This is a genomic window from Treponema sp. Marseille-Q4523, from assembly GCF_016901105.1.
In the GTDB taxonomy this organism is placed as follows: domain Bacteria; phylum Spirochaetota; class Spirochaetia; order Treponematales; family Treponemataceae; genus Treponema_D.
In genome coordinates, this window is sequence record NZ_JAFEVM010000005.1 from 1 (window position 1) to 57,671 (window position 57,671).

The 57,671-nt window shown below is 49.5% G+C and carries 53 protein-coding genes, 2 tRNA genes and 1 other RNA gene (1 of these 56 running past the window's edge); 17 read left to right on the forward strand and 39 right to left on the reverse strand.

What is annotated here, in order from left to right; all coding sequences use genetic code 11:
- Positions 1–277, forward strand: a 277-nt coding sequence (locus tag JSQ97_RS02305) for a hypothetical protein (protein ID WP_205074573.1), incomplete at its 5' end; no start/stop codon positions are given.
- 16 nt (positions 278–293) lie between these two features.
- Here JSQ97_RS02305 and JSQ97_RS02310 read toward each other — a convergent pair.
- The 3 genes from JSQ97_RS02310 to JSQ97_RS02320 are packed head-to-tail and all read right to left on the reverse strand — an operon-like array spanning position 294 to position 2,364.
- On the reverse strand, positions 294–695 hold the full coding sequence (locus tag JSQ97_RS02310; protein ID WP_205074574.1) for a zinc ribbon domain-containing protein: 402 nt from the start codon (positions 693–695) through the stop codon (positions 294–296).
- Complete coding sequence (locus JSQ97_RS02315; RefSeq protein WP_205074575.1) at positions 692–1,405, reverse strand: hypothetical protein; 714 nt, start codon at positions 1,403–1,405, stop codon at positions 692–694. Before JSQ97_RS02315 ends, JSQ97_RS02310 begins: the two co-directional genes overlap by 4 nt.
- A complete protein-coding gene (locus JSQ97_RS02320; protein ID WP_205074576.1) occupies positions 1,402–2,364 on the reverse strand; it encodes a hypothetical protein in 963 nt (320 codons plus the stop codon). Before JSQ97_RS02320 ends, JSQ97_RS02315 begins: the two co-directional genes overlap by 4 nt.
- Before the next feature lie 59 nt (positions 2,365–2,423).
- Between JSQ97_RS02320 and mfd the strand changes: the two genes are divergently transcribed.
- The 4 genes from mfd (at position 2,424) to gmhB (ending at position 9,249) form a co-directional block, all read left to right on the forward strand.
- Positions 2,424–6,287: a transcription-repair coupling factor gene (gene mfd / locus JSQ97_RS02325; RefSeq protein ID WP_205074577.1), complete on the forward strand. Its 3,864-nt coding sequence runs from the start codon at positions 2,424–2,426 to the stop codon at positions 6,285–6,287.
- 265 nt (positions 6,288–6,552) lie between these two features.
- Positions 6,553–6,828: a hypothetical protein gene (locus JSQ97_RS02330; protein WP_205074578.1), complete on the forward strand. Its 276-nt coding sequence runs from the start codon at positions 6,553–6,555 to the stop codon at positions 6,826–6,828.
- A 52-nt stretch (positions 6,829–6,880) separates the two neighbouring features.
- Complete coding sequence (locus tag JSQ97_RS02335; protein WP_205074579.1) at positions 6,881–7,882, forward strand: GHMP family kinase ATP-binding protein; 1,002 nt, start codon at positions 6,881–6,883, stop codon at positions 7,880–7,882.
- Positions 7,883–7,905: 23 nt separating this feature from the next.
- Positions 7,906–9,249, forward strand: coding sequence for a D-glycero-beta-D-manno-heptose 1,7-bisphosphate 7-phosphatase (gmhB, locus tag JSQ97_RS02340; protein WP_205074580.1), 1,344 nt, complete (start codon positions 7,906–7,908; stop codon positions 9,247–9,249).
- 305 nt (positions 9,250–9,554) lie between these two features.
- On the opposite strand, the gene rodA is transcribed toward gmhB, so the two are convergent.
- The 18 genes from rodA to JSQ97_RS02430 all read right to left on the reverse strand — a co-directional run bounded on the left by rodA (position 9,555) and on the right by JSQ97_RS02430 (position 25,444).
- On the reverse strand, positions 9,555–10,868 hold the full coding sequence (rodA, locus tag JSQ97_RS02345; protein WP_205074581.1) for a rod shape-determining protein RodA: 1,314 nt from the start codon (positions 10,866–10,868) through the stop codon (positions 9,555–9,557).
- Positions 10,869–10,872: 4 nt separating this feature from the next.
- Entirely contained in the window at positions 10,873–12,753 is a 1,881-nt protein-coding gene (gene mrdA, locus JSQ97_RS02350) for a penicillin-binding protein 2 (protein WP_205074582.1), read from the reverse strand.
- Positions 12,750–13,256 (reverse strand): rod shape-determining protein MreD, encoded by a 507-nt coding sequence (gene mreD / locus JSQ97_RS02355; RefSeq protein ID WP_187383917.1) that lies wholly within the window; start codon positions 13,254–13,256, stop codon positions 12,750–12,752. The genes mrdA and mreD overlap by 4 nt, the downstream gene beginning before the upstream one ends.
- Positions 13,253–14,116 carry a rod shape-determining protein MreC gene (gene mreC, locus JSQ97_RS02360; RefSeq protein ID WP_187383918.1) on the reverse strand — a complete coding sequence of 288 codons (864 nt, stop codon included), beginning with the start codon at positions 14,114–14,116 and terminating at the stop codon, positions 13,253–13,255. Before mreC ends, mreD begins: the two co-directional genes overlap by 4 nt.
- A gap of 9 nt (positions 14,117–14,125) precedes the next feature.
- Entirely contained in the window at positions 14,126–15,163 is a 1,038-nt protein-coding gene (locus JSQ97_RS02365) for a rod shape-determining protein (RefSeq protein WP_187383919.1), read from the reverse strand.
- A gap of 23 nt (positions 15,164–15,186) precedes the next feature.
- Complete coding sequence (locus JSQ97_RS02370; RefSeq protein ID WP_205074583.1) at positions 15,187–16,131, reverse strand: tetratricopeptide repeat protein; 945 nt, start codon at positions 16,129–16,131, stop codon at positions 15,187–15,189.
- A 54-nt stretch (positions 16,132–16,185) separates the two neighbouring features.
- An RNA gene (gene rnpB / locus JSQ97_RS02375) (RNase P RNA component class A) lies at positions 16,186–16,576 on the reverse strand.
- Positions 16,577–16,667: 91 nt separating this feature from the next.
- Positions 16,668–17,579 (reverse strand): zinc ribbon domain-containing protein, encoded by a 912-nt coding sequence (locus JSQ97_RS02380; RefSeq protein WP_370590018.1) that lies wholly within the window; start codon positions 17,577–17,579, stop codon positions 16,668–16,670.
- A gap of 119 nt (positions 17,580–17,698) precedes the next feature.
- Positions 17,699–19,558: an RNA polymerase sigma factor RpoD gene (gene rpoD / locus JSQ97_RS02385; RefSeq protein ID WP_205074585.1), complete on the reverse strand. Its 1,860-nt coding sequence runs from the start codon at positions 19,556–19,558 to the stop codon at positions 17,699–17,701.
- Between the two features lie 23 nt (positions 19,559–19,581).
- On the reverse strand, positions 19,582–21,363 hold the full coding sequence (gene dnaG, locus JSQ97_RS02390) for a DNA primase (protein WP_205074586.1): 1,782 nt from the start codon (positions 21,361–21,363) through the stop codon (positions 19,582–19,584).
- Positions 21,363–22,481: an endolytic transglycosylase MltG gene (gene mltG, locus JSQ97_RS02395; protein ID WP_205074587.1), complete on the reverse strand. Its 1,119-nt coding sequence runs from the start codon at positions 22,479–22,481 to the stop codon at positions 21,363–21,365. The genes dnaG and mltG overlap by 1 nt, the downstream gene beginning before the upstream one ends.
- Positions 22,478–22,675, reverse strand: coding sequence for a hypothetical protein (locus JSQ97_RS02400; protein WP_205074588.1), 198 nt, complete (start codon positions 22,673–22,675; stop codon positions 22,478–22,480). Before JSQ97_RS02400 ends, mltG begins: the two co-directional genes overlap by 4 nt.
- A complete protein-coding gene (locus JSQ97_RS02405) occupies positions 22,672–23,610 on the reverse strand; it encodes an MBL fold metallo-hydrolase (protein WP_205074589.1) in 939 nt (312 codons plus the stop codon). The genes JSQ97_RS02400 and JSQ97_RS02405 overlap by 4 nt, the downstream gene beginning before the upstream one ends.
- Entirely contained in the window at positions 23,610–24,062 is a 453-nt protein-coding gene (locus JSQ97_RS02410; protein ID WP_205074590.1) for a YkgJ family cysteine cluster protein, read from the reverse strand. The genes JSQ97_RS02405 and JSQ97_RS02410 overlap by 1 nt, the downstream gene beginning before the upstream one ends.
- A gap of 49 nt (positions 24,063–24,111) precedes the next feature.
- Positions 24,112–24,193 (reverse strand) — tRNA-Tyr (locus tag JSQ97_RS02415).
- 4 nt (positions 24,194–24,197) lie between these two features.
- Positions 24,198–24,271, reverse strand: a tRNA-Thr gene (locus JSQ97_RS02420).
- 40 nt (positions 24,272–24,311) lie between these two features.
- Positions 24,312–24,695, reverse strand: a complete 384-nt coding sequence (locus JSQ97_RS02425; RefSeq protein ID WP_205074591.1) for a chorismate mutase — start codon at positions 24,693–24,695, stop codon at positions 24,312–24,314.
- Positions 24,692–25,444: a hypothetical protein gene (locus JSQ97_RS02430; RefSeq protein ID WP_205074592.1), complete on the reverse strand. Its 753-nt coding sequence runs from the start codon at positions 25,442–25,444 to the stop codon at positions 24,692–24,694. Before JSQ97_RS02430 ends, JSQ97_RS02425 begins: the two co-directional genes overlap by 4 nt.
- A gap of 72 nt (positions 25,445–25,516) precedes the next feature.
- Here JSQ97_RS02430 and JSQ97_RS02435 point away from each other — a divergent pair, with 72 nt between their 5' ends.
- Positions 25,517–25,882 carry a hypothetical protein gene (locus tag JSQ97_RS02435; protein WP_205074593.1) on the forward strand — a complete coding sequence of 122 codons (366 nt, stop codon included), beginning with the start codon at positions 25,517–25,519 and terminating at the stop codon, positions 25,880–25,882.
- Here the strand turns inward: JSQ97_RS02435 and JSQ97_RS02440 are convergent.
- The gene (locus JSQ97_RS02440) at positions 25,854–26,666 is read right to left on the reverse strand and encodes a motility associated factor glycosyltransferase family protein (RefSeq protein ID WP_205074594.1); all 813 of its coding nucleotides are present in this window, start codon (positions 26,664–26,666) and stop codon (positions 25,854–25,856) included. The genes JSQ97_RS02435 and JSQ97_RS02440 overlap by 29 nt on opposite strands.
- Positions 26,667–26,668: 2 nt before the next feature.
- Here JSQ97_RS02440 and JSQ97_RS02445 point away from each other — a divergent pair, with 2 nt between their 5' ends.
- From JSQ97_RS02445 to JSQ97_RS02460, 4 genes are all read left to right on the forward strand, one after another.
- Complete coding sequence (locus tag JSQ97_RS02445) at positions 26,669–28,081, forward strand: CCA tRNA nucleotidyltransferase (RefSeq protein ID WP_205074595.1); 1,413 nt, start codon at positions 26,669–26,671, stop codon at positions 28,079–28,081.
- A 1-nt stretch (position 28,082) separates the two neighbouring features.
- Positions 28,083–29,231, forward strand: a complete 1,149-nt coding sequence (locus tag JSQ97_RS02450) for a site-2 protease family protein (protein ID WP_205074596.1) — start codon at positions 28,083–28,085, stop codon at positions 29,229–29,231.
- Positions 29,232–29,315: 84 nt separating this feature from the next.
- Positions 29,316–29,681, forward strand: coding sequence for an FMN-binding protein (locus JSQ97_RS02455; protein WP_205074597.1), 366 nt, complete (start codon positions 29,316–29,318; stop codon positions 29,679–29,681).
- Between the two features lie 382 nt (positions 29,682–30,063).
- The gene (locus JSQ97_RS02460; RefSeq protein ID WP_205074598.1) at positions 30,064–31,968 is read left to right on the forward strand and encodes an FAD-dependent oxidoreductase; all 1,905 of its coding nucleotides are present in this window, start codon (positions 30,064–30,066) and stop codon (positions 31,966–31,968) included.
- Between the two features lie 7 nt (positions 31,969–31,975).
- On the opposite strand, the gene JSQ97_RS02465 is transcribed toward JSQ97_RS02460, so the two are convergent.
- Both JSQ97_RS02465 and JSQ97_RS02470 read right to left on the reverse strand, forming a co-directional pair.
- The gene (locus JSQ97_RS02465) at positions 31,976–32,440 is read right to left on the reverse strand and encodes a TdeIII family type II restriction endonuclease (protein ID WP_370590019.1); all 465 of its coding nucleotides are present in this window, start codon (positions 32,438–32,440) and stop codon (positions 31,976–31,978) included.
- A gap of 3 nt (positions 32,441–32,443) precedes the next feature.
- Complete coding sequence (locus tag JSQ97_RS02470) at positions 32,444–32,716, reverse strand: hypothetical protein (protein WP_205074599.1); 273 nt, start codon at positions 32,714–32,716, stop codon at positions 32,444–32,446.
- Positions 32,717–32,801: 85 nt separating this feature from the next.
- Between JSQ97_RS02470 and JSQ97_RS02475 the strand changes: the two genes are divergently transcribed.
- On the forward strand, positions 32,802–33,128 hold the full coding sequence (locus JSQ97_RS02475; protein WP_205074600.1) for a Trp family transcriptional regulator: 327 nt from the start codon (positions 32,802–32,804) through the stop codon (positions 33,126–33,128).
- 228 nt (positions 33,129–33,356) lie between these two features.
- Here JSQ97_RS02475 and JSQ97_RS02480 read toward each other — a convergent pair whose 3' ends face one another.
- Genes JSQ97_RS02480 through JSQ97_RS02495 form a run of 4 tightly spaced genes read right to left on the reverse strand, consistent with a single transcriptional unit; the run spans position 33,357 to position 39,476 of the window.
- Entirely contained in the window at positions 33,357–34,322 is a 966-nt protein-coding gene (locus tag JSQ97_RS02480; protein ID WP_205074601.1) for an oligopeptide/dipeptide ABC transporter ATP-binding protein, read from the reverse strand.
- On the reverse strand, positions 34,319–36,526 hold the full coding sequence (locus JSQ97_RS02485) for a dipeptide/oligopeptide/nickel ABC transporter permease/ATP-binding protein (protein ID WP_205074602.1): 2,208 nt from the start codon (positions 36,524–36,526) through the stop codon (positions 34,319–34,321). Before JSQ97_RS02485 ends, JSQ97_RS02480 begins: the two co-directional genes overlap by 4 nt.
- Positions 36,527–36,533: 7 nt before the next feature.
- Entirely contained in the window at positions 36,534–37,655 is a 1,122-nt protein-coding gene (locus JSQ97_RS02490) for an ABC transporter permease (RefSeq protein ID WP_205074603.1), read from the reverse strand.
- A gap of 9 nt (positions 37,656–37,664) precedes the next feature.
- Positions 37,665–39,476, reverse strand: a complete 1,812-nt coding sequence (locus JSQ97_RS02495) for an ABC transporter substrate-binding protein (protein WP_205074604.1) — start codon at positions 39,474–39,476, stop codon at positions 37,665–37,667.
- A gap of 159 nt (positions 39,477–39,635) precedes the next feature.
- On the opposite strand from JSQ97_RS02495, the gene JSQ97_RS02500 reads away from it, so the two are divergent.
- Positions 39,636–40,493, forward strand: coding sequence for an NAD(P)-dependent oxidoreductase (locus JSQ97_RS02500; RefSeq protein WP_205074605.1), 858 nt, complete (start codon positions 39,636–39,638; stop codon positions 40,491–40,493).
- A gap of 55 nt (positions 40,494–40,548) precedes the next feature.
- Here the strand turns inward: JSQ97_RS02500 and argS are convergent, their stop codons facing one another.
- On the reverse strand, positions 40,549–42,372 hold the full coding sequence (argS, locus tag JSQ97_RS02505) for an arginine--tRNA ligase (RefSeq protein WP_205074606.1): 1,824 nt from the start codon (positions 42,370–42,372) through the stop codon (positions 40,549–40,551).
- A 162-nt stretch (positions 42,373–42,534) separates the two neighbouring features.
- Between argS and purE the strand changes: the two genes are divergently transcribed.
- The 5 genes from purE to purN all read left to right on the forward strand — a co-directional run bounded on the left by purE (position 42,535) and on the right by purN (position 47,105).
- Positions 42,535–43,032, forward strand: coding sequence for a 5-(carboxyamino)imidazole ribonucleotide mutase (purE, locus tag JSQ97_RS02510; protein ID WP_205074607.1), 498 nt, complete (start codon positions 42,535–42,537; stop codon positions 43,030–43,032).
- Positions 43,029–43,754, forward strand: coding sequence for a phosphoribosylaminoimidazolesuccinocarboxamide synthase (gene purC, locus JSQ97_RS02515; protein ID WP_187383944.1), 726 nt, complete (start codon positions 43,029–43,031; stop codon positions 43,752–43,754). Before purE ends, purC begins: the two co-directional genes overlap by 4 nt.
- 33 nt (positions 43,755–43,787) lie before the next feature.
- Complete coding sequence (gene purF, locus JSQ97_RS02520) at positions 43,788–45,230, forward strand: amidophosphoribosyltransferase (RefSeq protein WP_205074608.1); 1,443 nt, start codon at positions 43,788–43,790, stop codon at positions 45,228–45,230.
- 119 nt (positions 45,231–45,349) lie between these two features.
- Positions 45,350–46,465: a phosphoribosylformylglycinamidine cyclo-ligase gene (gene purM / locus JSQ97_RS02525; protein WP_205074609.1), complete on the forward strand. Its 1,116-nt coding sequence runs from the start codon at positions 45,350–45,352 to the stop codon at positions 46,463–46,465.
- A 1-nt stretch (position 46,466) separates the two neighbouring features.
- Complete coding sequence (gene purN / locus JSQ97_RS02530) at positions 46,467–47,105, forward strand: phosphoribosylglycinamide formyltransferase (RefSeq protein WP_205074610.1); 639 nt, start codon at positions 46,467–46,469, stop codon at positions 47,103–47,105.
- 47 nt (positions 47,106–47,152) lie between these two features.
- On the opposite strand, the gene JSQ97_RS02535 is transcribed toward purN, so the two are convergent.
- The 10 genes from JSQ97_RS02535 to JSQ97_RS02580 form a co-directional block, all read right to left on the reverse strand.
- Entirely contained in the window at positions 47,153–48,493 is a 1,341-nt protein-coding gene (locus tag JSQ97_RS02535; protein ID WP_239446888.1) for a WG repeat-containing protein, read from the reverse strand.
- A 39-nt stretch (positions 48,494–48,532) separates the two neighbouring features.
- On the reverse strand, positions 48,533–50,029 hold the full coding sequence (locus JSQ97_RS02540) for an SH3 domain-containing protein (protein ID WP_205074612.1): 1,497 nt from the start codon (positions 50,027–50,029) through the stop codon (positions 48,533–48,535).
- Between the two features lie 215 nt (positions 50,030–50,244).
- Positions 50,245–50,703 carry a hypothetical protein gene (locus JSQ97_RS02545; protein ID WP_205074613.1) on the reverse strand — a complete coding sequence of 153 codons (459 nt, stop codon included), beginning with the start codon at positions 50,701–50,703 and terminating at the stop codon, positions 50,245–50,247.
- 143 nt (positions 50,704–50,846) lie between these two features.
- Positions 50,847–51,392, reverse strand: coding sequence for a hypothetical protein (locus JSQ97_RS02550; RefSeq protein ID WP_205074614.1), 546 nt, complete (start codon positions 51,390–51,392; stop codon positions 50,847–50,849).
- Positions 51,393–51,453: 61 nt separating this feature from the next.
- Positions 51,454–52,479: an SUMF1/EgtB/PvdO family nonheme iron enzyme gene (locus JSQ97_RS02555; protein WP_205074615.1), complete on the reverse strand. Its 1,026-nt coding sequence runs from the start codon at positions 52,477–52,479 to the stop codon at positions 51,454–51,456.
- Between the two features lie 71 nt (positions 52,480–52,550).
- On the reverse strand, positions 52,551–52,724 hold the full coding sequence (locus JSQ97_RS02560) for a hypothetical protein (protein ID WP_205074616.1): 174 nt from the start codon (positions 52,722–52,724) through the stop codon (positions 52,551–52,553).
- Positions 52,725–52,815: 91 nt separating this feature from the next.
- Positions 52,816–53,478 carry a hypothetical protein gene (locus JSQ97_RS02565; RefSeq protein WP_205074617.1) on the reverse strand — a complete coding sequence of 221 codons (663 nt, stop codon included), beginning with the start codon at positions 53,476–53,478 and terminating at the stop codon, positions 52,816–52,818.
- 95 nt (positions 53,479–53,573) lie between these two features.
- Entirely contained in the window at positions 53,574–54,212 is a 639-nt protein-coding gene (locus JSQ97_RS02570) for a lactate utilization protein (RefSeq protein WP_205074618.1), read from the reverse strand.
- Positions 54,213–54,336: 124 nt separating this feature from the next.
- Positions 54,337–56,541 (reverse strand): toprim domain-containing protein, encoded by a 2,205-nt coding sequence (locus JSQ97_RS02575; RefSeq protein WP_239446879.1) that lies wholly within the window; start codon positions 56,539–56,541, stop codon positions 54,337–54,339.
- 124 nt (positions 56,542–56,665) lie between these two features.
- On the reverse strand, positions 56,666–57,671 hold the end of the coding sequence (locus JSQ97_RS02580; RefSeq protein WP_205074619.1) for a peptidase domain-containing ABC transporter. Its footprint extends 1,178 nt past the window's final position; the window shows 1,006 of its 2,184 coding nt (coding positions 1,179–2,184); its start codon lies off the right edge, out of view; the stop codon is at positions 56,666–56,668.

Sequence of the window (57,671 nt, forward strand, 5' to 3'; positions counted from 1 at the left end):
GAATATCGTATGTACCGTTAACAATACGGCAGATGATTTTCTTTCCATGGTTGACTCACGTAATGATATAATAAAAAGCTTTTTACCGTATACTGTATTTGCGCGAAATAATTACCGTTCAAAGAATTATATTATTAAATTTAATAATTATGATCGCAATATGGAATGTATCTGCGTTGATTATTGTATATGCGGATCCGACGGTTGGAATAATTATGCCTGTGAAAAAAAATTAAAAAATATATTGCGGCGGAAGTTTACTGCATTTTATTATTAGAAAGCGGCGTCGCTTCTTACCGTACAAGCTTTACGACGGCCGCGACGACTCCTAAAAGGACTGCGAGCGTGACGGCGTACACCCAAAGCGGCAGCGCGCTGCCTGCTCCTCTTGCGCGTTTTCTTTCGTATGAGGCAAAAGCGCTTTTTATTTTTTTCTGTTCGGCGCCGGAAAGACGACGGTGGACTTCTTCTTTTTCTTCTTCCGAATACGCCTCTATATTGAACGTACCCGAATCCGTCGCGTAGCCGCAGACGGGACAGCCCTTTGCAAATTTCGAAGCGCTTCCGGTAGCACCGCAGTTGGGGCAGCGCACGGAAGAAAAAAAGCGTCCGCAGTTTTTGCACACGTGCGCGTCCGCGGGAACTTCCGCGCCGCAGTTTTCGCAAAAAAATTTTGCCTTTTGTTTCGCTTTCATGCTTTATCCGGCCGTATAATAATTTCGTTTCCTGCGCTTACGACCGAAGCCGTGCAATACGTCGGCACACCGCCCGTGCGAAGCGAAAGCTCTTCGATTGCATCTCCGGGGGAAATGCCTTCCGCAAGAGAGGAAATATCGGCTGTAAACTCCGCGTTTCCGTCCGGAAGATTGCGTATAGATCCGGTGACGAAAACTCCCGTTTTCGGATGCGTAAAAACGGCCGTTCCGACTTTGCCGAGCGCAAGCTCTTTCGTCGAAAAAACCTTCGTTTCCGATATTTCTCCCGTTTCCGCATTTTGTTCTTCATCCGTTTCGATTTCTTCGGGAGAAGGTGAGAGTCCTCCTATAGGAGAAGTGACGATCGAGCGGAAAAGAGAGATGCCGCTTTCATCGCACGAAGCGAATATACCTTTGACGCCGAGCTTTCGCGCTTTCTTTTTTTCCGCTACCGAAAAAGAAGAAGGTACGTAGAGTACAACGTCGGGGATTTTTTCCCCGATACCGCTTTTAATAAACTGCGTCAATGTTTTCCAATGGCGCGGATAATCCAACGCGCTCACGACGACGATATCCGGCCGGATCTCTTCGATATTGTCAAGGGCTTTTAAAAGCCAGCGATAGATGATCGTGTCATATGACAGGGATGCGAGTGCCGCATCGACTTTGCCGATAACTTCTTCGTCGTCGCAGATGATGATCGCTTTCATTCCGTCCCCAGATTTACGACCGTGTAATCGTAGATTTGCCAAACGCCTTCCCTTTGGCGAAGACGATACGTATAGCTTTTCTTTTCGTAATAGGTGCGGTTGTTGAACCATTCGGTGACAAGCACGCTCCCTTCCGTCTGCGAATACACCGTCTTTTCGATTTGAAAGCGCTCAGGCACGGCAACGATATCGCCGTCGATCCGCGACTGCATCAAATCCGATTTATACGCGTCGATCATGCGCTCGCGTTCGTCGGCCGAAGCCGCACGATAGCGCCGCTTTTGAGAAGGTGTACGTTCGAGCATCGCTTCGACGTCCATATACAAAAAATACTGATCCCACAGCGATTTTTGCCGCGCGACGATCGTGCGCTCTACGACTTGATCCGGCGGGATCGCTTCCGGCTGGAGGATACGCACGGTTCCCGCTTCGACGGGGATCGCCGAAGACGAAGCGGCCGACGGGGAAGGGCGCACTTCGAGCGTGAGCCTGTTCGACGAAATGCGCTCGTCGCGAAAACGGTAAAGCTCGGGGTAAAAGGCAAGATCGACATAGTAGACCGACGGATTTGCAACGGTAAGATATTCTTTTAAGTTTTCGACGAACGAATATTCTTCGCCCGCTTCGAGCGCGATTTCCCGGAAATATACCGTTTGATTTGTCGTGCGTTTTCGAATAAGCGTTTCGGTTTGTGCAAGGCGTTCGTTTTTTATCGTATACGCATTGAAATCGATCGAAAACATTCTGTCGTCGGCGAGCTTAAAACGAAGCGTATCCGTCCCCGTATTGCGCACCGTTATGTGAATAAACACGGGATTCGAATCCGCAGCATCGGGATAATACATAGTTTTATCGTAAAACTTTATCGAAACCGCTGCGTTTTGCATACGGCTTTGTGCGAATGCCGACTGTCCAAAGAAGGTGAAACACGATATAATCAAAAAAACAGCACGTTTCAATTACGTCTCCCAAAAGGTATAAGGGTAATAGACCTTTCTTATAATATCGGACAAACCGTATGTATACATTATCGACAAATTCTATCAAAGAAGCAATACACTCATGGCCTCCCATGCGCGACGCCGTCTCCCGTTTGACGGATGCTTCGGCCCGCTTTCCTTTTTCGGTGAGAGGACTTCACGGCTCTCTTTCGGCCTATTTTATCGCCGAATACTGTGAACGCATAAAATCTCTGGCGTTTAAAGAAAGCGTATCGGGAGGAGTATCCTTCGATTCGCGCTCATCCGACATCGTCATCGTCACTCCCGGAGAAAACGAAGCGATCGATATCCGCACCGATTTGACTTCGATTTTTCCCGAAGCGGAGATAATCGATATACCCTGGTGGGGTATGATCCCCTACAGACCGGTATCGCGGGGAGCGGCCGTATTCGGAGAGCGCGCAGCAGCTCTTGCAAAACTTGCCGGAGCGGGAAGGGAAGGTTTTTCTCAAAAGCCGAGAATCTTTATCGTAAGCGAGCGCGTTTTTCTTTCGCCGCTTCCGCCTCCCGAATCGGTAAAGCGCCGCGTGTTTTCTCTTTTTCGCGGCTTGCGCACCGACACGATAAAAACAGCGGAAAGGCTTTCATCTCTCGGCTATACGAGAGCGCCGCGCGTCTACGTGCAGGGAGAATTCAGTTTGAGAGGCGAAGTGCTCGACGTATTCGTCCCCGGCAGCGCCGCTCCGTGCCGCATTATCTTCGACTTCGATACCCTCGCACAGATTAAAACTTTCGACACGGATACGCAAACGACGACCGGCTCCCTCGAAAGCGTTTTTATTTCCCCGATGCGCGAAGTGATTTGGGACGATGCGCTTTTGACCGATTTGAAAAATGCGATCGAAGCCTACGAATCGACGGCCGTGAGCGCCGAAACCGAAATGGAGCTGTCGGATGCGGTATCGCAAAACCGGGAGACGCCGTTTTCCGATGAGGACAGGCACTCCGATACGGCGGATGACACGAGTGCCGGCGAGATGCCGTCTTCCGACAAATATGAGTTCTCCGATGCAGGCGCACCGGAAGACGGAGAGCCGCCTTTGCGAAAAAGTTGTCGCGCACATCTTCCGTTTACGAAAGAAGCGAAAGCCGTGTTATCGAGTATGCTTTCCGAGCTTGAAACGGCAAAATCGTGCGAAGGGGAAGAGCTTTTATATCCCGTGTTGTGGAAAAAACGCTCTACGATTTCGGACTATATCGGTGAGCGGACGACCGTTTTTTTCTTCGATTACGACCGTCTCGTAAACGCCGAAGAAACGATCGTTCGGGAATACGGCGGCATGTATCGAAAAGCGCGTCTTTCATTCCCTGCCTTTCCGCCCGAACAAATGCTCTCCGATTTTCAAAAAAACTTAAAAACCGTCTCAAGTAGTATACTTTTTCATACGGTTTCTCGTGCGGACACACCTTCAACTGACGGATCTCCGTCCGATATCGCCTTTCCGTGCGAAGTATCGCGGAGCTTTTTCGGTAATATTCCGTTTTTAAAAGAGGAAATCGGAAAGCTGCAGGATGCCGGCTGGAAAATTGCAGTCTTTGCGGACGGCGAAAACCAGGAGCGGCGCATAGCCCAATTGCTTTCGGATTTTACCGAAGAGCGCGGAAACGAAATCGCTTTAAACGGACGCGATGCGAAAATACATGAAAGCGATGCAAAACCGCACGAAGAGCGTACGCATGAACACCGCACGCTCGAGCGCTCTTCCGCTCCGATCGAAAATCGCTATGCGCTCGCGGTTTTTCCCGAAGCGATATCCGAAGGTTTTTCGATCCCCGACTTAAAGCTCATCGTCATACAGGAAAACGAAATATTCGGCAGAAGGCGGGCGGTGCCGAAATCGCTGAAAAAAGCGAAAAGTGCCGCGATCGATACTTTCGTCGAACTCACCCCCGGTGACTATGTCGTGCACGTACAGTACGGCATCGGCATCTTTTGCGGCATCGAGCGCGTAAAAGCCGGCGGCAACGAGCGGGACTATATAAAGCTCGAGTATGCGGACAAAGAGGTCGCCTTCGTTCCGATCGAACAAGTGAACATGGTACAGCGCTATATCGGAAGCGAAGGAGATGCCCCCAAGCTCGATAAAATCGGCAGCAAAAGCTGGGAAAACCGAAAGCGCAAAGTACAGGAAGCCGTCGAAGATTTGGCAAAAAAGCTCATCGATCTCTATTCGAGGAGAAAAGCGTCGAGGGGCTTTCCGTTTCCGAAAGATACCGAATGGCAGACTTCGTTCGAAGCGGCCTTTCCCTACGAAGATACGAAAGATCAGGCTTTTGTCACCGAAGAAGTCAAGCGCGATATGGAAAAACCCGTTCCGATGGACCGCCTCATCTGCGGAGACGTCGGTTACGGCAAAACCGAAATCGCGATGCGCGCCGCGTTCAAAGCGGTAATGGGCGGAAAGCAAGTCGTTTTTTTGGCGCCGACGACGATCCTTGCCGAACAGCATTACGAAACCTGCGTCGAACGCTTTGCGAATTTCCCCGTCAAAATCGCAGTCCTCTCGCGCTTTGTTCCGCATGCGGAACAAAAAAAGACTTTGACTCTCCTCGCATCGGGCGATATCGATATCGTTATCGGTACGCACCGCGTCATTCAAAAAGACGTCGTCTTTAAAAATCTCGGCCTTATGATAATCGACGAAGAGCAGCGCTTCGGCGTAAAGGATAAAGAAAAACTCAAAGAGATGAAAGCGAATATCGACTGTCTTGCGCTTTCGGCGACACCGATCCCGCGCACGCTCCACATGAGTTTGCTGAAAATCCGCGATATGAGCTTGCTCGCGACGCCTCCGCAAAACCGGCAGGCGATCGAAACGGCGATCGAGCCGTACAGCGACGAACGCGTAGCGACTGCGATCAGGCGGGAAGCGGAGCGGGGAGGGCAAGTGTTTTTTTTGCATAACCGAGTCGAATCCCTTTTTGAAGTGCGGCGCAAAATCGAGCATCTCGTCCCCGAAATGCTCGTCGACGTCGCGCACGGACAGATGATGAGCGCCGAACTCGAAGACATCTTCCGCCGTTTTAAACTCGGCGGATTTCACGTGCTCGTTTCGACGACGATCATCGAAAACGGCATCGACATACCGAACGTCAATACGATCATCATCGACCGGGCGGATATGTACGGCGTATCGCAGCTCTACCAGCTCCGCGGGCGTGTCGGGCGGAGCGACCGGAAAGCGTACGCCTATCTTTTGTATCCCGAAAATACGTCTCTTTCCGAAGTCGCGATGAAGCGCCTGCAAGTCATCAGCGACTTTACCGAACTCGGAAGCGGTTTTAAAATCGCAATGAAAGATATGGAAATCCGCGGGGCGGGAAACCTGCTCGGCCGCGACCAGTCGGGAGACGTGTATGCCGTCGGATTCGAGTTGTATTTGAAATTGCTGAACGAAGCGGTCGAACGCCTTACCGCCTCTGAAAATTACAAAGCGCAGAGCGAAGTGCTCATGGAACTCGAATATACGGGTTTTATCCCCGACGCCTACGTGCGCTCGGCGGAGACGAAGATGGAAATCTACAAAAAAATCGCGTCGGTGCAGACGGACGACGAATTGATCGCGGTGATGAACGAAATCGAAGACCGCTTCGGCCCCGTGCCCGACGAAGTTGCGAGCCTCCTGTCGCTCGCCGAAATACGCATTCTGTGCAAAAAGCTTTCGGTGAGCGCGCTCAAAGAATCGAAAGGCGTCGTCGAAATCGAATTTGCAAAAGTGTCCGACATTTCGGTCGATCGCGTATTGCAGCTGATAAAAGAAAGTTCGGGCAGCGTATGGCTCGACGCGACAAAACCGAATATGCTGTTTTTAAAACTCGGAAAAATCGGACTCAAAGAAAAAAGCGAATTTATCAGAGAGCGGCTCGAAAAACTTGCATAACCTTTTGCCGTATCGGCTCGGAACGTGGTATAATGAGGAAGCGAGGTACGATAAAAAGCGTCGTCTGAAATATAGCCGTCGCTTTTTATCTCGAGTTTGTGCGGATGTTTGCAGAAGAAGTGTATACGTATCGTTTCAATAAAAACCGTATGAATACAATACACTGTATTTGCAAACTCGACTATTGAACGTGTGCGCGCTCGCGCGCGGCTAAAAACTTTTTCGAAAGTTGCAACTTCCGAAAAAGTTTTTATGGAAGGTAGACATGCTTTTATTCGGAAAAAAAGTCGAAATCTATGAAAGTCGGAATCACAACGAATTCAAAGCGCTCAAAAAGCTGCTCAAAAAAAACGGCATCTCCTACGGCACCGGTTGGGTACAGACGGAAGTCGCGTGCGGCTGCGGTGCAAAGATCAATATGCGCCAAGTCATCAATCCCGATTACAGTCCGTACCTGTGGTCCGTGTACGTGAGGCCTGAAAACGAAGATGCGGCAAAGCGTCTTGTCGAAGAGCTGAAAACGGAATCGCAGGGAAACTAAAAACCAAACCGCGATCATTGACACGGCGGTGATTAGCGCTTATAGTGTTTTTATGATAATTACACAGACACCGTTTCGCATGAGTTTTTTCGGCGGCGGTACGGATTTCAGCGGATTTTACGATGAACACGGAGGCGCCGTCATTTCGACGACGTTCGACAAATACTGCTACGTAACGGTGCGCCACTTGCCGCCGTTTTTCGATTACAAAACGCATCTTACCTATTCAAAAGAAGAAAAGGTTTCTTCCAACGATGAGATCGTGCATCCTGCGATCCGCAATGCGATGCAGTGGCTCGATATGCGCGATATCCGCATGACTTACGAATCTGACCTTCCTGCTCGAAGCGGCCTCGGCACTTCTTCGAGTTTTGCCGTCGGCATGCTCGAAGCGTTTTATGCGCTCAAAGGCAAATACGCCGACAAACGAAAACTCGCCGACGATGCGATTTATTTGGAGCGTGTTTTATGCAAAGAAGCCGGCGGCATTCAGGATCAAATCGCGGCGAGCTTCGGCGGCTTTAACCGCATCGATTTCAAGCGCGACGGCTACAGCGTCAAACCCGTCATTATCAGTCCCGAACGCAAAAAAGAACTCAACGATCACCTCATGCTTTTTTTTACGGGATTCAGCCGCTTCAGTTCGGATATTCAGCAAGGTACCGAAAAATCGATGAAAGACAAAACCGAAGAGCTTTTGGAAATGTATCGTCTCGTCGATGAAGCCGAAAAGATTTTTACCGACAAAAGCGTAAACCTCGACGAATTCGGAAAGCTCCTCGACTATACGTGGAAATTAAAGCGCGGCATTTCACCGGGCATTTCGACCGGAAGCATAGACGAACAGTATGACAAAGCGATAAAGGCCGGAGCTTTGGGCGGAAAACTGCTCGGTGCGGGCGGCGGCGGATTTTTGCTGTTCTACGTTCCGTTTGAAAAACAGGAAGCTGTAAAAGCCGCCCTTGCAAGTCAGATGTACGTTCCGTTCCGATTTGAAAACGACGGCACGAAAGTTATCTATTACGGGCCCGAAACCTATATCGAAAGAGAGTAGGGAGCTTATTAATTAATAACCGTATGAAAACGATTATTATGGCAGGCGGCAAGGGAAGCCGCATTCAAAGCGTCAGAAGCGATATCCCGAAGCCCATGATCGAAATCTGCGGTAAGCCGATTTTGCAGTATCAGATCGAAAACCTGCGCGAGTGCGCGCTTACGGACATTACGATCGGAGTAGGGTACCTCGGCGACGCCATAAAAGCGTACTTCGGCGACGGAAGTTCGTTCGGCGTCACTATCGATTATTTTACGGAAGATCATCCGCTCGGAACGGCCGGTGCGCTTTTTAAAATGCTCGACGGAAAAAATTGCGCGGAACTCGACACGAAAACCGTCATCGACGAAGACTTTCTTTTGCTCTGCGGCGATATAATTTTTGACGTGGACTTTAACCGCTTTATAGATTTTCACAAAAAGCACAACGCGTGGGCAAGCCTCGCGTCCCATCCGAACGGACATCCCTACGATTCATCGCTTTTGGTTACGGAAATACTGCCTCCTGAAAGAAAAGGCGGGCTTCCCGTGCATACGCACCGCGTCGTCAAATGGCTTGCAAAAGAAGACGAGCGTACGTGGTATCGAAATCTCGTCAACGCCGGTATCCAAATCATTTCGCCCGAACTGCTTCGAAAAACCGCGCGGACTTTCGTACCGCGCCATCCCGAAACGCCCGATAAAATCGATCTCGACCGTGACGTTTTAAAACCGAATATCGAAAGCGGAAAAATCTTCGCGTACGAAACGCCCGAATACATCAAAGACATGGGAACGCCCGATCGCTACTACGAAACGGAAGCCGACATTCGAAGCGGCAAAGTTTCCGCGCGCAATTTACGCTTTCGGCAAAAGGCAATCTTTCTCGACCGCGACGGTACGATAAATAAAGACTGCGGTTTTATCTCCGACGCCCGAAACTTCGAGCTGCTTCCGGAAGCGGCAGAAGCGATAAAAAAAATCAACGCGTCCGGCTATCTTGCAATAGTCGTAACGAATCAGCCGGTGATCGCCCGCGGCGAGTGCACGTTAGAAGAGCTTGAACGCATTCACAATAAGATGGAAACGGAACTCGGAAAAAAAGGCGCGTTTATCGACGCTTTGTATTTTTGTCCGCATCATCCCGATAAAGGCTTTGCAGGAGAACGAACCGAATACAAATGCGAATGCGCATGCCGTAAGCCCGCACCCGGTATGCTTTTGCAGGCGGCAAAAGATTTCAACATCGATATCGCATCATCATATATGATCGGCGACAACGAAAAAGACGTGCTTGCGGGCAAAAACGCAGGCTGTAAGAAAAGTTTTTTAATCGATAAAAACCGCAGCTTGCTCGATCACGTTTCGGAAATAGTAAACAAAGAATAATCGATCGTCGCTCTTGCGTACGGAAAAAGTGCGTGTGCGTTGCGTTACGCGATTAACCGGTCTAATTTACATCCCATAATGTATATTCTGTCTACCAACGGATATACGAAATACCCATTAAAACAGAGCGTTTTTCCCCTATTTTTGCGGGTATTGCCGAAAATGCTATTTATGTCCGAATTCTGTCTACCGGAATGTCGGGAAAAACCTAAAATTAATACAGCGAGTAAATTTTCGAATTTTAAAATTATTCAAATGCCGGTTATTTTTATTGATTTATCCGTTTTATTTTTTACGGCTGAACTCTACGCATCCAAACCGTATCGGTGGTAATTGATACTCATGAGAAGACCGATTGCGACCATTGCTGTCCACAGCGACGAACCACCGTACGACAAAAACAAAAGCGGTATCCCGGTGATCGGCATGATGCCCATAACCATACCGATATTGACGAAAAAATGGAAAAAGAACATGGCGAGTATGCCCGCTGCAATATACAAACCGTAGCCCGTCGAGTTCCGCATGATTTTCAGAGTCCGAAAAAATATAATGCCGTAGAGCACGAAGATGACCAGACCTCCGATAAAGCCGAGTTCTTCCGACAAAATGCTGAATATAAAGTCGGTGCTCTGCTGGGGCAAAAATCGATAGTGGCTCTGCGTTCCGTGTAAAAAAGACCTGCCGAATATGCCGCCTGCTCCGATCGCGATCTTCGACTGGATGATGTTCCATCCGCTTCCTTTCGGGTCTACCGAAGGATCGAGAAAAACGATGAGACGGCTGATTTGATATTGTTTTAGGACACGCCCTGCTCCGTATGAGCCGAATAACGACAGCGCGATGATGAGCGAAACATATGAGATCCAGTAAAAATACCGCTGTCCGCGCAAATAGCGCCGTACGACGATCCCGATGAGTGTGATCGAAAGCGAGGCGGCGATAAGCAAAAGACGCAAGCGTATATCGGTGAGCGCTCCGATTGCGGCAATTTTCCGATGCGCGATGACGTTGTTCCAAACGGGGAGCACGGTCAAAAAAATCGTCCCCATTCCGACGGCGAATACGAACACTATGTAGCGCAGCGGAATGTCCGCCATAAAACACATGACGAGAAAAATCGGGATGTAAACGCTTGCTGTTCCCAAATCGGGCTGTGCAAGTATCAACAGTACGGGAAGCGCAAAAATCGAGGCGGCGATCAAAAATCGTTTTAAGGGAACTTCGCCCTGACTGTCGGAAAGTTTTTTTGCAAGAAATATAATAAAAATGATTTTGCCGAATTCGGACGGCTGTATGCCGAAGTGACCGATGCCGATCCAGCTGTTCGCGCCGTTGACGTGGCGGCCGAATACGACCGTATATAAGAGCACGGGCACGAGAGCCGCATATAAAATATAGGCGTAGCGCGCCGTTTTGCGGTAATCGTAGAGCGCCGTTACGACTACAAGTAAGATGCCGACGGAAGCCCATACGATCTGTTTGACGTATTCATTCGTGACGAGGATACCGTCGGAATTGATCGCCGACGAATAGATAAATGCGATACCGGATGCGGTAAGGATGAGAACGCAGATCAAAAGGATGTAATCGAATGCATCGATGATTTTCAGCTTCACTGCCCTACTCCTGTCTGTTCCCGTTCGCAAGGAGATAATGAAAGCCGAGTGAGTTTACGGCTTCTTCATAGCTTTGATTTGCCAGCGTACCCTGTATGATGATATTCGTCGCGTAAGGCGCCCACCATTCCCACGTGTTTACCGCTTCGACGAGCGTCGACACGACGATCTGATCTTCGACCGGCGCATCGTAGGGCGCATAGGCGACCATCCACGAGTGCCAGCTTTTTTTATACTGTGCGACTTCCGACGTCCCCGTTTTGCCTGCGCTTTGAAAACGCTTATTGCGCATCGGGTACTGGGGCGTGCCGTCGGTGATCGTATAACGGCAGTCTTCCTGAACCGTTTTCCACACGTCGGCCGGTATGTCGGATTTGAATAACACTTCGGGTTTTACTTCCGTGATGACTTCATTTGTCACGGGATCGCGCACTTCTTTGAGCAGGTGCGGCTTATAAACGACTCCTTCCGTGCACACCATCGCCATCATGTCGGCGACTTGAAGCGGAGTGGCGAGAATATAGCCCTGTCCGATGGAAGCGGACATCGTGTCGCCGCCGAGCCACCTCTCGTGATACTTTCGCTCTTTCCACTGTGCCGTCGGAATAAAACCCGACACTTGATTCGGCAAATCGATTTCGGCGCTTTTTCCGAGGCCGAACATAGTCGAATACTGTGCGATTTTGTCGATGCCGAGATAATCGCGTCCGATCGTCCAAAAGTAGACATCGCAGGACTGAGCGAGCGCATTTTTCAAATCGAGCCAGCCGTGTCCGGGTTCTTTGAGATGACAGTGAAAGGTGCGGTTGCCGTAAAGAAGTTTTCCTTTGCACTCGATTTTTTCGAACGGAGAAAAACTTTTTTCCTGCAAAAGAGCCGATACCATGATGATTTTAAATGTCGAACCGGGCGGATACTGGGCGGCGACTGCCCTGTTTAAAAGCGGCTTTTCGGGACTGTCGCGGAGTTTTACATATTCCTGCGCGTAGTCGTCGGAATTGAATATGTTCGGATCGAAATACGGATAGGATACGAGCGCGAGTATTTCACCCGTCGCAGGTTTTAAAACGACGACCGCCCCTACCCTATTCCCGAGTGTCTTTTCCGCGAGCGTCTGAATGCGCGAGTCGATCGTCAATACGAGATTTTTTCCCGGCTGGGGCGGACGAACGTCGGGTGTGTCCGAAAGGATCCGTCCGCGCACGTCTACGGTGCGGCTTTCAAGACCGCTTGTTCCCTGCAAAAGCTGATCGTACTGTCGCTCGATTCCGGTTTTACCGACGACGCTGTTTCGCGTATAGCCCTGATTGTATAAAACGTTGATCTCTTCCTGTGTGATGTCTCCGACGTAGCCGATGATGTGGGAAAGAGAACCCGTTTCCACGTAGTTCCGCCTCGGCCGCGATACCCACGACACACCCGGCAGATCGATTTTGTTTTCGGCGATATTCGAAATAGTTTCAAACGGAACGTTCGTGCGCACGGTGATCGCCGTATAGGATTTTCGCTGCTTTTGCGGAATACGCTTATCGATATCGAATTTCGAAACGCCGAGGTACTGGGCAAGACGGGAAGCGACCGTGTCGTAATGCCCTGCCGGTATCTCCGCAGGCGTTATTTCGACCGCAAACGAATCGGTATTGATGACCATCGGTACGGTCGCGTTCCTGTCGAATATTTCGCCGCGCTGTGCGGGGATGCGGGAAACTTGGCTTGAAATCGTTCGCGACTGGGTGCGGTACGTATCGGAGAGAACGACCTGCATCGAAAAAAGGCGATAGACGTAGAGCGCAAAACACAGGACGATCGCGGTCTGCAAAAAGATAATGCGCTGCGTTTTGGAAAAAACGGGAGGTCGACGCTTTTGTAAAAAATCGTCCGTCACAGCGCGCTCCTCCTTTCGATTGAAAGCGACGAGCGGAACAGCGACAGGAATTTAAAAACGAGGGGCGCAAGGATCGTATTGCATGCGAGTTCGAACAGAAACGGTACGGATAACACACGGTACACTGCGGGGGACGACGGAAAGAGAAGCGAAATGATCCACACGAAAAACGCTTTCAATAAGGTCGCTCCGAACGCGCACAAGGCGGGCATAACGATCCCGTCCGAATTGAAAACGCGTCCGAGCACGCCGAAAACGTATCCGATGAGCGTCCGGTACAGGCAATGAAAACCGAACGGAGCGGCTGAAAGAAAATCCAAAAACGCACCCGAAACGAATCCGTTTATTTCGCCCGACGTTTTGCCGTTTAAAAACGCGATATAGAGCGAACACAAAAGTACGATATCGGGAACGGCCGGAAGAAAGGCGATATTCGAGAGGACTGCCGTTTCAATGAGCACGGCGCAAAAGAGGACGATCGCCGATACGATGTACGACTTCATCGCCTTTCCTCCGTTTCGCTTTTGACATCTACAACGATGACCGTTTCGAGACGCGGAAAATCGATGAGAGGAGCGACGTCGATTTCGAGCGACGAATCGTATTCTACGACGCGGATTTCGGAGATGGAGCCGATCGGCATATTGCGCATATAGTTTCCGTTTTCGCCCGACGTCACGATGACGTCTCCGTAATTGAGCGTATCCATGACGCGCTTTTTAATGTATTTGAGCGCAAGCTTCGTATCGTCGCCGAAGCCCGATACGAGTCCCAAGTCGCGTGTATTTTGAATGCGTGCCGAAACCGTGCAGTTTATGCTGTACACCGGCATGATCGTGCTCGTAAATCGGCCGACTTCGACGACTTTTCCGACGAGGGCGATGTTACCGTTTTGGTATGCGATGACCGGCATATTTTTGCCGATACCGTTTACGCTTCCCTTATCTATCGTGAGTGATGCGTAGAGCTTGTCTATATTGCGAGAGATGATCTGGGCGGGGTAATTTTTTTGTTCGAGCGATTTAACGAAATCGAGCTGCTCTTTGAGCTGTTCGTTTTCTTTGCGTATTTCCGCATTCGTCCGCTGCATCTGTTCGTAATTTTGCAGTTTGAGGACGAGTTCGTCGTAATTTCGTTTCAGATCGGACAGTTCGCGCACTGCGGTAAACTGTCGTCCGGCGAAATTCGTCACGAAAAAAACGCCCTTTTCCGCCGTCGAAAAAATCGAAAAACCGATGCGGCTGAAATCGACGACAAAGCTCCCGGACGTAAACGCGAGAAAAACGCCCGAAACGAGGAGGAGCAAAGCGAGGACGAATTCGGGAAATCTGAATCGAAACGACGATTTTATGCGGATATGCATGAGGCGCCGCTAATCGTTGAGGTTCGCATAGATCGCGCGGTCGACCGATCTGTCTTTAAACAGTTCGAAAGCCTCCCCCGCTCCGATCGCAACACATTCGAGCGGATGCTCGACGAGGATGACGGGTACTCCCGTTTCTTTTGAAATGAGCTTCGGAAGCCCTTTGAGCATGGAGCCTCCGCCTGTCATAACGATGCCGCGGTCTACGATATCGGCGGCGAGTTCGGGCGGCGTATGTCCGAGCGTGCTCTTGATCTCTTCGACAATCCGCGTGACGGGATCTTTGAGAGCTTCTCTGACTTCGACGCTGTCGATTTCGAGGCGGCGCGGAAGACCGGTGATCGCGTCCGTTCCGCGCAGTTCCATCTTTTCGATCGTCTTGTCGGGAGTAGCGTTTCCGATTTGGATTTTCAAACGCTCGGCCATCTGACGGCCGATTATTAAATTGTGGACGCTTTTGACGTGCTTGACGATGGCTTCGTCGAATTTGTCGCCGCCGACGCGGATCGCGTTCGTGATGACCATATCGCCGAGGGATATGACGCTGACTTCGGTCGTGCCCCCTCCGATGTCGCATACCATGTGACCGGCGGGTTCGAAAATCGGAATCTTTGCGCCGATTGCGGCTGCTCTCGATTCCGCGATCGTTTCGACTTGTTTTGCGCCGGAACGGAGAGCGGCTTCGATGACCGCACGGCGTTCGACATCGGTGATACACGAGGGAATTCCGATCCTCATGCGCATCGGGCGGAAAAACTGATGGCGGGGCGTGATCTTCGAGATAAAATATTTGATCATCTTTTCGGTACTGTCGATGTCGGCGATGACGCCGTCGGCGAGCGGTCTGATCGCGATGATGCTGCTCGGCGTTTTATCGAGCATGCTCTTAGCTTCCGCACCGACGGCTCTGACTCTCTTTGTCCCTTTTTCGACGGCGACGACGGAAGGTTCGTCTATGACGATGCCCTTGCCGCGTACGTAGATCAGCGTATTGCAGGTACCGAGATCGATACCGATATCGATCGAAAAATTATCAAACAGACCCATTTTGCTATGCCTCCCGAAACGATTTAGTCCGCCAGTTTTTCCAAAGCGCCGCGGTGATTTACCTGAATGCGAAGCGCGTTTCGCCACTCAGATCTGGCTTTCACCATATCGCCCTGTTTTTCATATAGTATGCCGAGCTTGTAATGCGCATCGGCGGAGTTTTCATTTTTTTCCAAAACGCTCAAGAATTCTTCCGTCGCTTCACGGTATTTGTTTTCAGCAATGTAAATACTACCGAGGAGCATACGGCTTTGCAAGACTAAATTTTCGTCGTCGCATTCTTTTATGACGCGGAAGAGGTACTGCTCAGCCGCCGCATTTTGCCCCGCTTTATGGTATTGCTCCGCGATCGAAAAGAGAAGCGTATCGGATTCCCGCACGAGGAGCGCTTCGGTAAACGAAGCGATGCTGTCCATCGTCATGCCGAGCGCGGCATAGCTTAATCCCAGATATTCGGCTATGTCGTCGGCTTTGTAACCGCGCGCTTTTGCCAGTTCGAGATATTTTACCGCGAGGTCGGCATAATAATACGACGAAACGGTATTTTTATAAAAGTAGGCTTTGCCGAGCATGTATGCAAGCTGGGATTTCAGCGAATTTTGCGCATCGAGCAGCGCGAGACGCAAACTGTTGATCGCTTCGTCGAGGTAATTCTGTTCGTTCATCTTATCGAGAGACGATACGCCGAGGTAAAACGCCGCATATCCGTGGTACGTGAGAGCGGCGTTGTTGAACGGGGACGAGCGCAAAATGCCCTTGCTTGTTTCGTATACGCTTTCATAGTCGTAGGATTTCCAGCTTTTGGAAAGCGCGTACACGGATCCGGATATGAGGCGCGGAAAAACGAATCGATAAAATGAAAACACGAGGGCGGCGGCAGCCAGGCACACGGAAAACGCGATGAGTGCATTGCGCAGGAGATTGCTTTTGCGTTTGAATATGTGCGCTTCTTTACTGCTGCCGTTCATACTGTTTAACAAAATCACGTTCGGAAACCGCCGAAACTCGACATTCGACCTAAAAAAACGGATGGGACGGTAAGCCGGGTTCTGGTATCGACGATACGCCGACATAACCATCTGTCTCGAACGCAGATTACCCTGCGCTTCAAGCAACCTACCTGCAGTTACGGTCCGGAAACCCGCTGCCGCTTGGTTTTGCTCCAAATGAGGTTTGCACTGCCGCACCCGTTACCGGATGCGCGGCGGTCTCTTACACCGCCTTTTCACCCTTACCCGTCGCAAGACGGGCGGTATATTTTCTGCTGCACTGTCTGTCGGAGGCGGGCTTTGCACTTCAGCAGTTCCCGCATCCGCCCGGTGATTACCCGGCATTTTTTCCGGCGGAGCCCGGACTTTGCCTCACGGGTATACTCTTTCATCAGAGAATGCCCGCGCGGTTATATCCCATCCGTAATCGATAATTTTTACCGAGCTGTTCGAAAAATTCAGTCTAAAAACGACCGATTTTCGGGACAGCCCCTGCATACTCGGAATCGAATCGCTTAGGACTGATCCTCGTCTTCATCTTCGATATCGTCGTCTTCGTTTTCTTCGTCTTCGATATCGTCGTCTTCATCGAAGATCTCATCGTCTTCTCCGACCGCTTCTTTTTCTTCGTTTTCCTCGTCTTCGTCTTCGAAATCGTCTTCAAAGTCGTCATCGTCATCGAGGTTTGCGAGGCTGCCCGTAAAGTTCTGTTTTTGATCCTCGGAGGTCTCTTCGTAATAGAGGATGCGACTGCAGTACGGACAGAATAAAATATCTTCGTTTTTGCGCACTTCATTTGCGAACTGCGCCGGAAGGAACATACAGCAGCCCTGACATACACCGTTTTTGACGGCGACGATGCCCTGCGTGTTGCGCCGGATGATGCGTTCGAATTTGAACAATATTTCCTGATCGAGGTCGGGTGTTATTTTATTTTCTTTTTTTTGCAGGGATGCGAGTTCGCTTTTGTACGAATCGAGTTCTTTGTCGAGCGATGCGCGGCCGGCGTTGAGATCGGCTTCCTGGGATTTGATCATCGCTTCGACTTGCTTTAAGTTGTCGTTCAGATCGGCAAGCGTCTTTTCCTCTTTTTGCAGGTCTTTGCGGATATCCTGTTCTTTGAGCGACGCTTCCGAAATCTGCCGGTCGAGCGCTTCGTATTCGCGGTGCGTCGTGATGTTGTCCATGCCTTTTTCGCCCGATTCGCGTGATTTTACCGCTTCGTCGAGCTCTCTCTGAAGCTGGGCGACTTTTGCCCGCGCTTCTTCGTAATCGGCGTTTTTTCCGATAAATTCTTTTTTCATGCGATCGAGCAGTTCTTCCTGTGACGAAAGCTGCTTCGGCGCTTCACGTACCTTTTTTTCAAGGTCGTATTTGTGTACGAGTATTTCCTGCAGATCTTTTAATTTGTCGAAAACCTTTGTCATCACCATGTCGATTATACCCTTCCAGATTACCGCGTCATATTAAGGAAGACCTCTGAAATTTGCGATTTTTTGAGGTCTGTAATAACCCATTGTATAATAAAAAAAACGTTGTGTCTACGCTATTGTTGCGGCGGATCGACGTAGTCGCGGAACCAGTTTGCACGGCGCGGATGGCGGAGGCGCCTGAGCGCTTTCGCTTCGATTTGCCGGATCCTCTCGCGCGTAACGTTGAAGTAGAGGCCGACTTCTTCGAGTGTGAGCGAATAGCCGTCGTCGAGTCCGAATCGCATTTTGAGCACTTCCTGTTCCCGCGGCGGCAGCGTGTCGAGCACCGAGCGGATCTGCTCGCGAAGCAGCGTGTCCGCCGTCTGAGAAGCGGGATTTTCGACTTCTTTGTCTTCGATAAAATCTCCGAGAAGCGAATCCTCTTCTTCGCCGATCGGCGTTTCGAGCGAAATCGGTTCCCGCGCGACGTTTTTTACCTGCTTGACGCGGGTGACCGGCCAGCCGAGCTGTTGCGCGATCTCATCGTCGCTCGGTTCGCGTCCGAGCTTTTGCATGAGCTGGCGCGATTCGCGTACGACTTTGTTGATCTGTTCGATCATGTGTACCGGAACGCGGATCGTGCGCGCCTGGTCGGAAATGGATCTCGTGATCGCCTGCCTGATCCACCACGTCGCGTAGGTCGAAAATTTAAAGCCTTTGCGGTATTCGAATTTTTCGACGGCTTTGATGAGGCCGATATTGCCTTCCTGCACCAAATCGAAAAACTGCAAACCGCGGTTCGTATATTTTTTTGCGATCGAAACGACGAGTCGAAGGTTCGCATTGATGAGCTTGTTTTTCGCTTGCTCCATCATCGCCGATCCTCTTTCGATCTCTTTACCCATGCTTAAAATTTCGTCGACGCTGTTTTCGAATTCGTATTCGAGACGGTAGAGCTTTCTGTCGATCTTTTGTATCTGCGTATAGATATCGCGGATATCGTCGGTCGTCATGTTGAGTTCTTTTTCGAGCTTTGCCGATTCGGAACGGATGGCGATACGACGACCGAGACTGCGGAGATCGGCTATATTGACGACGCGCAGCTCTTTCATCTTTTTTTCCTGCTTTTGATGATAGTCGGCGATCTTTTGCATAGCGTCGCGGAACTTCAGCGTAAATTTATCGAGTTCTTCCGACTGTATGTCGATCCGCTGCAGTTGGGGCTGAATTTTTTTATGCAGAGAGGCGAGCTGGGGCGCATCGAATATGCGGACGGTTTGGTCGGTTTCGAAAAGCTGCTTTTTGATCGTCATGTACTGTTTGATTTCGGACAGCACCGGTTTGATATATTCGCTGTAGCAGCTTTTGAGCCGCCGCTTTTCCGCCATCTCTTCGTTTATCTCTTTTCGCGGGCGTCCGGGTTCGTGGATATCGATCCTCGTAAACGCTTTTTGCGCGACGGCGAAAAATTCGGGGATCATGATGCCGGAATTTTTGATGACGTCTTTGATGATGTTTTTGCCGTTTTCCATTTTTTTGGACAGAATGACTTCCTGTTCGGCGGTGAGCAGATTTTCTTTTCCGATTTCTCGCAGGTAAAGCCGGATCGGATCGTCGATGCTCGTCTCTTTGTCGCTGTTGACGAGCCTGCTTTTGACGATGTCGACGGCCTTTGCGACGTCGGCCGCTTCGCTCGGAACGCCGTCCGCTATGTCGTCATCCGCGATATCGTCGTCCTCTGTCTCCCCATCGTCATCTTCTTCCGGCTCATCGCTTTCTTCTTCGACGAGTAAATCGTCGCTTTCGACGATCTGCAGATTTTCACTTGAAAAAAGCTGGAGGACGTTTTCCATTTTCGGGGAATTGACGAAATCCTGTCCAAGCATATCGATCACTTCGTCCCACGTAACGGTCGACTTTTCTTTTGCGTATTCGAAAAGTTTTTGTACGTTGGAATCCATCTCACGGTCGTTTTGATCTTTTTGTTGATCCATATTTTTTTTCGGTACCTGTTTTATTACTGTTTTAATTCGCTGTCGAGTTTCATTTTTTCCGCAAGAAGCGATTCGAGTTGTGTACGATCGCTTTCCGTTGCGGGATTGAATAATCGGATCCTGCTCATGAGCGCGCTCCGTTTGCGTTCGAGCGCATTCCGTTTGATAAGTTTGATACCGTCTTCCACAATGCGCTTCCCGTTTCGGGAAAATTCACCGGACGATATGACACGTGTGATCATCCTGCCGAGTTCTTCATCGTCGCATCGGTTCAGTATGCCGCCTATCGATACGGTCTTTTCTCTGAAACAATCTTCCAAGATAATAAATAATTTTTTGGCGAGAGGGTCTTCAAAATCGTCGACGGCGATCTCCGCGCGCATGACCGTATACAGGTCGAGTTCGGCTATGACGGCGAGAACGGTCCGCAATTCGGCGTTGAGGGAAATGTCCGAATTCTGTCTGCCTGTCGATGATTGCTGCCGGTTTTTTAAGCGGTCGCGGGCTTGTTCACGATTTTCAAAATCTCTCTTAACAGCCTCCGGCTTTAGATTGAATGCCTGGCACAGCTGCTCAAGGCATGACTCTTTTTGAATATCGGAGCGGAGCGCGTCGACATACCGAAAAAACTCGAGCGATGCCTTTGTTTTGCCTTCGGGGGTATCAACAGCGAAATCGCTGCCCAATTTGGATAAAAGAAAGTTACTATCCAATATAGCATTATTTACGTCATTTGTCAAGGTCTCGGCCCCATAGCTTGCCATGATCTCCGCCGGGTCTTTACCTTCCGACAGTCTGATGATCTTTACCGTAAAATCGAACGATCGGCACATGATGATCGCGCGCACGGTCGCCGCCTCGCCCGCTTTGTCCGAATCGAAAGAAAGCAGTATCGTGTCCGCAAAACCGCGCACGATGCGAAGCTGCTCTTCCGTGAGCGCCGTTCCGAGAGGTGCTACCGCATAGGTGATACCGCACTGGTGGTAGGCGATGCAGTCCATATAGCCTTCGCAAAAGATGACTTTTTTTTCTTCACGTATTTTATTTTTGGCGAAATTGAACGCATAGAGCGTTTCGCCTTTTTTGTACTGGATCAAATCCCCCGAATTCAGATACTTCGGTCCGTCTCCGTGCAGCAGGCGGCCGCCGAATGCGCAGCACTGCCCTCTCCTGTTGAAGATAGGAAACATGAGACGGTCGGAAAAAAAAGCCGTGTCGGGATAGTTTTTGCTGAAAAGCCCCGATTCTGCAAGGAAGGTGTCGCTGAAGTTTTTTCCTCGCAAAAATTTTTTGAGCCAGCTCCTGTCGGCGGGCGCATAGCCGAGTTTGAATGCCGCTATCGTTTCGGCCGTGATGCCTCGTCCGGTGATATACGAAAGCGCATCTTTCCCGCCGGGCGTCTGCGTGAGCAAATAGTGAAAGAGAGTCGCCGTGCGTTCGTAGAGGTCGATATAGAGATCTTTTATGCCGTCGTCTTTCGGCCGCTCGGGGATGTCGCCTCCCGAATACGTCACTTCGATTCCCGCCCGCTTTGCAAGTGAGCGCACGGCATCGGCGTAGGAAATCTTTTCCGTCTCCGTAACGAATTTTATGACGTCACCGCTTGCATGGCAGCCGAAGCAGTAATAAAATTTTTTATCGCCGTCGACGTGGAACGACGCGGTTTTTTCGTTGTGAAACGGACAGCAGCCCCACCAATCGTTGCCGCTCCGCTTCGTCAACTTCGTATATTCTCCGACAATCGAAACGATATCGGACATATTGTGGACGGCTTCGATCGTATCCTGCGATATGAGAGAAGCCATCAGTTTTCCGCCGCCTTTTTTGTCGTATAGCGCACGCCTTCTTTGATGTGTTCGCCGAATGAGTCCGAAAATGCGTGGCGTCCCGTTTTTTCGTCTATGAGGCGAAAATAATAATAATTCGTTTTCGGAGTGTCGGCTGCCGCTTCGAGCGCGATCATGCCGGGATTCGAAATCGGAGTCGGCGGAAGAGCCGCCCACTTATACGTGTTGTAGGGACTGTCGATTTTCAAATCGTCGTAGGTGATGACGTCGGGGTGCGCTTTGCCCTGTATTTCGGTGATGATGTATTCGATCGTCGCGCACGAATACAAGCCGATATTTTTTGCGATGCGGTTTTTGAACACGCTTGCGATAAGCGGCGCTTCGTCCGCGACGCGATATTCCCTCTCGACGATGGACGCGAGAACGAGCGTCCTTTGAAGTTCTTCGGGAGAAAGGGATGCGAGCGTAGGATTTTCGCGTATATGTTCGAAAAAATTTTTTACCATCATGTCGATGACCGACGAAGATGCCATGTCGGGCGTAAAAAAGTAGGTATCGGGAAAGAGATATCCTTCAAGGGTCGATGAGCGTATGTCGTATTTTTTTATGAGCTCACCGTTTACAGCTGCGGCTTTAAAATCAGCTGCGGTACAGATACCCGCATTTTCGAGGCGCTCGCCGATTTTCGAAATCGTCAATCCTTCGGGAAAGGATGTGCGCACGTATTCCCTCTTTCCCGACGATGCGAGGGCGAATATGTCGGAGATACTCATACCGCTTGAAATGCGGTATACGCCGCTTTCGAGCTTGAGCTTTGCACCTCCTGCAAGAAATCGGAAAACCGGATAGCGAGCGGCAAGGTAAAACGCATTTTCATTTTTAATAAGTTTTTTTTCTTTGAGTGTACGGGCGAATTTTTTTACCGTCATCCCTTCGGGAACTTCGACGCGCTCGGTTACCGCCTCCTCCGTCCTTGAAGCCGGATGCGTTTCGTATATAAAAAAAAGAGACGCGACGATTGCGCCGAGCGCGAGTGCGGCAAGCGCTATGTAAAAAACGCGCTTTCCTTTTGTGACGAATGTCCTCGTGCCGCGCCTATCGACCCTGTCTGCGCCGCCGGATTTTTTTTGACTCATGAATAAAATCGCTCCGCATCTCCGATCGAAATGGAATCGTACACCGCTTTTTCCACGGCGTGCGTAAATTTTTCAAGACCAGAAGGAATGCTTTCTTCGTGGTCGCGGAAAAAATGCGCGATGAGCGCCGTCTCGTTCGGTGAAAACTCGTATAAAAACGAAAGAGATGCGGGTTTGGTTACATCGTCCGTCATAGGTTTATCTCCGCGCCCTCCGTCGCGAGGTAAACTTGCATATTCGCGTGCTCGATATACTGCGCGTACCACCGCGCCGCGTGCAAAATCGAATGGAGTTTTTTATCGTCGTATGTCGGTTCGTGGTGAAAGAGATACACTGATTTGATGTTCCAATGAACGGCAAAATCGATCGCATAGCAAAACGCCGAGTGACCCCAGTTTTCTTTTTGATAAGCTTCGGCGACGGTGTACTGCGAATCGAGCACGATGACATCGGCGTCCTGAAACACTTTTATGCGCGCGCTCGTTTTTTCGAAATCTCTTTGCGAAAGTTCGACATCAGTCGCATACACGAATTTTTTCCCGTTTTCGCTTATCGCATACGAATACGAATTTCCCGGATGCGACATTTTGCAGCAACATACGGGAACTCCTCCGACGCTGAACGGTTCACCCGATTTGACCGTGTGAAAAGTTATCCGCTTTGCACACACGTCAAAGGGCGCCGGAAAATACGGGCGCGACATTTGAGTTGCAAGGATACGGGGAGCTGCGGGAAAGGCGGAATAGATATCGATCTTCACCGAAGGATCGTAGATCGCGTCGAAAAACGGAAAGCCCTGCAGATGATCCCAGTGAAAATGGGATAAAAACAGATTGTAGTGATTGTCGGCGGGTTTTACGCCGTTTTTGCCGAGCACGCGTATACCCGAACCCGCATCGAGTACGATCTCCGTACCGTTTGCGGTTTTTACTTCGACGCAGGGCGTATTGCCGCCTGTCGTGCCGTACAGCCAATCGGGGAGCGAGGCGATAAAGCGTTCGCGTGCATCTTCCGATGCGATGTCTTTTTGCGTAATGCGCTGGACGACTGCGGTGATCTTCGTTTGAATCTGCCGAGGCGTAAGAGGCGTCGGAACGGAACCTCTCACTCCCCAGAAATATATTTTCATCAGTGCTCCCCTCCGCGCTTAAAACGCAGCGGCTCGTTGTTTTCATACGCCGCACGCGATGCGTTTATCTCGTCTTTCGTCCAAAGCTTTCCGCGGTTTATACCGGGACAGGCATTTCCCTCTTTTTCCCACGATTCTTTGTCCGTCAAAAATCCCGTCCAAAAAGGATATGTCCTGCACTGTACCGGACGAGAACCGTAAGCGGTGCATCCGTCCTTCCACAAAATGCAGTCGTAGTTTTCCGTATCTTTTAAGCACAAAAGGTATTCGTCGTCATATTGCGGAACAAGACGGCAATAGGTTTTAATAAATTGATCTTCCGTCAAATCAAACCATCGACACAGATCCGTCAAATCGCTTTGCGAGAGAAAGACAAAGCCCGGTTCGATCCTGCAGCAAAAAGAGCATCGGTTGCACTCAAAATGAAGACCGTCGTCAAAAAAAGCCGGCATAGTATCAGTATAAAGAAAAAGCCCGTTACAGGCAACGGGCTTTTTGCAATGGGGAGTGAAGGATTCGAACCTACGAAGGCATAGCCAGCAGATTTACAGTCTGTCCCATTTGACCACTCTGGAAACTCCCCAAAAAGCCGACTCAGGGATTCGAACCCTGGACCTCGAGATTACAAATCACGCGCTGCTACCAGCTGAGCTAAATCGGCGCTGCAGGTCGGCACATACTATATAATAATATAAATCTCGTCAAGTAGTTTTTTGGGAAAAATCGGGGCGCAGCGCTTCGGCTCCGTTTATGTATACGTGGCGCGCGGAGGCGCCCTCGTCCATGTATGCGGTGACGAGAGCGCGGATCATACCGCCTGCCATGCCGCGGACAGAAGCTTCTTGACTGCAAAAAAGTGCGCAGGCGGAAACGTCGATTTCGTTTTGTCCGCATCTGAGCGCGGATGCGGGATTTATTGCGTCCAGATCTTCGGTCATCGTAAACTGTATCGATACGACGTCTTCCGGAGCGATATTGTTAAGTTTAAAAAGAGATGTGCACATATCGCATACCCCTTTCGTAATCGATTCGGCCGTATTTTCCGCGCCGGAAGCTCCGCGTAAACCGTAGAGACGTTTTGTCATCGACCGCTCTTTGTCGTACCTGAAAAGCTGTTTTGCAATTCGGGATAGGTTTTTAAAAGTTCGGTTATGTCTCTGTTCCGCGCCTCCGTGCGCGCTTGCTGCATATGCTGCGCTTCGATGTACGCATCGCGCGCGCTATTGTACAATGTGCGGTCAGGCAGCTTCGACGAAATAACGGCAAAGTTGTCGAAGACGATGTTCGGATAATCGATCGATGCGCGCACTCCTTCGAGGAGTTCTTCCGACGTAACGGTTTCCGGCTGAAAGTCGGTGCTGTCGGATGTTTTTATTAAAATATACGACGCCGCTTTTCCCGCAATGGCCGTGCACGAAGAATCGAGATATGCATCGAGACTTTCGGCGTCGGTGACGATACCGCCGTTTACGAGAGCGATGATGTTTTCAGGCGTAACGCGCGCCGTGCAGATAAAATCGAATCGATATGAAAAATCGGGAGCCGATTGAAAGGCGGTGCTGTACACATCAGCCGACGGGAGAGAACCCGATACGGTTTTCGTTGCAGAGCGCGGCTTTAAGCTGAATACGCGGAGTACCGCGTTCGTCGGAAGCAGGCATTCCCAATGCCACGAAAATTTGCCCGGCAAAACGGGTTCGCGGTTGACACCGCTCGTCTTCGATATGAGCACGCCGCATTCGCCCGCTCCGACTTTGAATTGCGTCCATCCGAAATAAAACACGACGCCCGCTGAAACAAGTAAAATAAAAAATATCGCGATAACCTTTTTCATACTTCCTCTATGTATGTTTTTGCTGTATACTCGAAATTATAATCTTTTTTGCGATAACTGCAAGGTGGAGCGATGGGCGGTAAAGAAATTGAAAAGGACGATTCGAAACCCGTTTTATACCGGCTCGTCATGCGCACCGTTTTATTTTTCGCCCTCTTTTTATTTTCGCTCCTCGTCTTTTACGCGATCGGAAATTATCAAAATTTTCTCGACGAAAATCAATATGTTATTTTAAGCGCGGCTTCTCTCGCCTCGATCGTGCTCTTCGTCTTTTCCGTTTGGGGCTTTGCCGTTTCGCTTTTCTATGCGCTCAAAAAAGATAGCCCGCGCCGCGCTCTCTATATCGTATCGGCAGCCGTCATGATTTTTACGGCGGCTTTCGGTTTTGTGTGCATGTTCGCTTCCCGCCTCATCGATTTTCTTGCGGCCGGAATGTAACCGTTGCGGATAGCGGCAGGATGAACAAAAAATCCGCTTCGCATGCGGTAAGCGTCACGGGCTTTCGATCCGTAAAATAATTTTCCGAAATACGGTTACTGATGCTCGGCATACCCTCTCTTCGAAAACCTTCCCAAAAAAGACCGTGCGATATAAGCTTTCCTCCGGTACGGGAAGAAGTCGTGCGGGCAACGGAAACGATGTCATCCCGTTTTAAATCGGAGATTTCACAAACCGTTCCGCTTTTGAGCAGCCGGACGGCTTCGTTCGGAAGGAGCCATAGGTCGGCATGCTGCGGGGTACAAAACGAATCGCATATCGCCAAAAGGTGGTCGAGCCTGCCTCCCCCGCCGCCGATGAGCGTGATAAACGGAATTGCATTTTGTAAAGAAGCTTCACGGAAGGCCGCATCCAAAGCGAGCTCCGTATCGGTAAAATCTTTATCGCGGGAAAAACGTTCAATGCGCGGCACTTCCCGTTTTTCTCCGAACTGCGGACTTTCATCATCGTTCCGGTCGTACAGATCGATGAGCTTTACATCGGAAATGCTGTCGAAGTCCCCGACGATAAAATCGGGCGTCAAATCGATGTGTGCCGCTTCGCCGTTTTTGAACGCATCCGCATAGCGCTTGAGCGTATCGAGTCCCGAATCCGCAGCGATGACGATGTCGGGCACATGGGAGACGAAATGCGATTCGACCGCTTCGGGCTCCGGGGCATCGCCTCCGGTAAAGATCGTGCAGCATATAGACTTTTTCCGCTCGGAAAACTTATAATCGCTCATACATGTATAGTAACGCAAAAAATATAAAAATTCCCCCCGTTCTCAAAAAAATGCACGAGATTTTTTCCCGCGGCGGTTTCCGCTCCTACCTCGTCGGAGGAGCCGTACGCGATATGCTCATGGGCATTTCCCCGCACGATTACGATGTCGCAACCGACGCAAAGCCGGAAGACGTCATGCGTCTCTTTCACCGCGTCATTCCGACGGGGATCGCGCACGGGACGGTAACCGTGCACCTCATGGGATACCACATCGAAACGACGACGTTTCGCACCGAATCGGGCTATTCGGACGGGCGGCATCCCGACAGCGTTGCCTATGCGGCGTCGATCGAAGACGACCTTTCGCGGCGGGACTTTACGATGAACGCGGTCGCCGTCGACCTCGCCGACGGAAAACTCGTCGATCCGTTTTCGGGCAGAGCCGACATCAAAGAAAAACTCATCCGTGCGGTCGGAAATCCGCACGAGCGCTTCGGCGAAGACGGACTCCGTCCCGTCCGCGCGATCAGATTCGCTGCTCAATTGAAATTTCGTATAGAAAAGTATACATATTCAGATATTTTCGAGGAGAAAACGCTCGCCGTTGTTCAAAAAATTTCGATCGAGCGCTTTCGTGACGAATTCATCAAAATGCTGGCTTCCGACGAACCCTCGGTCGCGCTAAAAATGCTCGAAGAAACGGGCATACTCGCTTTTTTTATCCCCGAACTCCTCGAAGGGCGCGGCTGTCTCCAGTCCGACTCTCGGGGCTTTCACGACTTCGACGTGCTCGACCACCTCTTTTACGCGTGCGACGGCGCGCCGAAAGACAATCTTACCGTCCGCCTTGCAGCCCTCTTCCACGATATCGAAAAGCCGAAAACAAAGCGCGTACTCACTGAAAACGGCATCGAAACGATAACGTTTTACAACCATGAACGGACAGGCGCCGAAATGACGAAAAAAATCCTCACGCGCCTTCGCTTTCCGGCAAAAACCGTCGCTTCGGTTTCGCACCTCATAGCCGAACACATGTTCCACTACGAAAGCGCATGGAGCGATGCCGCCGTCCGCCGCTTTATCGTACGCACAGGAACGGAGTCTATCGACGACCTCTTCGATTTGCGCCTTGCCGATATCTACGGCATGAAGAAGGAACCCGTGCGAATGCACGACAGCGCTGTCGGAAAAAATCTCGTCGAACTGAAAAAGCGGATCGAAGCCGTACAAAAAGAAAACTCCGCTCTTTCGCTTAAGGATTTGGCGGTAAGCGGAGACGATCTTGCACAAGCCGGAATACCTCGGGGAAAAGAGATGGGGTGCGTGCTCAAAGAACTCTTCGACACCGTACTCGACGATCCGAAAGAAAACACAAAAGAAAAGCTTTTGGCGATCGCACGGAATATATACCGAAAAAATTTTTATGAGAGGTAAAATGAAAAACCGCCGCAAATTTTCAAAAATATTTTTTATCCTGTACATCGTCGGTCTCATTGCTATTATCGCGCGTCCATGGATACGCGACTACGGATTTACTTCAGACGCTCTTTTACCGACGATCCTAACGATCGTTTTACTGGGGGCTGCGTATTATCTGTCGCTTGCCTCTGCGATAATCGTTCACGAATTCGGGCATTTGATTTTCGGTCTTTTGACGGGGTATACATTCGCTGCAATCGGTTTCGGACACCATCTTTTTTTACGGCGGGACGGTCGCGTGCGGCGCTTTGTCTATAAACTTCCCGGAGCGCTCGGCTTTTGCGCTATGGAAGTGCCCGATATGAAAGACGGCAGCTTCCCTTTTGCACTCTATCTTTCAGGCGGCGCTTTATGCAACGCATTTTTGGCGCTCGTCTGCATTTTCGCTTTTGCATTCGGCATCGGAAGCGGCATATTGTTTTTTCCTCACGCATTTTTGCTTTTCGCTTTCGTCAATGCGTATCTTGCGATCGTTTCGATTTTGCCGATAAAGACGAAATTTCTCAATACCGACGGAAAGCAATTGTTCGATTTATTAAAACATAAAAATATGCGTAAATCGTTTTGGGCCTGCGAAAAAATAAGCGCGGCGCAGTACCGCGGCGTAAAATTCGAAGACATCCCTTCCGAATGGTTTAATGAAACCGACGATACGCAGAGCGTCTATGCCGCATCGATACGCGCGGTGCGCTTTCTTGCACGGACTGAAACCGATGAGCCGAAAGAAGTGTGCGCGCTTATCGAAAAAGAGCTTTCCGAAAACCACGCTCTTTCAGGTAGGAGTAAAGCTCTGCTCATCTGTATGCGCATCTATTACGAGTCGATCGGCGAACGGGATGCCGGCACATTGAAAAAATTAATAACGCAAACGCAAATTGATTTTATGAAACGAATGAAAAATGTGCCGTCGGTCATACAGACCGAATACGCGTATGCGCTCCTCGTAGAAAAAGACGTTCGCGAAGCGTCCCGTATAAAGGCCCGCTTGGAAAAGATTTCGAAAAAATATCCTTTCCCTGCTGAAATCGATACGGCAAAAAAGCTGATTACCCGTGCCGATGAAATCTCGAAGCGCGAAAGCCCGAATGTGAACGGAGATATGTGACGGGCGTCTGGAGATTTTTTCAAATATCGTTTATCATTCAAAGCAAATATCGAAAGGTATAAAAAGAACAGGAGGCATGATTTTATGAAAAAGCTATGTGTGATTGCGGCGGCTGCCGTGATTGGAATGTGTTCGCTGTATGCGGGCGGTAAAGATGTCTCGTACAAAGCGGGAACGTACAAAGGAACGGCGAAGGGCAACAACGGAGATATAACGCTCGAAGTAACCTTTTCAAAAAATGCGATCAAAAGCATTAAAGTCGTTTCGCACAAAGAAACGCCGGGTCTTTCCGATCCCGCGTTCGCAAAGATTCCCGATGCGATCGTAAAAAAACAGACGCTCGCCGTCGACGCCGTTTCGGGAGCTACGAATACCTCCCGTGCGATCCTTGAAGCCGTCGAAAAAGCGGTCAAAGCTGCAGGCGGCGATGCGACTGCTTTGAAAAAATAAAAGGGTCGCCAAAAAGACGGAAAGGATGCAAAATGAAAGGCTGCCGCAGATTTTCAAAAATATTTTTTACAACGTGTATATCGCTTTGAAATTTGCATCCGCGAAAACTCGAATCCGATCGGTGCTCTGTGCGAAGAGCGCGATGATTCTAGCCGTGTTTTGAATATTATCGTTTATCATCCCAAAGGACTGTAAGGAAACAGGGCTTGGACACGAGAAACTTTATTATTTAGAAAAAATCGCGTGTAACGCAAAAAATCGGCTGTACTCCCGGCAACAGCTCTGCCGAACGTTCCACCTTTTATGTAATTATACGCCTCTTTTCTGTGTATACGTTTCTCATGCGAATCTCTGTGTACAGAAAAACAGGAGGCATGGTTTTATGAAAAAGCTGTGTGTGATTGCGGCGGCTGCCGTGATCGGAATGTATTCGCTGTATGCGGGCGGTAAAGACGGCGCATACAAAGCGGGAACATACAAAGGAACGGGAAGCGGCAATAACGGAGAAGTGACGCTCAACGTAACCTTTTCAAAGGACGCGATCAAAAGCATTAAAATCGTTTCGCACAAAGAAACGCCCGGTATTTCCGACCCCGCGTTTGCAAAGATCCCCGATGCGATCGTAAAAGGACAAACACTCGCCGTCGACGCCGTTTCGGGTGCGACGAATACCTCCCGTGCGATCCTTGAAGCCGTCGAAAAAGCGGTCAAAGCTGCAGGCGGCGATGCGGCTGCTTTGAAAAATAAAAGGGTCGCCAAAAAGACGGAAGTGAAAGAACTTTCGACCGATGTCGTCGTCGCGGGAGCGGGCGCGTCGGGAACTGCCGCAGCTCTTGCCGCAGTGCAAAACGGCGCGAAAGTGATTTTGCTCGAAAAGGCTGCAGGCGTGAGCGGTGCGGGAACGATGGCCGGCGTCATGTTCGCCGATCATAGCGATCTGCAAAAAGCCGCAAAAAAAGAAGTCGATTCCAAATGGCTCTACGATCAGTATATCCGCGATTCGAGCTATTATGCGAACGCACGCTTGGTGCGCACTATCATCAGAGAATCTTCCGATACGGTAAACTGGCTTGTCAAAAACGGCATGAATTTGATGCTTCTCGATGCGGGGTACGGCGCGCAGTATAACCATGTCGGTATGCCCGCAACCGCGCACGGCTATGTCGACGGCGGCGCCAAAGCGATCGGTGATCTCCATAAAAAAATCAAAGACCTCGGCGGAAGTGTGTATTATGAAACACCCGCGAAAGAATTGCTTTTCGACGCATCACACCGCGTCGCCGGTATCAAAGCCGTGCAAAGCGATGGAACGACGCTCAATATCCGCGCAAAAAAAGTGATCTTGGCAACGGGAGGATACGGCGGAAACGAAGAAATGATGAAAGCTCGTTTCGGAGCGAAAGCGGGAACGGGACTTGTCAAAACCGCGACCGGCGACGGACTTGTTATGGCGTGGAGCGCGGGAGCTGCCGAACTCGGAGCCGACGTCGCACAGTGGTTCGGCATGAAATATGACGGTGCAAATACGAAAAAAATGCCGAAGGGTACGGGAGAGCTTACCGAACTCGTACGCAATCCCCTGCTCTTTGTCGATAAAACCGGTAAGCGGTTCGGCGATGAAGCTGAAGCCTATGAAAGCGCCGCACTCGGCACGATGATGTACAATCTGCCGGATGCGGAAATGGCGATTATCCTCGACCAAGGCGTTATCGACAATGTCGCAAAAAACGGGCTTGCAAAAGTGTTCGTAGACCGCTGGGGAACGATGTACGGCAAGGGTATGGTCTATTCCGAAAACGGACATAAACGCGATCTCGATAAAATGACCGAACAACTGCGTGCGCCGAAGGATTACAGTGCGGCGATGGCCCAAGCGGTTGCCGCAGGCATTGCCGTAAAAGCCGATTCGATCGAATCGCTTGCAAAAGCGCTCGGAATGGAAAACCTCGTCGCCGAAGTTTCAGCCTACAATGCATTGTGCGCTTCAGGCAGCGATACACAGTTTTTCAAAGACACGAAATTTCTTTACCCCGTAAAACAGGGGCCCTACTACGCGGTTTTGACGCGCCTTCGCTGTTTGGGCACGCTCGGCGGAGTCGCGGTCGACGAGCGCATGCAGGCCGTCGATGCCGATCAAAAACCGATTGCAAACCTCTATGTCGTCGGCGCCGATGCGGGAGGCGTGTACGGGAACAACTACGTTATGTTTGAAGGCGGCACGCTCGGTTTTGCATATACGTCCGGGAAAATCGCAGGCCGCGAAGCGGCTGCTGCTCTGAAACGCTGATCGTCGTTTAAAAATGTGCCGCATATTCGAAGCGTCGAATGTGCGGCGTAATATGCCGTCCTGTTGTAAGATCGTCCATAATAGTCTGAATGACATTTTGCGCTTCGCTTGAAATAGTTTTACCGGCCGTTTGTTGCTTTGCAGCGCTTTTAAATGCTGTTTTTGCAAGAGCAACCGCCACCGGTTCAAAAACAGTTGTACCGAAATTCGTATTTAATGAATGAATAAATGAGAACAATGCCATTCTGTCTTTTCCTAACAAGCGGGTATGAAAAGGCATAACGGCAGGTTCGGGATTATAATGCATGAATTTATGTCGTAGGCTCTGTTTTAAAATCTCTTCAATTTCAGTCATTTGTGTATTTGTAAGACTCATCGTTTCAGCTTCTTTATATTGTTCGAAAGACAACGTCCAATTCAATTTTTCACCGAGTGTCTCTTCCCAATTTTTAAAACGCCCTCCCCCGCTCACGCGTCACACCGAATGAGCCTGCCCGGTATCTTTTTCTTTTTTCCAATCGTTGATAAATTTTTCGTATGCGTCGATCTGCGCGTCGAGGGCGCGCTGAACGACGGCGCTGCGTCCTTCCCAATTGTTTCCGTCGATTTCATACAGCACCTTGAGCGTCATCTCAAGCGTTTCGATCGTCAAATCCTTATCCTGTTCACGACGACGGGCGAGCATACGCAGTTCACCTTCAAAACATTCGTCGTACTGCCGCTCGAGAGAAGTCAATGCATCTGTCATACAATTATAGTACACAAGATATTGGACTTTTACAAGCTTTCGTGATACTATGCATAGGATTTCAACGCAGGGGCGAAAGCGGGTTATGAGCACACAGGCAGTGAAAAACACAAAAAAAGGCGCGGCACAAAAAACGCTCGAAGAAAGTTTTCTGGAGCTCTGCCGCCTTATCGCCGAAACTGACGACGAGCGCTTTATCCGCGATTTTTTCGGCTGTCTTTTTACGCCTGCGGAACGGAAGGACTTTGCAAACAGATGGCTCCTCGTCAAAGAAATCGACAAGGGTACAACGCAACGGGAAATCGCAAGGAGATTCGGTATGTCGCTGTGCAAAATCACGCGGGGATCGCGCGAACTGCACAAAGACGGAAGCGCGTTCCGCCGCATGCTCGAAAAATTAAAAACCGAATAAATGAAATAGGAAGTCGGCGGACGGCTTAGCCCAGCGCATACATACCGGCGCGCAAAATCGAAGGTTTAAAAGCGCCGCTGAAATGGCGCGACGCTTTTAACTGCAAATTTGCAGAGCAAACCGTTTTCTTGCAGAAAACTCGCGATATACGTGTGCGCGCTTGCGCACCAATGCGGCATTTTCGAAAATCGACATTTTCTGCAATGCCGCATTTTAAGGAAGCGGCCGCTACTGTACGAGAAGGCAGCGCACGCGGTGACCGCTTTCCGTTTCCGTCAATTCGGGCAGCGCTTCACAGCACGCCTTTTCCGCGTGAGGGCAGCGGTACGCAAAGGGGCAGCCCTTTTCGGCTTCGAGCGTCGTCTTTACTTCCGCGTTCGATGCCGCTTCTTTTCCGAGCGCGCCGTCGAACAAAAGCTTCGTATACGGATGCAATTTCGTCTCATACAGATCGGCGGCAGGAGCTTCTTCGACGAGGATGCCGCGGTACATAACGCCGATCACATCGCAAAAATAAGAAGCGGCTTTCAAATCGTGCGTGATAAACAAAAAACTTAAACTCCGCGTTTTTCGAAGATCGTCGAGCAGATTGATGATCTGTCCCTGAATCGAAACGTCGAGCGCCGAAATCACTTCGTCGCAGATGAGCGCTTCGGGTTCCATGATAAGTGCGCGCGCAATCGAAATGCGCTGCCGCTGTCCGCCTGAAAATTCCGACGGACGGCGGAAAAGGTCGGCTTCGCTCATACCGACTTCTTTAATAATTTTTACCGCCCTTTCTTTTGCATCGTCTTTTCCGCGCCGTTTCGACGAATAGCGAAGCGGAGAGGTCATAATTTCAAAAACGCTCATGCGCGGATTGAGCGAACGTGCGGGATCCTGAAAAATATATTTTACTTTTTCGCGGTAAGCGCGCATTTCGTTTTTCGTGTACGATGCAATGTTCCGCGCTTCCCCCGCTTCCGGCGCATAGCGTATTTCCCCCGATGTCGGTGAGTACATGCCGACCAAAAGGCGCGCCGTCGTCGTTTTGCCGCAGCCCGACTCTCCGACCAATCCGTACGTCGTTCCCCTCCGTATCGAAAAGGATACGTCGTTTACCGCGTACACCGTCCGCTCTCCGCGCGCAAAAAATCCCGCTTCGAAGCTGAACGTTTTAGAAAGATGCCGTACTTCGATTATCGCGCCGCTCATTTTTTTGCTCCTCCGTCGATTTTCATTTCCGGGCACGACCTTCCGTCGGTGGCGCAGGATGAACGCACAAAGGCGCATCTCGGAGCAAAGGGGCAGCCCCGCTCGGGAGCGGACGGATCGCATACTTTTCCCGGAATCGATTTCATGCGCTCTTTCGTATAATGCATGCCGAAGTTTGCGGAAGATGCGAGGAGCGCTTTCGTATACGGATGGCGGGGGGATCGCACGATCGATTCGGCACTACCCTCTTCCATCACTTTTCCGCCGTACATGACGATGATGCGGTCTGCGATGCGCGAAACGACATCGATATTGTGGCTGATAAAAATGACCGAAAGCCCCCTTTCTTTTTGCAGGCGCATAAGAAGCGAAACGATCTGCGCTTGAATCGTCACGTCGAGAGCTGTCGTCGGCTCGTCCGCAATGAGCAGTTCGCAGCCCTGCGCGAGAGCGAGCGCTATGCCGATCCTTTGCAGCTGACCGCCCGAAAATTGGTGCGGATAACTTGCAAGTCTTTTTCGCGGATCGGGAAGCCCTACTTCTTTCAAGAGCGCTTCGGCTTTTTCATACGCAGCATCCTTTGTACAGCTTTTGTCAATCGTGCGGAGCGCTTCGAAAAACACACTTCCGACGGTTTGCAGCGGATCAAAGGAAAGCGCGGGCTCTTGAAAGATCATGCCGATTTTTTTACCGCGGAATGTTCTCATTTCTTTTTCAGCGAGCGCAGATAGCTCCGTCCTTTCGAAATACACGCGTCCTGATCGAAACGCGTTTTGCGGAAGGAGATCCGGGATCGCACTTACCGTCACCGATTTGCCGCTTCCCGATTCCCCGACGATGCCGAGCACTTCGCCCCTCTGCATCGAAAACGAAACGCCGCGCACGGCATAGACATCGATGCGTTTTCCTTCACGGAAAACGGTAAAGGTAACCGAAAGATTTTCGACCGAAAGGAGATTACGTGCCGCAGGATACGCACTTTGCACATCGGGAGCGGATACGGAGGCGATCGAATCGTTTTCAGGCTGAGTTCCGCACGATACAGGCCGAGCTTCCGCATCATCCGTCGCGCTTATATCGAAAGCGGAGGGAGCGGTACGGCTGATCTCGCCGAAAGCGTGCGTTTTTTTTTGCCGAAACTTTTTTCCGGCGAAAACCGCGTGATACGGATCGAAGTAATCGCGGAGCGCGTCGCCTAAAAAATTGAACGCGAGCGTTACGGTCAAAAGCAAAAGCACCGGCGCGAGCAGCCACGGATAATTTTGCAGATTCGAAAGCGTTGAAATATTGCGGTTGATGAGCGAACCCCAGCTGACGGCAGGATCGCTGATACCCAGTCCGAGGTACGAAAGCGTCGTTTCGCTCATGATAAAGCCCGGTACGCTGAGCGCAACGCTTACGATGAGAAGGCTCGCCGTCTGCGGTATGATGTGGCCGAAGATGATAACTGCCGGTGGGATCCCTTCAAGCCGCGCGTTGAGAATAAAATCTTCACGCTTTATCGCATGCACCATGCCGCGTATCGTTCGGGCACTCGACGGCCAGCCGACGAAAGCGAGGATCAGCGTGATGAGCGCGTAAGAAGTACCGCTGTCCGTCTGCGTGTGCAAAAGCGAACGCAAAAATAAAATGAGATACAGGCTCGGAATGAGCATAAAAAATTCCGCAAGTCGCATGAGGCTCCAGTCCGCAGCCCCTCCGTAAAAGCCCGCAAGCCCGCCCAAAAGAACGGCGAGCAGGAGCGAAACGGCGGATGCGGCAAAACCTATCGTAAGGGAAATGCGGCTTCCGTAAACGATGCGCGAAAAAAGATCGCGGCCGAGGTTGTCGGCGCCGAGGATAAAAACGGGATAGAGTTCGCCCTTTTCGTCGGGGATCGTGCCGAAAAGATGTCGGCTGCACGGGATAAGCCCGAGCAATTTATAGGGTTCGCCTTTTACAAAAAACGTTACCCTTCGGTACTTTCCTTTGACGCGCGCGTATTTCCACGAAACGGGATCGAGGACGCGGCATTCCTGTGCTGCGATTCCCCGTTTCGTTATGCGGATATTCGCAGGATGAAAGGTATCGCGGCCGAAGCTCATCGATGCGGGATAGGGCGCAACGAATTCCGCAAAGAGCATTACGATATATAAAATTGCAATGACGATAAGCGAAGCGAATGCGATACGTTTCGTCTTTAAAAAATTAATAAATTTTTTCATGCGCGCCTCATTGACTTCCGTAGCGGATGCGCGGATCGACAAAGGCGAGCGCGATATCGGAAGCGATCATACCGACGAGAACGAGGAACGAAATAAACATACTGTTCGCAAGCACGAGGTTGATATCTTCCTGCAAAACCGCTTCATACATAAGACGCCCGATGCCCGGATAAGAGAAGATGATTTCAAGCACGAGAGAACCGGAAAAAAGACCCGCAAGCAAATTCGCGCTTCCCGTGATATACGGGTTGAGCGTATTGCGGAACGCGTGATTGAAGTACACCCGTTTTTCGCTCGTACCGCGGGATCTCAAAGCGGTGATATAGGGCATTCCCATTTGATCGAGCATCGTCGCGCGTATCATGCGGAGCGTGGCGACGGTGCCGCCCAAAAACGAAGCGAAGAGCGGAAGAAATGTGTGATGCATATAAGAAAGCGCAAATCGTCCGGGAGAGAGCGAAAACGGAAAATCGGGATAAGCGGTCACCGGAAAAAGACCAGTAGCCGATGCGAAGAGCTGCAGCAAAATCAAAAGCAGTATGCCCGGAAACGCGTGAAAAAAAAGCGCGACGAAAGTTACAGCCGCATCGAGTTTCGTACCCGCTTTGCTTGAAAGGTAGACGCCGAGCAAAAAAGACGTAAAGGTAATGCACACGAGCGAAATGAGATTCAGCACGACGGAATTGACCAGGCGCGATTTTATCAAAAAAGAAACGGGTGCGCGAGAAACGAGGGAGACGCCCAAATCGCGATGAACGACGACGCGGCCGAGCCACTTCCAATACTGCACGAAAAAGGGACGGTCGAGTCCGTACTCCGCGCGGAGGGATGCCATCTGTTCGGAAGAAAACGCGTTGTCGGCTTTTGCGCCGGAAGCTGAAGGAGCGCTTTGCGCACTCGACATGATCTGCTGCGTCATCATCCGGTCGACGATATCGCCGGGAGCGAGCGCCATAAGAGCGAACATCGAAAGGCCGAGCAAAAAAAGAAGGGCAAGCATCGTAATAAAACGGGCGCTTATATACGACGCGAGCGGAAAGGTTTTTCGAAACCTCCGCCACGGAAACGAAAGCGAGCCGAACGCGGCAGCGATTATATTGTTAATATTGATTTTATCCGTACTACGCATCACAGTGTCCTATTGTTTAATAAAAACGTAATCGAGCATCGCGCCGTTCAAATTGTCGTAATACACGTTCGACTGATCCCATCGGTTTCGAATCGCAAAAAAGCTCCGGGGACGGACGAGATAGATGACGGGACACTCGTCGAGCAAAATCCGCTGGTATTCGTTCCAAATCGCAAAGGCAGCCTCCCGATCTATCGTATAATTTCCCTTATTATAGAGATAGTCGATACGCGCTTCCCATTCGGTAGCGGGAGATGCCTGCAGCGGGTGCCACAAGTGCAGGTTTCCGGACGAGGGCCACACGTTGCTCCCCTGCGACGGAAAAAGAGGAGTACCGAGCGCGATTATCACCGACTGCCAATCGTAAGTTGCCGTCAAAGATTCGACGAGCTTTTGAAAATCGACTTGGCGGACGTTTACCTTTATGCCCGCCTTTGCGCATTCGTCGGCGATGATCTGCGCGATATCGTTTGCAAGCGTACTCGTCGACGGAATCGCCAAATCGAATTCGACAAGAGCGCCTTTCGAATCATAGAGAACGCCGCCCTTCTCTTCCATGCCGCATTTTTTTAATATTTTTTTTGCCTCGTCGATGTCATAACGCCAGCGGAGCGTTATATCGGGATTGTAGTACGGATTTGCACGAGAGAAAAAATAGTACATCGGCTCGGCAAGTCCCCGATACGTCTGCACGATGATGCGCTCGCGATTTAAAAGACAGCTCATCGCCTGACGGAATTCCTTTTTCGTAAACCACGAATAAAAAGGTTTTTCTTCGTTTACGGGATTTTGATTGAACGACCACAGAGAAGATCCGAGCGAGCCTTCGGCGTTGAACACCGTAAAATCTCTTTGATCGGCGACCGCTTCGTTTACGTCTTCGGGACGGAGCTGATACGTTTCGAGTTTTCCCTGACGGAACAAAAGGTAATCCGTGTTTTGATCTCCGACGATCTGCAAAACTTTTTCTTCGGGATAAGGTTCCGCGACTCCGTTTGCATCTTTATTCCAATAGTGAGGATTGCGCTTGAGCACGATGCGCTGAGAAGGCGCATATTCTGCGATATACCACTTGCCCGCCGAAGGGAGAGATTGCGGAGAAGACGCGATGCTGAAAAGATTTTTTACCGCATCGATACCTCCCGTCTCTTTTGCCGGACGATAGATAAAAGACGGACAGATATTCATATTGACTGCAAGGAGGGGTTCGGCGACGATGCGCGGAAACAGAAAATCGAAACGCTTTTCATCGATCTTTACGATATCGATATGGCGGACGGAACCGTCGTCCATCGTCATAAACTGCTGCGGATAACCTGAGCTTTGAAAGGCTTTGTCGCCCGCAATTTCATCATACCAAAAAACGACATCGTCGCTCGTAACGGGGATCTTCTCAGGCGAATCGTAATACGTCCAGTACATATCGTCACGGAGCGTACAGTGCAGCGTGAGCGTCTCTTTTTGCTTGTCGATGTCGATCGCGTAAGAGGCGGCGCGCGGCGACCACTTTCGAAGCGTCGGATCGTAATCGAAAAGAAAATCGGTCGTCTGCGCGATAAGGGAACTCGACGATGCATCGCGCTCGGCGATATAATGATTGAACGTTTTCGGATCGGTCATAACCGAATCGTACCACGTACCGCCCGCCCTTCCCGGAACATAGGGGCAGCCTGTCCACGGCTTCGCTCGAGTGTGCGAAAGCATTTCGCCGTTCATCGCTTCGATCGCCGAATCGATTTCTTCTTCGGTCATTTCGGGAACGCGCGTACACGAAGTACAGACGCAAAGCAAAGAGGCGGCAAATATCGCTATACGCTTCATAGCTTATTGTCGCACATTGAAAAGAACGCGTCAACTTGCGAGGGTTTTCGAATTCCATCCGTGAGCGATGCAGCCGCACATCACTCCGTTTTCCGGTAGTATAAACCTGTCGTTTTATATAAAATGAAAACGACAATACGGTACAGGAGGAGCGGCAGTATGAAAAAAATCGGTTTTATCGGCGTCGGGATCATGGGAAAGTCGATGGTTCGCAATCTCATGAAAGCGGGATTCGAACTTCGCATATTTGCACGGCATAGGCAAAACGTCGAAGACGTCATTTCGGAAGGCGCCGTCTTTTGCGACAGCATTTCGGACTGCGTCAAAGGCTCCGACGCGGTCATCACGATCGTGGGTTTTCCGCCCGATGTTGAAGACGTATATTTTTCTCCGGGAAAAATCATGGACAGCGCGGCAAAGGGAACGTATCTCATCGATATGACGACGACGAGCCCGACGCTTGCCGAGCGTTTGTACCGCGAAGGAAAAGCGAAGGGCTTTCGCGTGATCGATGCACCTGTTACCGGAGGCGACACGGGCGCAAAAGCGGGTACGCTTTCCATTCTCGCAGGCGGAGATAAAGCGGATTTTGAAGCGTGTATGCCGCTTTTCAAAGCGATGGGAACGAATATCAATTATCAGGGCAAAGCGGGAAACGGTCAGCACGCGAAGATAGCAAATCAAATACTGATCGCCGGCGCACTTTCGGGCGTGTGCGAAGCGTTTGCGTACGCGAAAGCGAAGGGGCTCGATTTGAACGTATTGTTAAAATCGGTTGCAACGGGAGCGGCAGGGAGCAGGCAGCTCGACGCGTTCGGCCCGAAGCTCATCGCGGGCGATTACGCTCCGGGCTTTAAGCTCAAGCATTTTATTAAAGACATGACGCTCGCCGATGAAGAAGCGAAAAAAGCGGGACTGCATCTCGGAGTGCTCGAGCTCGTGCTCGAAAATTATAAAGCGCTCGAAAAAGAAGGCTTGGGCGAAGACGGCACGCAGTCACTCATAAAACGCTATTAGGCTGAAACGCCAGCGCGTACCGCACAAGCTGAACGAGTCGGGCTGCCCCGCTCCTCTACATCTTTTCCAAATACGGCACGAGCACGAGATACATCGCGTTCTTTAAAACGGTGAGCGTGCATTCGGCAAGGAAGAGGCGCCCTTTTACGAGCTCCGTTTTTTCCGCGGCGAGGATCGGACACTGCTGATAGAATTTGCCGAACGCTTTGCTTACGTCGTACAGGTACTGCGCGACGACGCTCGGATCGAGCGCTTCCGCAGCTTTTGCGACGACTGACGGAAAGTCGCCGAGTTTTTTTATTAAATCCCATTCGCTTTCAGACGAAAGAAGAGAAACGGCTTTTTCGCTTGTATCGGGAGCGATGCCGCTTTCTTCCGCTTTCCGCAAAATCGACGCGATGCGCGCACCCATGTACTGCAGATAGGGGCCGGTGTTTCCGGTAAAGGACAGCGACTCTTCGGGATTAAAGAGCATATCTTTGACAGGAGCTACGTTCAATAAATAATAATGGAGGGCTGCAAGCGCGATCTTTTCGGCGACATCGTCCGCATCTCCGACTTCCGCTTCTCTGCCTTTCGCTTCGATCTCCTTGAAAGCTTGGGCGTGCAGTTCGTCGATCAAATCGTCGGCGTCGACGATCGTGCCTTCCCTGCTTTTCATTCTGCCGCTCGGCAAATTGACAAGACCGTAACTTAAATGATAAAGGTCATTCGCCCAATCGAAGCCGAGTTTTTTCAATATGTAAAAAAGCACTTTGAAATGATATATCTGTTCGCTTGCGACGACGTAGACGAGACGGTTGAACGGCCAGTCGTCATGCCGGCTGATCGCCGTACCGATATCCTGCGTCATGTAGACTGATGTACCGTCTTTCCGGAGCAGCACTTTTTCGTGCTCGCGGTCGTCTTTACCGCCGACGATTTCGCTCACGTCGATGCGCACGGATCCATCGGCAGCTTTGAAAAATATGCCCTTTTCAAGTCCCGCTTTGATTTCGTCTTTACCTTTGAGGTAGGTTTCACTTTCGAAATAGAGTTTATCGAAGGATACGCCGGTGCGCGCATAGGTTTTTTCGATACCCGAAAGCGTCCAATCGTTCATCGTTTTCCAAAGCGCGCGCACATCCGCATCGCCTGATTCCCACGCTCTCAGCATCTCTTCCGCTTCGGATACGGCTTCGGGATGCTCTTTTGCATACGCATCGAATTCGACATAGCACCGGCCGACAAAGTGATCGCCCTTTATGCCGAGCGTTTCAGGCGTGTCGCCTTTTGCTTCGTGAAAGAGTTTATACGCGAGCATCGACTTGCAGATGTGTATGCCGCGGTTATTAATGATGTTCACTTTGTACACTTCCGCACCCGCTTCTTTTAAAATGCGGCTCACGCTTTCACCGAGTGCATCGTTTCTCATGTGTCCGAGATGAAGAGGTTTATTCGTGTTCGGACTCGAATATTCGACCATAACGCGCTTTCCGTCGAAAGGCTTTGAACCGTCGTCGCTTTTCGAACCGTACTCGCTTCCCTCACCGGCGATGCGCGAAAGGATGGCAAAAGAAGCCGCCGATTTATCGAGCTTGACGTTCACGTAGGGACCTGCGGCAAGGAATTCGCCGACGGAAGATACGGAGATCTCTTCAAACGACGGCGCGGAATTGATAATATGCACGACGCTTTGTGCGATCGCGGGAGGTGCGAGGCGGAGAAGTTTTGCATAGGCGAACATCGGAACACCGATATCGCCCATAGAGGGATCGGGAGGAGTCTGCAGCGTCAAACTGCCGGCATCAATGCTCGATGCATCCGGATTTTTTTCGGCGATAAATCGATTCAAAGCCGCAGCAACCACGATGCGGCAAGCGCTTTTTGCATCATTCATAGGCGCTATGATAACCTTTACGGCGAGTTTTGTACATTACCCGGTAAGCTGTTTGTCGCTCGAATTCGTCATCGATTTCGGAAATTGTCGTTTCCACAAGCGATGCCGATATTTTTTTTACACAATCTTGATTGTGCGCGATCGTTGTGATATAGTTCATATATGAAAGTCGCAATCTTTTTCGGCTCGAAATCCGATACGGCAAAAATGGCAAAGGCTGCCGATGTACTCAAAGACTTCGGCGTCGAGTACGAAGCGTTTATCATCTCCGCGCACCGTGCGGGAAACCTGCTCCGTGCGGCGGTCGAAAAAGTCGAACGTGAAGGCGTCGAAGTGATCATCGCCGGTGCAGGTCTTGCAGCCGCTCTTCCCGGCGTGATTGCAGGGATGACGGTGCTGCCGGTTATCGGTGTGCCTCTTGAAAGCGTATCGGAAGGTTCGAACGGTCTTGCAGGTTTCGACGCGCTCCTTTCCATCGTGCAGATGCCGCCGCAGATTCCCGTCGCGACCGTCGGCATCGGAAACGCAAAAAATGCCGCTTATCTTGCCCTTGAAATTCTTGCATTGAAATATCCCGAAATAAAAACAAAGCTTATCGAATTTCGCAAAAAACTTGCGGATGACGCCGCGCAGCAAGGCGGCAATGGAGTATCGCTATGAACGAAAACGTCGTTAAAAAAGAACAGCTGTACGAAGGCAAAGCGAAAAAAATCTTTGCAACTTCCGATCCCGATCTCGTCATTATGGAATACAAAGATTCCGCGACGGCGTTCAACGGTGCAAAAAAAGGCACGATCGAAGACAAGGGCATCATGAACAACGAAATCTCGGCAAAGCTCTACGAGCTGCTCAATTCATGGGACGTGCCGACGCATTTTATTAAAAAACTTTCCGACCGCGAAGTGCTCTGCAGAAAAGTGAAAATCATTCCGCTCGAAGTGATCGTGCGGAACGTCGCCGCGGGCTCGTTCAGTAAACGGCTCGGAGTGCCCGAAGGCACGGAGCTTAAAACGACGGTTTTTGAAATATCGTACAAGTGCGACGAGCTCGACGATCCGCTCATCAACGATTACCACGCTGTCGCTATCGGAGCTGCAACGTGGGATGAGCTCCATCGCGTTTACGAAATCACGGCTCAAGTCAACACGATCCTCACGCATTTCTTTTTGCGCTGCGGAGTGCGCCTTATCGACTTTAAGCTCGAATTCGGCAAGGACAAAGACGGCGTCATATTTCTCGCCGACGAAATTTCGCCGGATACATGCCGTTTTTGGGATGCAAAGACGAACGAAAAGCTCGATAAAGACCGCTTCCGCCGCGATCTCGGCAACGTCAAAGAAGCCTATGTCGAAATGCTCGGCCGCATCGAAAAAGAACTCTGATTATTAATTAACAATTTTACGGACGGCGGCGGTATGAACGATTTAACCGATGAAGAAGATGTTCTCCATGACGAATGCGGCGTTGTCGGCGTGTATTTGAATAATGCATCCGGCGATACGGCTTCGATGAGCGCTTCTTCCCTTGCTTATTACGGTATGTATTCGCTGCAGCACCGCGGTCAGGAAAGCGCGGGGATTGCCGTATCGGACGGAAGCGACGTCAAAGCACATAAGCTTATGGGGCTTGTCGCCGACGTTTTTAAACGCGAAGACCTCGATGCTCTTTCGGGAAGGATCGCCGTCGCGCACGTCCGCTATGCGACCGCCGGCGGCTGTACGATCGAAAACGCACAGCCCATGGTCTACCGCTTCAAGCTCGGCACTGTCGCCGTTGCGCACAACGGTCAGCTTGTCAATTACGAACAGCTTCGCGAAATGCTCGAAGAAAGCGGTTCGTCGTTCAATTCGACGAGCGATACGGAAGTTATCGTCAAATTCATCGCAAAAAGCTATAAAAAGGGACTCGAACGCGCGCTCACCGATACGATCCAGCTTATCAAAGGTTCGTTCGCGCTCTGCGTTATGACGCAGGACTGCCTTATCGGCGCACGCGATCCGAACGGCATCCGCCCGCTCTGCCTCGGAAAGCTTTCAGGCGGCTGGGTGCTTGCAAGCGAAAGCTGCGCGATCGATGCGATGGGAGCTGACTTCGTGCGCGATATCCGTCCCGGCGAAATCGTCATCATCAACGACGACGGTGTGCTTTCGTTCGAGTTCGGCGAAAAGACGTCGAAGCGTTCGTGCATTTTCGAATACGTGTACTTCGCGCGTCCCGATTCGGTACTTGACGAAATCCCCGTGCAGGAAGCGAGGCTGCGCATGGGAGCGATGCTTGCAAAAGAAAATCCCGTATCGGCGGACGTCGTCATCGGTGTGCCCGACAGCGGACTCGGAGCCGCACTCGGCTATTCGCGGGCGGCGGGCATCCCCTATGCGACGGGTATCGTCAAAAATAAATACATCGGCAGATCGTTTATCGCGCCGACGCAAAAAGAGCGGGAAAATACCGTATTCGTCAAACTCAACACGATCAAAAACGAAATAAACGGAAAGCGCGTCATCGTCATAGACGATTCGATCGTGCGGGGTACGACGAGCAGGCGCCTCATTCAAATACTGCGCAAAGCGGGTGCAAAAGAAGTACACTTACGCGTTTCAAGCCCGCCGGTAAAATTTCCGTGTTATTTCGGCATCGATACGCCGCGCAGAGCGGAACTCATCTCATCGGATCACGACGTCGAAGCGATACGCGAAGAGATCGGCGCCGATTCGCTCGCGTTTTTGAGTATGGACGGCATGCTCGAAGCGCTTCGTTCGTGCAATCCCGAACAATACGGTTACTGCAAAGGCTGCTTTACCGGTGAATATCCCGTAGCGGTGCCCGGAGAGCTGCACAGCGCGCAGCTGCGGTGTTAGTAAAAATTATTAATCAATAATATCGGACTAAATGTGGAGCTGTCCAAAAGTAACCGACTCTTGAGACAGCACTATTTTCGGAAGACGGTTTGTAATTATTTCGATAAAGGCGGGGCGATATGGCGAAAACCATCGATTACAAAAAAAGCGGCGTCGACGTCGGTGAAGGATATAAAGCGGTCGACGAATACAAAAAATCGGCGGCGAAAACCGCGATCCCGGGACTTTTGACGGGTATCGGAAGCTTCAACGGCATGTTCGCCGTGCCGAAACATATCAAAGAACCCGTCATGGTAAGCGGTACGGACGGCGTCGGCACAAAACTCGACATCGCCTTTAAGATGAAAAAATACGATACCGTCGGCATCGATTGCGTTGCGATGAGCGTCAACGATATCCTCTGCTCGGGTGTGCAAACGCTTTTTTTTCTCGACTACATCGCCTGCGGTTCGCTCGATGCGAAGATCGCGGGCAAAATCGTAGAAGGAATCGCCACAGGCTGCAAAGATGCGGGCTGCGCGCTGCTCGGAGGCGAAACCGCTGAAATGCCGGGCTTTTACGACAAGGGCAAATACGACGTAGCCGGTTTCGGCGTCGGCATCGGTGAAAAAAAAGAGCTTATAACCGGGAGCAAAATACGAGCGGGAGACGTACTCATAGGTCTTTCGTCGACAGGCGTTCATTCGAACGGTTATTCGCTCGTGCGAAAACTCGTTACCGATTTCAACGAACCTTTTTATTCGGACGGAAAGCGGGAGCGAAAAACGATCGGTGATGTGCTTTTGACGCCGACGCGCATTTACGTGCGGCCGGTTATGGACGTACTCAAGACGTACCGGAGTTCGGTACACGGCATGGTGCACATCACGGGCGGCGGCTTTTATGAAAATCTCCCGCGCATGTATCCCCGTGCAAAGGAAAATCAAAAACAGCTCATATCGATTATTAAAAACGGAAGTTGGGACGTGCCCCCTATTTTTGCGGAGCTCGTAAGGCGGGGAGCCGACGAAAAGCGTATGTTCGAAACTTTCAATATGGGGATCGGCTTTGTGCTTGCAGTAAAAAAAAGCGACGCCTGCGCGATCGTCGACCGGTTCAACAAACACGCAAAGCGCTTTTCGGTCAAAGGCATCCCCGATATGAAAGCGTATACGATAGGGCGCGTCGCCGCATCCGAAAAAAAAATCCGCGGAAACGTCAAAGGCAATAAAGCGATGACGCTCTTTGAGGAATGAAATGCTTTCGATCGCAGTTTTCGTTTCGGGAAGCGGCACGAATTTGCAGGCGCTCATCGATTATGAAAAATCGCACACTTCGTGTCCCTACCGTGTCAGCCTCGTCGTAAGCGACAGAAAAGACGCTTATGCGCTCGAGCGTGCAAAAAAGGCGGAAGTCGCGACGGAACTCGTAAGCGCGTACGCGGTACTCGGAAAAGAAAAAGCGGAGGCCGCATCGCGCGATGAAAAGCGCCTCTCCGTTTCGAACGCGGCTCTCGTCGCATGCAAAAAACACAAAGCGGATGCGATCGTGCTTGCGGGCTGGCTCACGGTTTTATGCGGCCCCATAATCGGCGAGTACGGCGGAAAGATCATCAATCTGCATCCCGCCTTGCTTCCGAAATTCGGAGGAACGGGTATGTGGGGACGGCGCGTACACGAAGCGGTCATCGCCGAAGGCGAAACGGAAAGCGGCTGTACCGTGCATTTTGTCGATTCGGGCTGCGACACGGGGGCGATCCTCGTGCAAAAAAAAGTGAACGTCATGCCCGGCGATACGGCGGACACATTGTACGCGCGGATAGCGCCGGTCGAACACGAAGCGATAGTCGAAGGCGCCTGCCTCCTCGCGGAGAGACTCTCGGGGAAGGTCGATTAGCGGGCGGGCAGAGACTTATTCTCTTTTCCCTTCTTTCGCTTCCGTTCTCACCGCACGCGACTGAAATCGAGATAGTCTTTCGGATAAACAAGCCCGTCTTTTTGGGAATACAACATATACTCACCGTTATATACAACTTTCCAATATCCGCATGACGAATATGAAATTTCATCAAAAATCGGCTCTGTTATATAGTCACCCCTTTCATTCATTATCCCCCGTTTCCATTGTCTTTCCCCGACCGATTTACCGTATACGATATATCCATCGTTAAAATCTCCATCCACGAAATAATCTTCGGGAAGCGTAAAAACAACAGTGCCGTCTATATCGACCAATCTCCAGCCGGAAGCTCTATATCCGAAAGTATTTCGCTCTTTAAGATCGGAACTTTTTGCCATATACCGTACGGCACATACGTTTCCGGAATAGTCTTTGACTTCATAATATTTCGGTTCGATTTTCCAATTTCCCGACAAATCAATGAGTCCTATTGTCGCAGCTTCCTTTTCACTGTCATAATAAGCAAGTGATGCGGGTATAAAGCCGTTTTTTACGTGTTCGCCGAGATATGTATATTTTGCAGAAAGCAGTTTACGTCCTTTTTTATCCATAATTCCCCATAAGCTCATACTTCGTGTATGCAAATCAGGATTGCCGTGCTTCTCTCCGAAAACGGCACAGCCTTCGGAAAAACTATTTAAGATATCGGCACTGACGGGAATGCCGAACGGGTCTTTTAAGAACGTACCGTGTTTATCCATAAAGAACGTTTTATGTTTTTTCATATCAACATAGCTCACATAGCCTTCATGAAATCCTTCCGCAAAATAAGCAACGCGCCTGTCACAGTAAATTACCTTATTGCCGTATATATCGTAGAAACCTTGCTCCTCAATTTTCGTCTCTCTTTCGGAGATCATATATTGGAACATTTGCTCCGATATATGCGTCTTATATATGGGAATAAGATCTCTGTATTTCAATATGGTATTTCCGTTCACATCAATGACGGAACAGAAAACAGGAACATCTTTTGCAGGATCGTAATTTTCGCTGATTAAAGCGTATCCGTCGGAAAAATCGGTTTTAACATAGTAATCTTTGGAATAGAAGATAACCTCCCTATCAACATTAAAAAGTCCGCTCGTTTGAACATTGCCCTCGCGCATCCAAAAAGTTATCAATTTCTCTTCACAAGATCGAGCTTTGTTTTGTCCGTAAACGGCCTGTCGGCAACTTAAAACGACTACCGTCAAGCCTATGACGATACAAATGATCATACATTTCTTTCGCATTACAAATACCCCTTCATTGCCCAAGCGGCAAATATTTAAATTCACTGTACCCGAAGAAGTTTTGCAGACTCTCGATACTGTTGAATTCATAGGATTCAATTATATTACTCGAATAATGCGATAAAGAAATCATATATGCGTAAAACAAGTAATTCGTATTACCCTATTGTTTTCAAAATAAAAAATCATACCGACCAATTCAAAATCGCTGTTGATATATTGAATCCTGTTTTTCGTAGTCAGATATTCTTCTCCATAGATACGAATAACTTCTTCCCTTGTCGAACCGATCGTAATGCCCGATTGTGTGCGAGCAGCAGGATCAACAGTGGTAATAAATATAACGGCATTCATATTATTCCACCCTATTATGGTGTCCCGATTCTCATATCCTTCTATATCGCCGAATTTATAAAATTCCATAAAAGGAGCTTCCAATATAATATTGAAAATCATCCCTTTTGGCTTTGTGCTCCCTAATCTTACAACCTTATTATCAATGATAAGATGATCGATGCTGTCAAGCTTTTTAGTACCGTTTTCAGGATTTTTTATAATAGGTTCTTCTCTATCAAGAACGGCTTTATATATTTTTTTAGCCGCTACATATCCTGCAAAGCACCAGCCTTCCTTCCCGTCCGGTAAGCGTACCTTTACCCACGGCGCCGTGATTCCGTCTATCGTTTCCTTTCGATCAGCTTCTACTATATTCATCCGGCTGCCTTTCTTCACCGTATACAGTTTTTTTCCTCCTAAACCTGAAATTTCACGTACATTCAAATTATCCGTTGCATAAAAAATCGCCGTATCAAACGGAAGCTGCATATCAAATAAATTTTGAACGGAGATAAAAAGTTTATCATAATACTCCAAAAATGTATGCAGCCAAGCAGGAAGTCGTGCGGAACGGGTTTCAATTTGCGATATAAATTTTTCTTCTTTTCCCGAAACGAATACCCATCTATTTGACAGCCTATCTTTTTTAAAATATTCCGGGAAACAAGACATCGTTTCCGAATTCCAATCATAGCAATACAGCTTTATAAATGAGATACGATCCTCCCCGTTAAGAAAAGCGCATTCTATGCAATATACTTGCGATTGCGAAATATTTTCCAACGGAAGATATCTCAGTGATATTTCTCCGATAATTTTATTGTTATATCTTATCTTTCTGTAAAGCAGAACGTCCATCGTAGAATATATTTCTTCGCACTCGTCAAAAAGAACATATTCATTTTGTGACATATCATTTAACAATCTTACTATATTTTCTCTTGTAATATACCCTTGTGTCTTATAAGGTTCGATAAGATGAGCGCTGTTATTTTTATCACGTGCAACAAAGATCGATCCTGCAAAAAAGTTATTACGTACTTTGTCAGATATATCTTTTATCGCAATATCATATACGTGATAAGTATAACGAATAACACTTTGCTTTATTGCCGTATTCTCTGAATATACAGTTCCTTTTCTGCTATCATTTTCACAACTATTCAAATTAAAATCTTTTACAAATCCTTGAGGAATAAGAGAATTTATATCTTTTGCAGCAATAATAGGTTCTTGTGCATATACAACCGCAGATAATAAAATATATAACCAAAACAGAATCGATCGCATAATAAATCTCCTACGAATTCCATGAGCGTGCTTTTTATCATTCTTTCTTTTTCAGGTAAGTGTTGCGCTATGGTGTTTTGCGCACGGCTAACCGTTCTTCAGGCAGGTTATATGACGCTTGAAACTGTTCCAAGACAGGCGCTTTATGTATGTTATCCTATAAAGTGCTCTATCTTTTGTCAATACTTTTGTTACAGCGAAACTTCATACATTTTTTATAAAGCAATTTCATATTTTTTAACTGTCATATTCTGCAAATCTATCTCCAATACGACAGCCGTATCCATTTCAATATATTTGCCGTCTTTATATCTTACGTAATTTGTTGAAGTCGGAAACGATAAATTTCGGGAACTTATATATGAACCTTGCAGGTTTTCCGGCAATACATAAACGGCGTTTCCTTTTGCATCGTATACACCTGTCCGCGTAATTTCACCCAGATAATGCTCGCTGTCCCTATCGGTATAAAACAATTTTATGACATTCAGCAACTCTTTATATTCTTTATCCGTATAATCAAAGTAAGTTAATCCGGAGCCGCGGTATTTAAGCAAGAGTTTAATATTTGCAGATTTTACGAGAATTTCTTTCGTTTGCCATTTTTCCTGTGCGCTTTGGCAATATATAGTTGCCGTTGTGAAGATCAAAAATAATAAACCAGCTTTGAACATTCGTCGCATATTATTTCTCCAGTCCTGTAAAATTGATCTGCAGCTGTGCGGCAGGGGATATCTTTATAGAAAAAGGAATAAAAGTCTGATTAACATTCCCGGTACGGCCGTATACATCTGCCCGTTAATCGGCATACCTCGAATCACATCGAATGTTCATTATATTGTATGCTAATTTCAGTTATAATTTTTCCGTCATGTGTCAGAATAAGCCGCATACTCGGATCCTTCCATCCCATCCGACCGAGACTGAGCTCAAAATCGATATAATACGCATCCACATTCCCGTACTTTCCTTCCGCCGTTATTTCGGATTTTCGGTAACGCTTGTACACCTTCGATATACCGTCCCCGACTTTTATCCCCCGCTTCGTTTCATACTCGGGACCGGTTGCCGCTATCACATCTACCAGCCCGTCACGTTCGGAATATCTGACCGTAAGATCCGGATATCGCAAAGAATATATCGCAAGTCCGGGCCCGTCTTCTTTTAAGCACACCTTTTCTTCAGGTGCACCGAGTTTCCCTTCTATCGCTTCCGCATATTCGTTCAACTCAAGAACTATACCGTTTTTCCGGTCGTACAGCATACAATCGCTGACATCGAGCTTTTCGGGCGGACACAGACACGATGACACTGCAAACGCCGACAAAATCAAACATACGCATATAACGATTTTCTTACGCATTCTCTTTCCTCTGTCGCTTCCGCTCTTACCGCACCCCGCTGAAATCAAGCCGGTATTTCGTTCACGGCTTTTGCGTCGCAACATATCCTGCAAAGCACCAACCTTCCTTCCCGTCCGGTAAGCGTACCTTTATCCATGGCGCCGTGATTCCGTCTATCGTTTCTTTTTTCCCTTCTTCAAGTACCGTAAGCTGACTTCCCTTTGCTGCCAATACGACTTTTTTCGCCTGCAAATTCGGAGCCGCGCGAATATTTAAGTTATCCGCAGCATATACTTTCTTACCCGCCGAATAACGGCTGCCGAAAAGTCCTTGCCGGCTTTTGGAAACTTCCGGCACGCTTCGAACCAGCCGAAATCCGTGCGTCGAATATCGAATTCGAAGAGGATAAAAAGAAGATCTCTTGAGCATGGAAGATTCAGCTATACTGAAATCATAAGATGAGCCTTTTGAAGCCCTATAATAGTCTTCCCGTTCTTCAGGTGTTTCCGCCAAATCCCAACACCACTCGAACATATTCCCCAGCATATCATACAAACCCAACGCATTCGGCTTTTTCAGCCCGACAGGATGGAATTCAAAGTTTGCATTTTCATATAGCCACGCTTCATCGAGTACCGTCGGACTCTTTGCCGATCCGTAATCGAAATTCGTCCCCCGTGCCGATGCCGCATACTCCCATTCGGCTACCGTCGCCAAGCGATACCCGTCCGCTTCTTTATCCCACTTTACAAGGGCATCAGCCGGATAATCGGCCCTGTCTTTCAGGTAATTGCCTTTTTTCTTTTCCGCGCAAATCTCGTATACAGGCCGGTATCCACGCTTTTTACTCAGCCAATTGCAATACTCCAGCGCATCGAACCACGTTATATACCCCATCGGAAATGCAGCTGTAACGGGCTGCTCGTAATTGCGTCCCAGTTTTTCCATGTTAAGATATTCGGAACTCGGATCCGTTTCTCTAAGATACGCCTGATAATCGCCGACGGTAACCTGCACTGCCGATATATAAAAATCGGTCAGTTTAACACGCTTTGTCTCTCCGCTGCCGCGAGGATTCGTGTACGTTCCGCCTTTCACCAATATCATTTTGTCCGCCGCATCTTCGCCGAATACGCGGCAAACACTCAACAATATAATTATTCCTAAAAACAGTCTTTTCATATTAATAAACCTTCTTCCATTTTGCCGAATACGATCCAGCATATAACCGCGACGAACAGCGAAACGATAACCCATATCGTCAGCGACAGTTCTTTCGGCTCTCTGTACAGCAATATTTCCTGACTGTATTCGAGCCGCTCCAATGTATACAGCGTTACGGGTTCTTTCATACAAAACTTTCCTGCCCGTTCACGGCTTTTGCACCGCTACATATCCTGCAAAGCACCAGCCTTCCTTCCCGTCCGATAAACGTACCTTTACCTATGACTTCCTGCTCGCTTTAGATAAAAATTGATTTCCGCAGTCACTTACCGCAGATTCAAGAAAAAGAGTTACCTTTAAAAATCTTTTTAATATTTTTTGTTCCTGTTTACTCAGTTTGTCACGTGTTATCGGTTGATTGTACATCCGCAGCCAAACCTTCTTAGACGATACTTTTATATCCGGTATAAAATCAAAACGTTCTTTTAAGGGGTCTAAAACAAACAATTCCAAATCCGGACAAAAAGAAAAATCCAATCCTTCGGAACGTATCTTTTCAATAGTTTCTTTCGGCATATAACCGTTATACTCACATACTTTCAATTTTGTCATACCGGATAAAGCGGAAAAATCTGAAAAATGTACCGAACCGAAATATAATTCTTCTACAGTTGATAGCTCTTTAAGGAAGTCATAATTTTTAAGAAAAGGTAAAGTTTGAAATTCCAAAATTTTTAAGTGCTTTAACTTTTCCAAACCGCGAACACCCTGTGTCCTATACCCGTTACTATCCGAATCAAAAATAACCAGACTTTCAATATCTGCAGAATAATATTCGGCAACTTCCGTGCCGTCGGTCATTACCCTTATGATTTTTACCTCCTCGGCAAATGACCATACTGTCATCATAAGTAAAAACAACAATATCGTATTTTTTTTCATATACTACTCCTGTTATTGCCGATTGAGCGGCACAAAATTGCGGTCGTCCCGGAGTTCTCCTCCCGTTAGGATCCCGTTGTCAATTTTTTTTATAATTAAAAGCCGAGCGTTTCTCCGACGAGGACGACTTTGATCCTTCCCGCGGGTTTACACAAGCGCGTGCGCACGATGTACGAGCAGATGCTGTCGGTGCTTTTACAGTCGGCGCAGCTTCCCGTCGTTTTGCAGGGCGTGCGTATATCGAAGCGCTGTGCATTGACGGGAGCCGCCGTATTGCGCGCGCGGGAAGTCGCGTCTTCGGCGGTCTTTACGACTTTGTTTATACCGCACGCGACGATGACGCTTTTCGGGCCGAAAGTCATTGCGGCGACGCGGTTGCCGTTTCCGTCGACGTTGACGATTTCGCCGTCTTCCGAAATCGCGTTCGCACCCGTCAAATACGTATCGCATAAAAGAGCGCGCCTCATGATTTCGATTTTTTCTCCCTGCGACTGTGCCGTACTGCGGTCGATGACGCGCCATCCGCCTTTTTTTACGCGATCTATGACGCCGAGCGCTTCCATCGTCATGGAGCCGCCCCAGGATACGACATCCGTTTTCGGTATGAGCGAGAGAATTTTTTCGGCCGCTTCCGCGCATGACGCGCAGTAATAAGCGTCGAAGTGCCGAAGCGAAAGCGCTTTTATGAGGCCTGCTCCGAGTTTTTCGTTTCTGATCCGTTCCGCCTTATCCATAAAATCCTCCGCATAAAAACATATACGAATGCAACCGTCTTAAAAGCTCTCACTTTCTGACACGCATCTTTCGATTCACCGAACCGATGCGCACACGCCGAGTCAAAGGCGCCGACCGATACGCTTACGCGTCGATTTCGGAAGCGAGGTGATGTACGATAAAGTTTCTGCGTTCGGGCGTATTTTTTCCCATATAAAACTGCAGCACTTTCGGCACGTTTTTCAGCGATTCGATCGACACCGGAGTCAAATGCATACCGCGGTCTTCACCGTCGCCTTCTTTTCGCGGACGGATAAACTGTCCGAATTCGTTCGGGCTGATTTCGCCCAAGCCTTTAAATCGCGTCACTTCCGCGCCCGCTCCGAGCGCTTTCAATTCTTTGTCGCGGGACGCTTCGCTGTAGCAGTAGCGCGTCGTCGTTTTATTTCTCACGCGGAACAGCGGCGTTTCAAGGATGTACACGTGACCGCGCAAAACTATCTCTTCGAAATACAGCAAAAAATACGTGAGCACGAGATTTCGGATATGGAAGCCGTCGTTATCGGCATCGGTTGCAATGACGATCTTATCGTAGCGGAGGTCTTCGATATCTTTTTGAATGCCGAGCGAAAAGGTGAGGTTTTTCAGTTCTTCGTTTTCATAGAGCGCCGACTTCCGCCTGCCGTACATATTTTCGGGCTTTCCGCGGAGTGAAAAAATCGCCTGCGTCGCAACGTCGCGGCAGCCGACCATAGAGCCGGTTGCCGAATCGCCTTCCGTTATAAAGATCATCGACTCCGCGCCTTCTTCTCCGTCCTGCACGTGATATCGGCAGTCTTTGAGTTTGGGGATTTTGAGCGTAACGCTTTTTGCCGCTTCGCGGATCTGCTTGTCGGTAACGTTGTTGATTTCGGCGTGCGCTTTTTGATTTTTAATAATTTTTTCTTCGATCGCGCCTGCGACGTCGGGATTGTGACGCAGCCAATCGTCGATCGCGAACTGCGTTTCTTTCATGATCGGCGAGCGCACTTCGACGTTGCCGAGCTTGTTTTTCGTCTGGCTCGTAAACATGGGATTGTCGATGCCGATCTTGAGCGCGACGAAAAGTCCCCCCGCCGCATCGCGTACGTCGTATTCTTTCTTATAAAAGGCGCTGATCCCTTTTGTAAAGCCGTCGAGAAAGGAGGTTACATGGGTGCCGCCGTCTTCGGTACTCTGTCCGTTTACGAACGAATAAACGAATTTGTCGAGGCTGTTCGTATGCGTGAGGACGAATTGAATCGCTTTGCCGTTATACGAAAACATCGGATAGAGCGGCTTGCTCTTTCCCATTTCGTTTAAAAGCAGATCTTCCAATCCCTTTTCGCTCTTATATTCTTTGCCGTTGCAGCTGATGAGGAGCCCCGGATTGAGGTAGGCGTAATTCCACAAACGCTTTTCGACCATGTCCATATTGAATGTGTATGAGCCGAAAATATCTTCGTCGGGAACGAATTCGAGATAGGTGCCGTTTTTGACGCCGTCTTTCGCTTTGCCGAGTTTTTCGTCCGTCTTTTCCCCGTGCGCGTATTCCACGACGGCCATTTTTCCGTCGCGCACCGACGCCGCCCGGAAATACGAAGAGAGCGCATTCGTCGCTTTGATGCCGACGCCGTTCATGCCGATCGCCTGCTTGAACACCGTATTGTTGTACTTTGCGCCGGTGTTTACGTTCGACACGCAGTCGTCGAGTTTGCCGAGCGGAATGCCGCGCCCGTAATCGCGGATCTTCACGCGGCCGTCACTGATATCGATATCGATCCGCTTTCCGAAGCCTTGAGAAAATTCGTCGACCGCATTGTCGATACCTTCTTTTAATAAAATATAGATGCCGTCGTTTTCGTTCGATCCGTCGCCGAGACTGCCTATATACATGCCGGGTCGGAGCCGTATGTGTTCGAGTCCTTCAAGGTGCAAAATGCTGTCTTCATCGTATATGCCGTGTTTCGGAGTCGGTCTCTTGGCGATGTCGGAAAGTCTTTTCGCAGCCGTGCGCGAAGCTTCGGTTGTTGTTTTTGCCGCGTTTTTTTTCGCAGTACTTGCAGACAGTTTTTTCGCTTCTTTTACCGCGCTTTTTTTACCGGCGGCGGAAGCCGTTTTTTTCGTTTCTTTTGCAGAAAGCTTTTTAGCGCCGGCGGAAGCCGTTTTTTTTGCTGCAGTTTTCGGCTTTGCGCTCTGCGATTTTGCGGATTCCACGCGCTTTTCTTTTGTCTGAGTTTTTTTTGCAGGAGCAGCTTTCACTGCGCTTTTCGCATCTGTTTTTTTTGCGGCCGCGGCAAGCAGTCCGCCTTTTTTTTGAATACCACCCATATAATCAGTATATAGCAATTTTTCGCACGGAGCAAGAACAGCACATTGCATTACGGTAAATAGCGCACTGAATATTGACCTGACTGCAGAAACGGATCGATATCCGGGTCACCAATATCGGTGCTCATTTTTTATTAAGGATTTCACCTGAATGCTGCTGTGCGTTCCACAGCGCTTTATAAGCGCCTGTCTTTTTCAGCAGTGTTTTATGCGTTCCCGATTCGACAAGTTTGCCCGCTTCAAAAACAAATATTTTATCGCAATCTACAATAGTTGATAATCTATGTGCGATGATGATGGTCGTTATGCCGTCGGTAAGGCGGTCTACCGTTTTCATAATTGCGCGTTCGGTTACCGAATCAAGGCTCGCCGTCGCTTCATCCAATATCAGTATGCGCGGCTGCCGCAATAATATACGCGCCAAAGCGATTCTTTGCCGCTCGCCGCCCGAAAGAGTCGCTCCGCGTTCTCCGACAATTGTATTATAGCGGTCGGGCAATTTCGAGATGAACTCGTCGGCCATAGCCGCCTTTGCCGCCTGATACACCGCTTCGTCAGGAAGGTGAAGAAGTCCGAAACGGATGTTGTCTTTAATAGTACCCGAAAACAATAATATGTCTTGCGGAACATAACCTATCATTTTGCGGTAAGACGGAGTATCAAAATCTTTTATGTTTATTCCGTCGACCGAAATTTCTCCGGCAGTAAAATTATAGAATTTCATTAAAAGCTTTGTCAGCGTTGTTTTTCCGGAACCGGAAGTTCCCACGAATGCAACTTTTTGCCCCGCTTTAACGGAAAGCGATATGTTTTCGAGCGTATTGCCTCTTGTTCCGTACGCGAACGTCACATTTTTAACTTCTATATCGCCGTTCAGGTTGTCTTTTTTTATATCGCCCGAATCGATATCTTCTTCGGGAATATCGAGTATTTCCGCCAAGCGCACGGCGGCAACGAATGCTTCCTGCAGCGAAGGCTGCAAGGTTAAAAGGCGTCCCAAAGGGCCTAAAAAATAGCCGGACAGCAAAACAAACGAAATGAGGCGGCCCAAACTCATGGTTCCCGCCAATATATGCAAACTGCCGATCCAATACACGGCAAGGGTTCCGCCCTGCGATAAAAACGTATGC

Bases quoted from the DNA above. Each gene is read 5' to 3' on its own strand.
- JSQ97_RS02310 (WP_205074574.1), bottom strand. From the start codon at position 695: ATGAAAGCGAAACAAAAGGCAAAATTTTTTTGCGAAAACTGCGGCGCG.
- JSQ97_RS02315 (WP_205074575.1), bottom strand. From the start codon at position 1,405: ATGAAAGCGATCATCATCTGCGACGACGAAGAAGTTATCGGCAAAGTC.
- mfd (WP_205074577.1), top strand. From the start codon at position 2,424: ATGTATACATTATCGACAAATTCTATCAAAGAAGCAATACACTCATGG.
- JSQ97_RS02330 (WP_205074578.1), top strand. From the start codon at position 6,553: ATGCTTTTATTCGGAAAAAAAGTCGAAATCTATGAAAGTCGGAATCAC.
- JSQ97_RS02335 (WP_205074579.1), top strand. From the start codon at position 6,881: ATGATAATTACACAGACACCGTTTCGCATGAGTTTTTTCGGCGGCGGT.
- gmhB (WP_205074580.1), top strand. From the start codon at position 7,906: ATGAAAACGATTATTATGGCAGGCGGCAAGGGAAGCCGCATTCAAAGC.
- mreD (WP_187383917.1), bottom strand. From the start codon at position 13,256: ATGAAGTCGTACATCGTATCGGCGATCGTCCTCTTTTGCGCCGTGCTC.
- mreC (WP_187383918.1), bottom strand. From the start codon at position 14,116: ATGCATATCCGCATAAAATCGTCGTTTCGATTCAGATTTCCCGAATTC.
- JSQ97_RS02365 (WP_187383919.1), bottom strand. From the start codon at position 15,163: ATGGGTCTGTTTGATAATTTTTCGATCGATATCGGTATCGATCTCGGT.
- JSQ97_RS02370 (WP_205074583.1), bottom strand. From the start codon at position 16,131: ATGAACGGCAGCAGTAAAGAAGCGCACATATTCAAACGCAAAAGCAAT.
- JSQ97_RS02380 (WP_370590018.1), bottom strand. From the start codon at position 17,579: ATGACAAAGGTTTTCGACAAATTAAAAGATCTGCAGGAAATACTCGTA.
- rpoD (WP_205074585.1), bottom strand. From the start codon at position 19,558: ATGGATCAACAAAAAGATCAAAACGACCGTGAGATGGATTCCAACGTA.
- dnaG (WP_205074586.1), bottom strand. From the start codon at position 21,363: ATGGCTTCTCTCATATCGCAGGATACGATCGAAGCCGTCCACAATATG.
- mltG (WP_205074587.1), bottom strand. From the start codon at position 22,481: ATGAGTCAAAAAAAATCCGGCGGCGCAGACAGGGTCGATAGGCGCGGC.
- JSQ97_RS02400 (WP_205074588.1), bottom strand. From the start codon at position 22,675: ATGACGGACGATGTAACCAAACCCGCATCTCTTTCGTTTTTATACGAG.
- JSQ97_RS02405 (WP_205074589.1), bottom strand. From the start codon at position 23,610: ATGAAAATATATTTCTGGGGAGTGAGAGGTTCCGTTCCGACGCCTCTT.
- JSQ97_RS02410 (WP_205074590.1), bottom strand. From the start codon at position 24,062: ATGCCGGCTTTTTTTGACGACGGTCTTCATTTTGAGTGCAACCGATGC.
- JSQ97_RS02425 (WP_205074591.1), bottom strand. From the start codon at position 24,695: ATGACAAAACGTCTCTACGGTTTACGCGGAGCTTCCGGCGCGGAAAAT.
- JSQ97_RS02430 (WP_205074592.1), bottom strand. From the start codon at position 25,444: ATGAAAAAGGTTATCGCGATATTTTTTATTTTACTTGTTTCAGCGGGC.
- JSQ97_RS02435 (WP_205074593.1), top strand. From the start codon at position 25,517: ATGGGCGGTAAAGAAATTGAAAAGGACGATTCGAAACCCGTTTTATAC.
- JSQ97_RS02440 (WP_205074594.1), bottom strand. From the start codon at position 26,666: ATGAGCGATTATAAGTTTTCCGAGCGGAAAAAGTCTATATGCTGCACG.
- JSQ97_RS02445 (WP_205074595.1), top strand. From the start codon at position 26,669: ATGTATAGTAACGCAAAAAATATAAAAATTCCCCCCGTTCTCAAAAAA.
- JSQ97_RS02450 (WP_205074596.1), top strand. From the start codon at position 28,083: ATGAAAAACCGCCGCAAATTTTCAAAAATATTTTTTATCCTGTACATC.
- JSQ97_RS02455 (WP_205074597.1), top strand. From the start codon at position 29,316: ATGAAAAAGCTATGTGTGATTGCGGCGGCTGCCGTGATTGGAATGTGT.
- JSQ97_RS02460 (WP_205074598.1), top strand. From the start codon at position 30,064: ATGAAAAAGCTGTGTGTGATTGCGGCGGCTGCCGTGATCGGAATGTAT.
- JSQ97_RS02470 (WP_205074599.1), bottom strand. From the start codon at position 32,716: ATGACAGATGCATTGACTTCTCTCGAGCGGCAGTACGACGAATGTTTT.
- JSQ97_RS02475 (WP_205074600.1), top strand. From the start codon at position 32,802: ATGAGCACACAGGCAGTGAAAAACACAAAAAAAGGCGCGGCACAAAAA.
- JSQ97_RS02480 (WP_205074601.1), bottom strand. From the start codon at position 34,322: ATGAGCGGCGCGATAATCGAAGTACGGCATCTTTCTAAAACGTTCAGC.
- JSQ97_RS02485 (WP_205074602.1), bottom strand. From the start codon at position 36,526: ATGAAAAAATTTATTAATTTTTTAAAGACGAAACGTATCGCATTCGCT.
- JSQ97_RS02490 (WP_205074603.1), bottom strand. From the start codon at position 37,655: ATGCGTAGTACGGATAAAATCAATATTAACAATATAATCGCTGCCGCG.
- JSQ97_RS02495 (WP_205074604.1), bottom strand. From the start codon at position 39,476: ATGAAGCGTATAGCGATATTTGCCGCCTCTTTGCTTTGCGTCTGTACT.
- JSQ97_RS02500 (WP_205074605.1), top strand. From the start codon at position 39,636: ATGAAAAAAATCGGTTTTATCGGCGTCGGGATCATGGGAAAGTCGATG.
- argS (WP_205074606.1), bottom strand. From the start codon at position 42,372: ATGAATGATGCAAAAAGCGCTTGCCGCATCGTGGTTGCTGCGGCTTTG.
- purE (WP_205074607.1), top strand. From the start codon at position 42,535: ATGAAAGTCGCAATCTTTTTCGGCTCGAAATCCGATACGGCAAAAATG.
- purC (WP_187383944.1), top strand. From the start codon at position 43,029: ATGAACGAAAACGTCGTTAAAAAAGAACAGCTGTACGAAGGCAAAGCG.
- purF (WP_205074608.1), top strand. From the start codon at position 43,788: ATGAACGATTTAACCGATGAAGAAGATGTTCTCCATGACGAATGCGGC.
- purM (WP_205074609.1), top strand. From the start codon at position 45,350: ATGGCGAAAACCATCGATTACAAAAAAAGCGGCGTCGACGTCGGTGAA.
- purN (WP_205074610.1), top strand. From the start codon at position 46,467: ATGCTTTCGATCGCAGTTTTCGTTTCGGGAAGCGGCACGAATTTGCAG.
- JSQ97_RS02535 (WP_239446888.1), bottom strand. From the start codon at position 48,493: ATGAATTCAACAGTATCGAGAGTCTGCAAAACTTCTTCGGGTACAGTG.
- JSQ97_RS02540 (WP_205074612.1), bottom strand. From the start codon at position 50,029: ATGCGATCGATTCTGTTTTGGTTATATATTTTATTATCTGCGGTTGTA.
- JSQ97_RS02545 (WP_205074613.1), bottom strand. From the start codon at position 50,703: ATGTTCAAAGCTGGTTTATTATTTTTGATCTTCACAACGGCAACTATA.
- JSQ97_RS02550 (WP_205074614.1), bottom strand. From the start codon at position 51,392: ATGCGTAAGAAAATCGTTATATGCGTATGTTTGATTTTGTCGGCGTTT.
- JSQ97_RS02555 (WP_205074615.1), bottom strand. From the start codon at position 52,479: ATGATATTGGTGAAAGGCGGAACGTACACGAATCCTCGCGGCAGCGGA.
- JSQ97_RS02560 (WP_205074616.1), bottom strand. From the start codon at position 52,724: ATGAAAGAACCCGTAACGCTGTATACATTGGAGCGGCTCGAATACAGT.
- JSQ97_RS02565 (WP_205074617.1), bottom strand. From the start codon at position 53,478: ATGAAAAAAAATACGATATTGTTGTTTTTACTTATGATGACAGTATGG.
- JSQ97_RS02570 (WP_205074618.1), bottom strand. From the start codon at position 54,212: ATGGATAAGGCGGAACGGATCAGAAACGAAAAACTCGGAGCAGGCCTC.
- JSQ97_RS02575 (WP_239446879.1), bottom strand. From the start codon at position 56,541: ATGGGTGGTATTCAAAAAAAAGGCGGACTGCTTGCCGCGGCCGCAAAA.